General features: G+C 72.8%; 52 protein-coding genes, 1 tRNA gene and 3 pseudogenes (2 of these 56 running past the window's edge). 31 read left to right on the forward strand and 25 right to left on the reverse strand.

Annotated features, from left to right (window positions below):
* The 3 genes from ACFY8W_RS02505 to ACFY8W_RS02515 all read left to right on the forward strand — a co-directional run.
* A protein-coding gene (locus ACFY8W_RS02505; RefSeq protein ID WP_391099210.1) for an NPP1 family protein crosses the window boundary here: on the forward strand, positions 1 to 504 show its 3' portion. It extends 273 nt beyond the left edge of the window; the window shows 504 of its 777 coding nt (coding positions 274–777); its start codon lies off the left edge, out of view; it ends in the stop codon at positions 502 to 504.
* A gap of 122 nt (positions 505 to 626) precedes the next feature.
* The gene (locus tag ACFY8W_RS02510) at positions 627 to 3,611 is read left to right on the forward strand and encodes a BTAD domain-containing putative transcriptional regulator (RefSeq protein WP_391099212.1); all 2,985 of its coding nucleotides are present in this window, start codon (positions 627 to 629) and stop codon (positions 3,609 to 3,611) included.
* Positions 3,612 to 4,197: 586 nt separating this feature from the next.
* Positions 4,198 to 4,950 (forward strand): hypothetical protein, encoded by a 753-nt coding sequence (locus tag ACFY8W_RS02515; protein ID WP_391099214.1) that lies wholly within the window; start codon positions 4,198 to 4,200, stop codon positions 4,948 to 4,950.
* Between the two features lie 493 nt (positions 4,951 to 5,443).
* Here the strand turns inward: ACFY8W_RS02515 and ACFY8W_RS02520 are convergent.
* Positions 5,444 to 5,952: pseudogene (locus ACFY8W_RS02520) on the reverse strand (GNAT family N-acetyltransferase).
* A 171-nt stretch (positions 5,953 to 6,123) separates the two neighbouring features.
* Here ACFY8W_RS02520 and ACFY8W_RS02525 point away from each other — a divergent pair.
* Positions 6,124 to 7,107 carry a phosphotransferase gene (locus ACFY8W_RS02525; protein WP_391099216.1) on the forward strand — a complete coding sequence of 328 codons (984 nt, stop codon included), beginning with the start codon at positions 6,124 to 6,126 and terminating at the stop codon, positions 7,105 to 7,107.
* 112 nt (positions 7,108 to 7,219) lie between these two features.
* On the opposite strand, the gene ACFY8W_RS02530 is transcribed toward ACFY8W_RS02525, so the two are convergent.
* Both ACFY8W_RS02530 and ACFY8W_RS02535 read right to left on the reverse strand, forming a co-directional pair.
* Positions 7,220 to 7,609, reverse strand: a complete 390-nt coding sequence (locus tag ACFY8W_RS02530) for a hypothetical protein (protein WP_391099219.1) — start codon at positions 7,607 to 7,609, stop codon at positions 7,220 to 7,222.
* A gap of 31 nt (positions 7,610 to 7,640) precedes the next feature.
* Positions 7,641 to 8,570 (reverse strand): LysR substrate-binding domain-containing protein, encoded by a 930-nt coding sequence (locus ACFY8W_RS02535; RefSeq protein ID WP_391099221.1) that lies wholly within the window; start codon positions 8,568 to 8,570, stop codon positions 7,641 to 7,643.
* A 114-nt stretch (positions 8,571 to 8,684) separates the two neighbouring features.
* On the opposite strand from ACFY8W_RS02535, the pseudogene ACFY8W_RS02540 reads away from it, so the two are divergent.
* Both ACFY8W_RS02540 and ACFY8W_RS02545 read left to right on the forward strand, forming a co-directional pair.
* Positions 8,685 to 9,044 (forward strand): annotated as a pseudogene (locus ACFY8W_RS02540) (dihydrodipicolinate synthase family protein); the annotation flags it as partial.
* 19 nt (positions 9,045 to 9,063) lie between these two features.
* Positions 9,064 to 9,252, forward strand: a pseudogene (locus tag ACFY8W_RS02545) (hypothetical protein); the annotation flags it as partial.
* On the opposite strand, the gene ACFY8W_RS02550 reads toward ACFY8W_RS02545, so the two are convergent.
* Complete coding sequence (locus ACFY8W_RS02550) at positions 9,184 to 10,218, reverse strand: MerR family transcriptional regulator (RefSeq protein ID WP_391101678.1); 1,035 nt, start codon at positions 10,216 to 10,218, stop codon at positions 9,184 to 9,186. The pseudogene ACFY8W_RS02545 and the gene ACFY8W_RS02550 sit on opposite strands and share 69 nt — an antisense overlap.
* An 88-nt stretch (positions 10,219 to 10,306) precedes the next feature.
* A complete protein-coding gene (locus tag ACFY8W_RS02555; protein ID WP_391099223.1) occupies positions 10,307 to 10,930 on the reverse strand; it encodes a hypothetical protein in 624 nt (207 codons plus the stop codon).
* Between the two features lie 93 nt (positions 10,931 to 11,023).
* On the opposite strand from ACFY8W_RS02555, the gene ACFY8W_RS02560 reads away from it, so the two are divergent.
* A complete protein-coding gene (locus ACFY8W_RS02560; protein WP_391099225.1) occupies positions 11,024 to 12,532 on the forward strand; it encodes an alpha/beta fold hydrolase in 1,509 nt (502 codons plus the stop codon).
* Between the two features lie 232 nt (positions 12,533 to 12,764).
* Here the strand turns inward: ACFY8W_RS02560 and ACFY8W_RS02565 are convergent, their stop codons facing one another.
* A complete protein-coding gene (locus ACFY8W_RS02565; protein ID WP_391099228.1) occupies positions 12,765 to 13,169 on the reverse strand; it encodes a PLDc N-terminal domain-containing protein in 405 nt (134 codons plus the stop codon).
* A 416-nt stretch (positions 13,170 to 13,585) separates the two neighbouring features.
* Here ACFY8W_RS02565 and ACFY8W_RS02570 point away from each other — a divergent pair, with 416 nt between their 5' ends.
* Complete coding sequence (locus ACFY8W_RS02570) at positions 13,586 to 14,224, forward strand: CBS domain-containing protein (protein ID WP_391099230.1); 639 nt, start codon at positions 13,586 to 13,588, stop codon at positions 14,222 to 14,224.
* A 51-nt stretch (positions 14,225 to 14,275) separates the two neighbouring features.
* The gene (locus ACFY8W_RS02575; protein ID WP_391099233.1) at positions 14,276 to 14,974 is read left to right on the forward strand and encodes a response regulator; all 699 of its coding nucleotides are present in this window, start codon (positions 14,276 to 14,278) and stop codon (positions 14,972 to 14,974) included.
* 31 nt (positions 14,975 to 15,005) lie between these two features.
* On the opposite strand, the gene ACFY8W_RS02580 is transcribed toward ACFY8W_RS02575, so the two are convergent.
* Complete coding sequence (locus ACFY8W_RS02580) at positions 15,006 to 15,146, reverse strand: hypothetical protein (protein WP_391099235.1); 141 nt, start codon at positions 15,144 to 15,146, stop codon at positions 15,006 to 15,008.
* Positions 15,143 to 16,045, reverse strand: coding sequence for a universal stress protein (locus ACFY8W_RS02585; RefSeq protein WP_391099238.1), 903 nt, complete (start codon positions 16,043 to 16,045; stop codon positions 15,143 to 15,145). The genes ACFY8W_RS02580 and ACFY8W_RS02585 overlap by 4 nt, the downstream gene beginning before the upstream one ends.
* A 256-nt stretch (positions 16,046 to 16,301) precedes the next feature.
* Between ACFY8W_RS02585 and ACFY8W_RS02590 the strand changes: the two genes are divergently transcribed.
* Positions 16,302 to 16,952, forward strand: coding sequence for a CBS domain-containing protein (locus ACFY8W_RS02590; protein ID WP_391099240.1), 651 nt, complete (start codon positions 16,302 to 16,304; stop codon positions 16,950 to 16,952).
* Positions 16,949 to 17,938, forward strand: coding sequence for an Acg family FMN-binding oxidoreductase (locus ACFY8W_RS02595; RefSeq protein ID WP_391099243.1), 990 nt, complete (start codon positions 16,949 to 16,951; stop codon positions 17,936 to 17,938). The genes ACFY8W_RS02590 and ACFY8W_RS02595 overlap by 4 nt, the downstream gene beginning before the upstream one ends.
* An 8-nt stretch (positions 17,939 to 17,946) precedes the next feature.
* Here ACFY8W_RS02595 and ACFY8W_RS02600 read toward each other — a convergent pair whose 3' ends face one another.
* Together ACFY8W_RS02600 and ACFY8W_RS02605 are read right to left on the reverse strand one after the other, a co-directional pair.
* Entirely contained in the window at positions 17,947 to 20,337 is a 2,391-nt protein-coding gene (locus ACFY8W_RS02600; RefSeq protein ID WP_391099246.1) for a glycoside hydrolase family 65 protein, read from the reverse strand.
* A complete protein-coding gene (locus ACFY8W_RS02605) occupies positions 20,334 to 21,140 on the reverse strand; it encodes an HAD-IA family hydrolase (protein WP_391099249.1) in 807 nt (268 codons plus the stop codon). The genes ACFY8W_RS02600 and ACFY8W_RS02605 overlap by 4 nt, the downstream gene beginning before the upstream one ends.
* A 182-nt stretch (positions 21,141 to 21,322) precedes the next feature.
* On the opposite strand from ACFY8W_RS02605, the gene ACFY8W_RS02610 reads away from it, so the two are divergent.
* Positions 21,323 to 22,750 (forward strand): MBL fold metallo-hydrolase RNA specificity domain-containing protein, encoded by a 1,428-nt coding sequence (locus ACFY8W_RS02610; protein WP_391099251.1) that lies wholly within the window; start codon positions 21,323 to 21,325, stop codon positions 22,748 to 22,750.
* Positions 22,751 to 22,869: 119 nt separating this feature from the next.
* On the forward strand, positions 22,870 to 23,520 hold the full coding sequence (locus tag ACFY8W_RS02615) for a CBS domain-containing protein (protein ID WP_391099253.1): 651 nt from the start codon (positions 22,870 to 22,872) through the stop codon (positions 23,518 to 23,520).
* 144 nt (positions 23,521 to 23,664) lie between these two features.
* Here the strand turns inward: ACFY8W_RS02615 and ACFY8W_RS02620 are convergent, their stop codons facing one another.
* From ACFY8W_RS02620 to ACFY8W_RS02635, 4 genes are all read right to left on the reverse strand, one after another.
* Entirely contained in the window at positions 23,665 to 24,255 is a 591-nt protein-coding gene (locus ACFY8W_RS02620) for a hypothetical protein (protein ID WP_391099255.1), read from the reverse strand.
* Between the two features lie 170 nt (positions 24,256 to 24,425).
* Positions 24,426 to 24,929, reverse strand: a complete 504-nt coding sequence (locus tag ACFY8W_RS02625) for a flavodoxin domain-containing protein (RefSeq protein WP_391099257.1) — start codon at positions 24,927 to 24,929, stop codon at positions 24,426 to 24,428.
* The gene (locus tag ACFY8W_RS02630; RefSeq protein WP_391099260.1) at positions 24,926 to 25,384 is read right to left on the reverse strand and encodes an Hsp20 family protein; all 459 of its coding nucleotides are present in this window, start codon (positions 25,382 to 25,384) and stop codon (positions 24,926 to 24,928) included. The genes ACFY8W_RS02625 and ACFY8W_RS02630 overlap by 4 nt, the downstream gene beginning before the upstream one ends.
* A 217-nt stretch (positions 25,385 to 25,601) precedes the next feature.
* On the reverse strand, positions 25,602 to 26,501 hold the full coding sequence (locus tag ACFY8W_RS02635) for a universal stress protein (protein WP_391099263.1): 900 nt from the start codon (positions 26,499 to 26,501) through the stop codon (positions 25,602 to 25,604).
* Between the two features lie 391 nt (positions 26,502 to 26,892).
* On the opposite strand from ACFY8W_RS02635, the gene ACFY8W_RS02640 reads away from it, so the two are divergent.
* Positions 26,893 to 27,735, forward strand: a complete 843-nt coding sequence (locus ACFY8W_RS02640) for a universal stress protein (protein WP_391099265.1) — start codon at positions 26,893 to 26,895, stop codon at positions 27,733 to 27,735.
* A 94-nt stretch (positions 27,736 to 27,829) separates the two neighbouring features.
* Here the strand turns inward: ACFY8W_RS02640 and fdhF are convergent, their stop codons facing one another.
* Positions 27,830 to 30,523, reverse strand: a complete 2,694-nt coding sequence (gene fdhF / locus ACFY8W_RS02645; protein WP_391099267.1) for a formate dehydrogenase subunit alpha — start codon at positions 30,521 to 30,523, stop codon at positions 27,830 to 27,832.
* Entirely contained in the window at positions 30,520 to 32,214 is a 1,695-nt protein-coding gene (locus ACFY8W_RS02650; protein ID WP_391099270.1) for an NAD(P)H-dependent oxidoreductase subunit E, read from the reverse strand. Before ACFY8W_RS02650 ends, fdhF begins: the two co-directional genes overlap by 4 nt.
* A gap of 213 nt (positions 32,215 to 32,427) precedes the next feature.
* On the opposite strand from ACFY8W_RS02650, the gene ACFY8W_RS02655 reads away from it, so the two are divergent.
* From ACFY8W_RS02655 to ACFY8W_RS02665, 3 genes are all read left to right on the forward strand, one after another.
* Positions 32,428 to 33,642 carry an MFS transporter gene (locus tag ACFY8W_RS02655; protein ID WP_391099273.1) on the forward strand — a complete coding sequence of 405 codons (1,215 nt, stop codon included), beginning with the start codon at positions 32,428 to 32,430 and terminating at the stop codon, positions 33,640 to 33,642.
* A 255-nt stretch (positions 33,643 to 33,897) separates the two neighbouring features.
* Positions 33,898 to 34,635, forward strand: a complete 738-nt coding sequence (locus ACFY8W_RS02660) for an ATP-binding cassette domain-containing protein (RefSeq protein ID WP_391099275.1) — start codon at positions 33,898 to 33,900, stop codon at positions 34,633 to 34,635.
* Between the two features lie 2 nt (positions 34,636 to 34,637).
* Positions 34,638 to 37,574, forward strand: coding sequence for an FtsX-like permease family protein (locus tag ACFY8W_RS02665; RefSeq protein ID WP_391099277.1), 2,937 nt, complete (start codon positions 34,638 to 34,640; stop codon positions 37,572 to 37,574).
* Between the two features lie 29 nt (positions 37,575 to 37,603).
* Here ACFY8W_RS02665 and ACFY8W_RS02670 read toward each other — a convergent pair whose 3' ends face one another.
* The 5 genes from ACFY8W_RS02670 to ACFY8W_RS02690 form a co-directional block, all read right to left on the reverse strand.
* Positions 37,604 to 37,936: a plasmid stabilization protein gene (locus ACFY8W_RS02670; RefSeq protein WP_391099279.1), complete on the reverse strand. Its 333-nt coding sequence runs from the start codon at positions 37,934 to 37,936 to the stop codon at positions 37,604 to 37,606.
* Between the two features lie 103 nt (positions 37,937 to 38,039).
* On the reverse strand, positions 38,040 to 38,933 hold the full coding sequence (locus ACFY8W_RS02675; protein ID WP_391099282.1) for a glucose 1-dehydrogenase: 894 nt from the start codon (positions 38,931 to 38,933) through the stop codon (positions 38,040 to 38,042).
* 38 nt (positions 38,934 to 38,971) lie between these two features.
* The gene (locus ACFY8W_RS02680; RefSeq protein ID WP_391099284.1) at positions 38,972 to 39,505 is read right to left on the reverse strand and encodes an isochorismatase family protein; all 534 of its coding nucleotides are present in this window, start codon (positions 39,503 to 39,505) and stop codon (positions 38,972 to 38,974) included.
* 85 nt (positions 39,506 to 39,590) lie between these two features.
* Entirely contained in the window at positions 39,591 to 40,868 is a 1,278-nt protein-coding gene (locus tag ACFY8W_RS02685; RefSeq protein ID WP_391099286.1) for a geranylgeranyl reductase family protein, read from the reverse strand.
* Between the two features lie 321 nt (positions 40,869 to 41,189).
* Positions 41,190 to 41,450, reverse strand: a complete 261-nt coding sequence (locus ACFY8W_RS02690; protein WP_391099288.1) for a GlsB/YeaQ/YmgE family stress response membrane protein — start codon at positions 41,448 to 41,450, stop codon at positions 41,190 to 41,192.
* 413 nt (positions 41,451 to 41,863) lie between these two features.
* Here ACFY8W_RS02690 and ACFY8W_RS02695 point away from each other — a divergent pair, with 413 nt between their 5' ends.
* The 10 genes from ACFY8W_RS02695 to ACFY8W_RS02740 all read left to right on the forward strand — a co-directional run bounded on the left by ACFY8W_RS02695 (position 41,864) and on the right by ACFY8W_RS02740 (position 47,681).
* Positions 41,864 to 42,094 (forward strand): gas vesicle protein GvpO, encoded by a 231-nt coding sequence (locus tag ACFY8W_RS02695; RefSeq protein ID WP_391099290.1) that lies wholly within the window; start codon positions 41,864 to 41,866, stop codon positions 42,092 to 42,094.
* A 33-nt stretch (positions 42,095 to 42,127) separates the two neighbouring features.
* Positions 42,128 to 42,586: a gas vesicle protein GvpJ gene (gene gvpJ / locus ACFY8W_RS02700; protein WP_391099293.1), complete on the forward strand. Its 459-nt coding sequence runs from the start codon at positions 42,128 to 42,130 to the stop codon at positions 42,584 to 42,586.
* A 2-nt stretch (positions 42,587 to 42,588) separates the two neighbouring features.
* Complete coding sequence (locus ACFY8W_RS02705) at positions 42,589 to 43,302, forward strand: GvpL/GvpF family gas vesicle protein (protein WP_391099295.1); 714 nt, start codon at positions 42,589 to 42,591, stop codon at positions 43,300 to 43,302.
* A gap of 70 nt (positions 43,303 to 43,372) precedes the next feature.
* Complete coding sequence (locus ACFY8W_RS02710; RefSeq protein ID WP_391101680.1) at positions 43,373 to 43,612, forward strand: gas vesicle protein GvpG; 240 nt, start codon at positions 43,373 to 43,375, stop codon at positions 43,610 to 43,612.
* 72 nt (positions 43,613 to 43,684) lie between these two features.
* Positions 43,685 to 44,365, forward strand: a complete 681-nt coding sequence (locus tag ACFY8W_RS02715) for an ABC transporter substrate-binding protein (RefSeq protein WP_391099297.1) — start codon at positions 43,685 to 43,687, stop codon at positions 44,363 to 44,365.
* Positions 44,358 to 45,605: an SRPBCC family protein gene (locus ACFY8W_RS02720; protein WP_391099299.1), complete on the forward strand. Its 1,248-nt coding sequence runs from the start codon at positions 44,358 to 44,360 to the stop codon at positions 45,603 to 45,605. The genes ACFY8W_RS02715 and ACFY8W_RS02720 overlap by 8 nt, the downstream gene beginning before the upstream one ends.
* A 27-nt stretch (positions 45,606 to 45,632) precedes the next feature.
* A complete protein-coding gene (locus ACFY8W_RS02725) occupies positions 45,633 to 46,220 on the forward strand; it encodes a gas vesicle protein GvpJ (RefSeq protein ID WP_391099302.1) in 588 nt (195 codons plus the stop codon).
* Positions 46,221 to 46,223: 3 nt separating this feature from the next.
* Positions 46,224 to 47,039 (forward strand): GvpL/GvpF family gas vesicle protein, encoded by an 816-nt coding sequence (locus ACFY8W_RS02730; RefSeq protein ID WP_391099304.1) that lies wholly within the window; start codon positions 46,224 to 46,226, stop codon positions 47,037 to 47,039.
* Positions 47,036 to 47,287, forward strand: coding sequence for a gas vesicle protein GvpJ (locus tag ACFY8W_RS02735; RefSeq protein ID WP_391099307.1), 252 nt, complete (start codon positions 47,036 to 47,038; stop codon positions 47,285 to 47,287). Before ACFY8W_RS02730 ends, ACFY8W_RS02735 begins: the two co-directional genes overlap by 4 nt.
* Positions 47,271 to 47,681 (forward strand): gas vesicle protein GvpK, encoded by a 411-nt coding sequence (locus tag ACFY8W_RS02740; protein ID WP_391099310.1) that lies wholly within the window; start codon positions 47,271 to 47,273, stop codon positions 47,679 to 47,681. Before ACFY8W_RS02735 ends, ACFY8W_RS02740 begins: the two co-directional genes overlap by 17 nt.
* Before the next feature lie 97 nt (positions 47,682 to 47,778).
* On the opposite strand, the gene ACFY8W_RS02745 is transcribed toward ACFY8W_RS02740, so the two are convergent.
* Positions 47,779 to 48,210, reverse strand: a complete 432-nt coding sequence (locus ACFY8W_RS02745) for a hypothetical protein (RefSeq protein WP_391099313.1) — start codon at positions 48,208 to 48,210, stop codon at positions 47,779 to 47,781.
* 83 nt (positions 48,211 to 48,293) lie between these two features.
* On the opposite strand from ACFY8W_RS02745, the gene ACFY8W_RS02750 reads away from it, so the two are divergent.
* Positions 48,294 to 48,971, forward strand: a complete 678-nt coding sequence (locus ACFY8W_RS02750; protein WP_391101682.1) for a helix-turn-helix domain-containing protein — start codon at positions 48,294 to 48,296, stop codon at positions 48,969 to 48,971.
* Positions 48,972 to 49,077: 106 nt separating this feature from the next.
* Here the strand turns inward: ACFY8W_RS02750 and ACFY8W_RS02755 are convergent, their stop codons facing one another.
* Together ACFY8W_RS02755 and ACFY8W_RS02760 are read right to left on the reverse strand one after the other, a co-directional pair.
* On the reverse strand, positions 49,078 to 50,571 hold the full coding sequence (locus tag ACFY8W_RS02755) for a SulP family inorganic anion transporter (RefSeq protein WP_391099315.1): 1,494 nt from the start codon (positions 50,569 to 50,571) through the stop codon (positions 49,078 to 49,080).
* Positions 50,572 to 51,324: 753 nt separating this feature from the next.
* Positions 51,325 to 52,164 (reverse strand): LysR family transcriptional regulator, encoded by an 840-nt coding sequence (locus ACFY8W_RS02760; RefSeq protein ID WP_391099318.1) that lies wholly within the window; start codon positions 52,162 to 52,164, stop codon positions 51,325 to 51,327.
* A gap of 105 nt (positions 52,165 to 52,269) precedes the next feature.
* Between ACFY8W_RS02760 and ACFY8W_RS02765 the strand changes: the two genes are divergently transcribed.
* Together ACFY8W_RS02765 and ACFY8W_RS02770 are read left to right on the forward strand one after the other, a co-directional pair.
* Positions 52,270 to 52,995 carry an SDR family NAD(P)-dependent oxidoreductase gene (locus ACFY8W_RS02765; RefSeq protein WP_391099320.1) on the forward strand — a complete coding sequence of 242 codons (726 nt, stop codon included), beginning with the start codon at positions 52,270 to 52,272 and terminating at the stop codon, positions 52,993 to 52,995.
* A gap of 136 nt (positions 52,996 to 53,131) precedes the next feature.
* Positions 53,132 to 53,206 (forward strand) — tRNA-Met (locus tag ACFY8W_RS02770).
* A 538-nt stretch (positions 53,207 to 53,744) separates the two neighbouring features.
* Here ACFY8W_RS02770 and ACFY8W_RS02775 read toward each other — a convergent pair.
* Entirely contained in the window at positions 53,745 to 53,972 is a 228-nt protein-coding gene (locus tag ACFY8W_RS02775) for a hypothetical protein (RefSeq protein WP_391099322.1), read from the reverse strand.
* A 390-nt stretch (positions 53,973 to 54,362) separates the two neighbouring features.
* Here ACFY8W_RS02775 and ACFY8W_RS02780 point away from each other — a divergent pair, with 390 nt between their 5' ends.
* Positions 54,363 to 55,165: the 5' portion of an MFS transporter gene (locus tag ACFY8W_RS02780; RefSeq protein ID WP_391099324.1), read on the forward strand. It continues 400 nt past the right edge of the window; only the first 803 of its 1,203 coding nucleotides appear in the window; its start codon is at positions 54,363 to 54,365; the stop codon falls past the right edge of the window.

Raw genomic sequence — 55,165 nt, forward strand, 5'->3', positions numbered from 1 at the left:
CAGCTGGCCTCCGCCAACAGCTACTCCCGGGCGAAGTGCAACAACGGCTGGTGCGCCGTGGTCTACGCCGGCTACTACGAGAAGGACCAGGCGACGTGGGGCCCCCTCGCGATCGGGCACACCCACGACTGGGAACACGTCGTCGTGTGGATCAGCGGGAACGAGGTCCAGTACGTGTCGGTCTCGCAGCACAGCGGCTACCAGGTCGCCGCCCGCTCCTCGGTGCGCTTCGACGGCACCCACCCCAAGATCGTCTACCACAAGGACGGGCTCTCCACCCACTGCTACCGCTTCGCCAACTCCACCGACGAGCAGATCGAGAACTCCACCGGCGGCTGGTTCTACCCGCGGCTCGTCGGCTGGAACGGCTACCCGACCGGGCTGCGGGAGAAGCTGACCGGCGCGAACTTCGGTTCCGCCACCCTCAAGATCCGGGACTCCGACTTCGCCTACGCGCTGTCCCGCGCCAAGCCGGCGGGCATCCCGTTCGACCCGAACGCCTGAGTCCGGGCCCCGGCCCTCCCTCCGTCCGCCCCGGCATACGAATCCGGCCTCCTGCCGAAAGGCCTGGTCGACGGGTTGGTGATACTGGGAGACCCACGGATCGAGGCAAGAAGGAGGGCCGGGTGGAGTTCCGCCTGCTCGGAACGGTGGCGATCACTACCGAGGCGGGTGAGTTGCCGCTCGGCCCCGCCAAGCGGCGCAGCGTGCTCGCCGCGCTGCTCCTGCGCGCGAACGCGGTCGTGCCCGTCGACCGGCTCATCGACACGGTCTGGGCCGAGTGCCCGCCGGCGCGCGCCCGTACGGTCGTCCAGGGACACGTCTCCCGGCTCCGGGCGCTGTTCGAGCAGGGCGGCGCGGACGACTACGGAGTGGAGCTCGCCACCCGGGCCCAGGCCTACGAGCTGCGCATGCCGGACCATCTGCTCGACACCCACCGGTTCGAGGAGATGGTCCAGCTCGCGGGGCACCAGAAGCACCCCGGCGACGCGGTCCTGATGCTCCGCGAGGCCCTGGCGCTGTGGCGGGGCCCGGCCCTGACCGGCACGGTGGCGAGCGAGCCGCTCCTGGGCGCGGCGCACGCCCTCGAGGAGACCCGGCTGGTCACGGTCGAGCAGCTCGCGGCGGCGTACGGCCGGCTCGGCGAGCACACCAAGGCGGCGGCGGTGCTGCGCGCCGAGGCCGCAGCCCACCCGCTGCGCGAGTCCCTCACGGCCGCGCTGATGCTGTCCCTCTACCGGACGGGCCACCAGTCCGACGCCCTGGACTGCTACCACCGCACCCGCACGCTGCTCGCCGACGAGCTCGGCGTCGACCCGGGACCGGCCCTCCGCGCCGCCTACGAGGCCGTCCTGCGCGGCGGGATCCCGGGCCTGATCCGCGGCGGAATGCCCCGTGGGGCGCCGGACGTGGCACCGGGTGCGGCGCCGCCGCACCCCGGGAGCCCTGCCCCCGAGCGGCTCGCCTCCGACCGTACGCCCGCCGGACACGCCGACGGCGAGACCGGCGCGAGGGATGCCGGGGCCGGGTCCGAAGCCGCCCGGACGGACGGTATCCCGCTTTCCCCGGCCGCGGGCGGCGCCGTGGACGCGTCGCCAGGCCGGGTCGGCACCGTCGCGCAGCCGCCGGGAGCGCCGGTCCCGGCATGGGCCGAGGCCACCGCCGGAACGGGCGCCCTCGGCGGCGGAGCCGCGGCGCTGCCCGCACCCGACCTGCTGCCCCGTACACCGCGCGGGTTCCTGGGCCGCGAGCGGGAACTCGCGGCGCTGGACGCGGCGGTCGACGCCGCGCGGGTCGCGATCGTCACCGGCCCGGCGGGCGTCGGGAAGACCGCGCTCGCCCTGCACTGGGCGCATCTGAGGGCGGAGCGGTTCGCGGACGGCGTGCTCTACGCCGACCTGCGGGGTTTCAGCCCCGACGAGGGGCTCGACGCCGCCGATGTACTGCGCGAGTTCCTGCCCGCGCTCGGCGTGCCGCCGCGCCAGGTACCGGAGTCGCCCACGGCCGCCGCCGCGCTGTACCGGTCGCTGACCGAGGACCGTGCCGTGCTCGTCGTCCTGGACAACGTGCGCGGCGCCGACGAGGCCAGGCCGCTGCTGCCCGCAGGGGCCCGCGGTGCCGCCGTCGTCACCTCGCGGCTGCGGCTCGGCGGCCTCGTGGTGACGGAGCTGGCCCGGCCGGTTCCGCTCGGCGTCCTCGGCCTCGAGGAGTCGGCGGCGCTGCTCGCGGCGGCGGTGGGGGCCGACCGGGTGGCCGCCGAACCGGCCGCCGCGCACCGGCTGGCCGCGCTCTGCGACGGCCTGCCGCTCGCCCTGCGGGTCACAGCCGCCCAGCTGGCCGCCCGCCCGCACTGGCGGCTCGCCGACCTGGCCGCCGAACTCGCCGACGAGCAGCGGCGGCTCGCCCTGCTCTCGGTGGACGGTTCCGGAGGCGGCGAAGGCCAGGGCGTGCCGGCCGCGCTGCGCCTCACCGTGCAGGGGCTACCGGACGAGGCGGCCCTGCTGTTCCGGCAGCTGGGGGCGCTGCCGGGGCAGGACCTCGACCGGCACGCGGCGGCCGCGCTGCTCGACCGGCCGCCGGCGGTCGCCGCGGAGGCGCTGGACCGGCTCTGCGACGCTCATCTGCTCACCGAGTACGCGCCGGGCCGGCACACCCTGCACGATCTCGTACGGCTCTACGCCCGCGGCCTCCACCCGGACGAGGAGGCGCTGCTGCGACTGCTCGACCACTACACGCTGACCGCGATGGCCGCGGCGCGTGCCGCCGAGCCCGACGACCTGCCGTGCTGCGCCGTGCCGCCGGACGTGCGCAGGCCCTCCGCGCTCCCGCACTTCGCGGGCCGCGACGCGGCGTTGCTCTGGTACGCGGCCGAGCGCGACAACCTCGCCGCCGCGGTGGCCGCCGCCCGTGCGGCGGGCCGCCACGACCGGGCCTGGCGGCTCGCGCTGCTCCAGTGGCCGTACATGCTGTGGAACAGCCACGACGGCTGGGTGCCGCTCCTGGAGGCGGGTGTCGACTCGGCCGCCCGCGAGGACGATCCGGACGCCGAGTCCCGGGCCCGGGCCCTGCTCGGCTGGCTGCTCACCCAGGACGGACGGGTTCCCGAGGCCCTGGTGCACCTGCGTCTGGCGCCGGAACTGGCCGCCCGCGCGGGCGACGCGTCCAGCGAGGCGACCGCGCTGGTCAACCTGGCGGTGGCACTCGACACGACCGGCGTGACCCCGGAGTCCCTGGCGCACACCGCCCGCGCCGCCGCTCTCGTACGGGACGGCGACGACGTGATCACCGAGCTGCTCGCCCTGGAGCACCGCTCGCGGCAGCTGCTCGCGGCGGGCGATCCGGCCGGTGCGCTCTCCTGCGCGCACCACGGGCTCAAGCTGGACGGCGACACCGTCAACGGCCTGCTGGGCCTGCGCCACGGCATGCTGACGGCCACGGCGGGCGCGGCCCTGCTGGCCCTGGGACGCACCGCCGAAGCGGAAGCGACCCTGACGAGGGCACGGGAGCTGGGCCTGACCCACGCCCACCAGGAGACCGTCCACCGCGCGGAGACCCACCTGCGGCACCTGCGCACCCCGGAGACGGCGGCGTGCCGGGGCGCGGGCGGCTAGGGCGCGTCTTCCGGATCTTGCCGGCGTCCCGACGCCCGTCCTGACTCAGGTCACTAGGTCTGTCGTCAAATGTCACGCCCACATCAGGAGTGACGCGAGGGCGACGGCTGCTCCGTACGACTGGGCGGTCTTGTCGTACCGGGGGGCCATGCCGCGCCACTGCTTGAGGCGGTCGAAGCAGCGTTCCACCACGTTGCAGTGTCTGTATGCCTGGCGGTCGAAGGCCGGCGGGCGGCCTCCGCGGCTGCCGTCGCCGGCTCGGTTGCGGACCTGAACGGCCCGTTGGGCCGAGTGTGTGTCTCGGTGAGTTCTGGAAGCGCGTCGCTGCTTGCGCATGCCCTTCTCGTGTGCGTCACCTTCCGGCTGGCTCTGGGTGAACGCTGCCGTCCGTACCGGCGGGTCCGTACTGTCGTCTGTACGTCGCGGGTACAGGGAGGCTGAGGCGATGTCAGGGTCATGGCACTTCTCGGGGGCGGTGCCGCCGTCCTCGCATGTCGGATGGCGACCGATACCGCCGCCTCCGCTCCCGGGGGTCGGGGAGGTTCTGCGTAGCGCGTCCCGGGTTTTGGGCAGGACCTGGCTGCCGTTGCTGGGGGCCCTGCTGCTGTCGGAGCTGGCGGTGTTCGCAGTGGTCGTGGCCGCAGGCCTCGGCATATTCGTGCTTCGCGGCGCGCCCGACGTATTGGAGTACGGTGGTGACTGGGACCACGTGCTGGATGTCCTGCTGATTTTCTTCTTGCCTGTTGGCCTGGGATTCTACTTAGTCCAGGGTGTGGTGAGCTCTCTGGCGTCCGCCCTGGCCGAGCACGTCGCGAGGGGCATGCGGGTCAGCGTGATCGGGCTTCTCGGGGCGAGCACGCCCAAGGTGCCCGGTGCCGTCGGAGGCTACTTGCTGACGGTGTTCCTGTTTCCCTTGCTGGTCACCCCGCTGGCGCCGTTGTTGGCCCGGCCATGGGTACTGTTCACGCTCGCACCGTCCATCATGGCCCACGACGGGGTAGGCATGCTCCAAGCTCTGCGCCGGGCCTCGCATCTGGTCAAAGGAGTGTGGTGGCCGGTGTTCACGACCCTTGCGGTCGCGGCGATGGTCACGTTCGGCGCGGACGTGGCAGTGGGATTCATACCCTTCGACTCGATGGTGAACGGGTTTGGGGATGGAGACGAGTCCATCGGTGTCACAGACGCCTCCTTGTTCTACGGCCTCATCATCGGAGCCATCACCGTGTTCATCAGCGCTCTGATGTTCCAAATCGCCTTCCTTCACCTCGTCGGTGACCAGATCTGCGCAGGACTACGCAGACGCCGTGCTGTCCTGACCCAGCCACAGGGGCACGGGTAAGTCCCCCGCTGCGGTGACCCAGGCCGCGTCTTCCGCCTCACGCTCCGGAACGATTCGACGGCAGCCCGCTCGCCACGCCGTCGGCGCCACCCAAGCCGTAGGTGTGGTGTCCAGCAGTTTCCACTTCTGGCCGATATCTCCAGCCTCCGAAGCCGGAAGTGTTGCCAGCGCTCGCCTACAACCGTTCTCGCACCTCGGTTCTGGCACAGATCTTGGGGAGCCGTCGTGGAGCGTTACCTCGATGCTCGATTGCGAGGGACTGTTCGCCGGGTGCCGACGAACGAGCTCAGTCACGTACGGATGGACGTGCCGACTTCCTGACGTACCGAGGGTTGATCGTGGTCAGTCTGCTGCCGGCCTGTGAAGGGTGGCGGAGGGCGGCCGACTGCCGGCACGGTCGGCGGTGAGGCGGGGCTGCTCGTAGGTACGGGAACTCTCTGAATGCCTCCCGCCCTCGGGGTCCGCGTGGTCCCCGGCGTGCTGCGGACCCGTATCAGACCAGGTCGGTGCGAGGGTCGACAGCCCAGTGGTTCGTTTGCAGGACTCGACCGGCGAAGGGCACGACTTGCCTGCCCAGGAATCGGAAGCCGAGGGCGCGGCAGATGCCGTTGGACGGGGCGTTGGTTGTTGCGGGGAATGCGTGGATCAGCCCCCACCGGCCGTCGTCGCGGGCCGGCTCAAGCAGCGTGCGGACGCCCTGCTTTCCGAGTCCCCGTCCCTGGTACTCCGGCAGCACCATCCAGCCGATCTCGGAGATGCGCTCGCCGTCCGCGTCATGGGGCCACAAGGTCACGGTTCCTGCGACCACGTCCAGCTCGGCCTCGTTGGGCACGATCATCTTCGTCCAGTCGGTGTCCGCTGCCGCCCGCTGGACATCACGCTGGAGCTTTGCCTCCATGCATTCGCGAGGCAGCGGCCGCCCAGCCCGGCCATCATGACCGCGTCGCATCGCATGCGGACGTGGGCATCCACGTCGCGGTACTCGACATCACGTAGCAGCATCTGTGTTGCTCCCTTGCCTTCGGGTTCAGACGTCATGCCGGCGGCGGCTGACCTCGGCCGCGTAGGCGCCCCAGTCCCCGGCGGCGGCTTGCTGCCATTCAACGGCGACGGTGATGCCGGTGCCGAGGGTGCGAGCGAGGACGGCAGCGGGCGGGCGGATAGTCTGCCTCCGTGGGTTCGGGTGAGGGGGTCGACGACATCGGCACGGATCTTGACAGCCAGGGCTGGGGTGCCACGCGCTCCTGGGTGGAGAAGGGGCTGTCCGAGGCGGAGCGCATCGAGAAGGCCGCGCGGCTGCACGGCGGCTGGACGTCGGAGATGCGCCGCCTGGACCTCTGTGGTCCGGGTGGTCGACGCTCACTCGTCCTGCGATCCTTCGTCAAGCCTTTCTTCGTTCGGCATGCGGAGGGTCTGCTGACCCGTGAGGCGACCATCCTGCGCCTGCTCGGTGACACGGACGTGCCCGCGGCCTCGCTCGTGGCGGTGGATGCGACGGCGCAGTGCTGCGACCATCCCTCCTTGTTGATGTCTCTTCTGCCGGGGACCGTGCGCTTGAGCGATGCGGGTGCTGATGCCCGCGCTGAACTGCTGGCGCGACAGCTGGTGCGTATCCATCAGCTGCCGGTGACCGCGCAACAGCGGCCTCGCGACTACCAGCCCTGGGCCTCTCCTGAGCAAGTGACTCTGCCCGCAGCCACCGAGCGTCCTGAGCTCTGGCAGCGGGCTGTCGACGTCATCCGCAGCGAGCCGCCGGTCTATCAGGGGTGCTTCCTGCACCGGGACTTCCATCCCGGCAACGTCCTCTTCACAGGCACCGACGATGATCCTCAGGTCAGTGGGATCGTCGACTGGGTGGAAACCTCGTGGGGGCCGGCCGACTTGGACGTGGCTCATTGCTCGACGGCCCTCGCCCTGCTGCACGGGGTTTCCGCGGGCATGCGCTTCGCCGATCGCTACGTCGCCGCGGGAGGAACCCTGGCCGAAGACGGCACCGCCCATCTCTACTGGCGGCTGCTGGACGCGCTGGGATTCGCTCCGGACGCGGAGAAGGTCGCTGTTCCCTGGCGTGAACTGGGCCGCGTCGATCTGACAGCCAGTGTCCTGACTCAAAGGCTGGAGGAATACATGGAATCCCTTTTCAGCCGCTTTGCCTGAACCGTCATTCCTGGGAGAAGCCGCCACCTTCCTACGCCCGCCGCGCGGGCCGCGACTCCGTTTCCATCGCCGACCAGGGCGGCCGGACACGCCACTCCCGCTCGATGCTGGGCTACATGCGGCGGGAGGACGGCTGGGACGACAACGCCGCCGCCGGCCTTGCCTGACCGATCCCGCCCGGCCCGTCACCCCCGCCCGTGCGAGCGTGGTCGAATCCGAAGAGCGCGGCGGGCTCGCCGCCCGGCCCCGACATGTCGTGGATCTCCTGGAGCGGGCCGATCCTGCTGACGGACGCCCCCGCCAGCCCGGCCTCGCACCAGAACGCGATGGGGTAGTGGGCGACCACCTTGGCGACGGCGCCCATTCCTAGAGGGGTGGCCTGGGCGAGGCGCACGAGGTCGGCGGGGAGCGCGCCGACGAAGTCGATGCGCTCCAGCGCCAGGGCCGGGGGCGCCGTCAGGACGGCCTGCCCCGCGTGGAGTGTGCCGGCCGGGGTGAGCAAGCGGAGGCCGCGTCGGCCATTCGGGCCCTCCTCAGGAGGCGCTGCCCGTGGCGCCCACCGCTGTTCGCGCCGCCGCCACAAAGGCCGCGATCGCCGGATGGGTGCCGCCGCCTGCCCGGAAGGCGACTCTCGACCGGCGGAAGAGCGGCAGCGGGGTCAGGACCACGCCCTCAGGGGCGTGCGCGGTGGCCATTCCTGGTACGAATCCTGCGCCTTGCCCGATGGCGGCCAGCGCCAGGACCGTACGGAAGTCGTTGACCTGGTGGCGGATGCGCGGCTGGAATCCGGCCGCCTGACAGGCTCGTACGGCCATCGCGTGCCCGGTCGTGCCCTCCCGGGCGGTGATCCAGGCGGACGTGGCCCACGGTCCGAGCAGCTCCGCCAGCGTCCCGCCGCCGGCGGCGGGACCGGTAGCGGGAGCGCTGTCGGCGGCGGCGGTGGCCAGGTACATCGGTTCCTCCAGCAGGGGCACTTGGTCCATCGTGGCGTCCGGTGTGGCGGGCACGAAGTCGTAGTCGTGGACGAGGGCCACGTCGAGTTCGCCGGCGCGCAGGCCGTCGGAGACTCGCGCCGAGTCGATCTCCTGCAGCATCGGTTCCAGTGCGGGATGCCGCAGGGCCAGTTCGGCAAGCGTGCCGGGCACGATCGCGGGGCCACCGGAGGGAAACGTCCCGATCCGCAGCGGCCCTCGGACGCCCTCGCGCGCCCCGGCCAGCTGAGAGACCGCCAGCTCGAGGCGTTCGAGAACGGCGTCGGCATGGGTGACGAGGGTACGGCCGGCGGGCGTGAGAACCACCCTTCTGCCGCTTCGCTCCAGCAGGGGTACGCCTGCCTCGCGCTCAAGCACGCTCAGCTGCTGGGAGACGGCCGAGGCGGTGAAGGACAGGGCCTCGGCGACGGCCGCGATGGTGCCGCGTCGTTCCAGTTCGCGCAGTAGGTGAAGACGTCGGACATCGAGCATAAGTTGATCTTACGTTTCAGCCTAGAAACATGAGGTGGTTCTGCGTGTTTGCGTTGGCCCGGCTGGGCGCGTGAAGCCCGAACCGAACCTCACCGGAGCCTGTTCGTCCCCTTGGTGACCCCGTTCACCGACGACCTGTGCCTCGACCCGGACGCGCTCGCCTGCCTCGCCCACGATGCCGTGTCGGCCGGCGGCGCTCGCGGACTCGTCGCCCTGGGCACCACCGCGGAGGCGGCCACGCTGACCACCGAGGAGAAGCAGGCCGTGGTCCGCATCTGCTCGGCCGCCTGCCGGGCACACGGAGCCCCACTGATCGTCGGCGTCGGCACCAACGACACCGCCGCCGCCATCGCCACGCTGCGGGAGCTGACTCAGAGCGGTGACGTCACCGCGGCGCTGGTTCCCGCGCCGCCTTACACCCGGCCCGGTGAGGCGGGAACGCTGGCGCACTTCAAGGCACTTGCCGAACACGGGGGCCTGCCGCTGGTCGTCCATGACGTCCCGTACCGCACCGGGCAGCCCCTCAGCATCAGCGCTGAACACGCTCGGCGACCTGCCGGAGGTCATCGGGGTCAAGTACGCGACCGGTGCGATCGACGCAGCCGCGATGAAACTACTCGGCTCGTCGGAGCCGGGCTTCGCGGTGCTCGGCGGCGATGACGTCGTCATCTCGCCGCTGCTCGCGGCGGGCGCCCACGGCGGCATCCTGGCGTCGGCCAACAGGGGCCCCGCGCAGGTCCGACTTCAGGTCCCGGCACAGGCGGCCGTGGACGGCTCCGAGGGTGGGGCCGTCCGCGGTCCCGCGGAGTTCGCCGGCGAGCTGCCAGTAACGGCCGATCAGCGGATCGGCGCCGGCGACGAGGAGTCCGGCGAGACGGCGGCGGAAGGCCGCGGTGTCGGGCACGCCGAGCGCGTCGGCGTAGGCGGCCACGAAGCGGTCAAGGGCCTGCCCGCCCGGGCCCCGCGGACGTCCTTCGGCCGATGCGGTCACGGCCCGGGCCGATGCGGTCGCCTCCGGTTCGGCGGCGGCCAGTTCGTACGCCTCGGCGAGCCCGGCGTAGAGCGCGACCGGCCGGTGGTCCACGCCCGCCAGGTGGACGGGGGGTGCGGGCGCCGCGGCGACCAGCTCGTGCAGCCGCGCGAAGGCCAGCACCTGCGCCGGTGTGGGGTCGTCCGGCGGCTGCGGCACGGCCGCCTCCACGACGGAGGCCGCGAGCCGTGCCGGGAACCGTACGGGCAGGGTGCGCCGCCAGAACCGGGCGAGCGGCGTCGTGTCGGGCGGTGTGGACATCCCGCCGAGCAGCCGGAGCCGTTCGGCCCGCTCGGCCGGAGCGCAGTCCTGGAGGAGCCGCAGCGAGGCCTCGTGCCAGCGGAGCGCGGTGAGCCGGCCGCCGACCTCGCGCAGTCGGCGCGCGACGACGTCCTCGAGCGCGTCGTCCCGGTCGAGGACCCGGCCCACGTCGGTCACCGGCAGGTCGAGGGTGCGCAGCGAGCGGATCAGCAGCAGCCGCTCCAGGGCCGGAGGCCCGTAGCGCCGGTGCCCGCCGCCGGTGCGGCCGGCCTCGGGCAGCAGACCCCGGTCGGAGTAGAAGCGGACGGTCTTGACGGTGGTCCCGGCGCGCTCGGCGAGTTCGCCGATGCTCCACAGATCTCCGCTGGATCCCCCGCCACGTTCCGCGCCGGATCCCCTGACGGGCTCCGGGCCGGCCCCGGCGCCTCGCCGCCCGTCGCCGGGGCTACTCACTGAGACCCACGACGGCCCAGCCCCTGCGGGCCGCCTCCGTGAGGATCAGACCCCAGTCCCGCAGCAGCAGTTCGAACGCGCCGAACTCGCCCACCCAGCCGGTGGGATCGGCGGCGTGGGCGTCGAACGGCGCCCGCAGCACGCCGAGTCCGGGGGGCCGCCGCGCCGCCCGGTCCCAGGCGGCGGCGAGTTCCCGCACGCCGGACGGCGTCCGCGCGAGGAGCACACCGTAGGCCTCGGGCCCGTCCCCGAACACCTCGGGCTGGACGCGGAGTTCGACTCCCTCCGGACCGTCCCAGATCAGACCGCGCAGCACGGTGTCCAGGTCGGCGCGCAGCGCCCGGTCGACGTGGTCGCGGACGTCCTCCCAGCGGCTGCCGGCCCAGAAGTGCGGCTTGAAGGAGCCGGTGGTGCGCGTGAACTCGTAGAGGGCGAAGCGGTCCCGGTGCGGACCGCGCGGCAGGACCCAGCCGCCGTCGACGACCGGCGCGTCGGCTTCCCAGAAACCGGTCGCGTCGTCGTACCAGGCGTCACGCAGCAGCCGCGGTCGCTCCCGGGCGGGGGCCGCGCCCAGCCACGACCAGTCGGCGATCAGCACCGTGATGTCCAGACCCATGGGCACGAGCCTACGACGACTTGAACCTCCCCCAGCGGGAGTTCCTACGGTGCCCCGCGTACGGAGCGGACGGGACGAGGAGAGGAACGTGCGATGACCGCTTTCGTGTTGGTGTCGGGGCCCTTCACCGGCGGGTGGGTCTGGGAGGAGACCGCGGCGCGGCTCCGGAGGGCCGGGGCCGCCGCGTACCCGGTGACGCTCACCGGCATGGCGGGCGACGAAGGGCAGGCGGCCGACGGCGCACCGGCGGCAGGGATCGATCTGGAGACGCACGTCGAGGACGTGGTGAGGGCGGTCGACGGGGCGGCGGCCGACGGTCACGGCCGGGTGGTGCTCGTCGGCCACGACTACGGGATCCACCCGGTGCTCGGTGCCGCCGACCGGCGGCCGGGGCGGGCTGCCCGGGTGGTGTACCTCGACGCGGGCATGCCGGCGGACGGCGATCCGGCGAGCGCCTTCGTGCCGGATCCGTCCGCGGTGGGACAGGCGGACGGGGCCGGCCGGGTTCCGGCGCCCTCGGGTGCGGGCTGGGCGCGTTGGGGCAGTACGGAGGGGCTGACCGAGGAGGCCCTCGCGCGGCTCGACCGGCTGGCCGTGGCGCAGCCGGTGCGGACCCTCACCCGGCCGCTGCGGCTGACGGGCAGCCCGTTCGACCGGCCGGTGACGGGCGTGCTGTGCACGGCGAACGGCGGGTCGATCTCCATGGTCGAGATGCTGGTGGCGTCGGGGCCGCGCCGCTTCCGGGCGCTCGCCGGTCCCGACGTGGGCTTCTTCGAACTCCCCACCGGGCACTGGCCGATGCTCTCGGCTCCCGGCCCGCTCGCCGAGGTGCTGCTGCGGGCGGCGGCCGGCGAGGGCGTGCGCGTGGAGCTCCCCGGCTCCGCACGCGGCGCCGACGGCGGCTCCTTCCCGCTCGACGTGCCGGAGCGCCCGCGCGAGCGCCGGGGCCGGGTGGACCTCCACCTCCCGGAGGCCGAAGGGCCGCGCCCCGCCGTGCTGTTCGTGCACGGGGGCCCGGTCGCCGCGGACGAGCGGCCGACGCCCCGGGACACGCCGTTCTTCCTCGGCTACGGCCGCCACGCCGCGGGCCTCGGTCTGGTCGGGGCGACCCTGGACCACCGGCTCCACGGTCTCGCGGACTATCCACGGGCGGCGGACGACCTCGCCGAGGCGGTGGAGCTGGTGCGCGCGGACCCGCGGGTCGACGCGGACCGGATCGCCCTGTGGTTCTTCTCGGCCGGAGGCCTGCTCGCGGCCGACTGGCTGGCGGCCCCGCCGCCGTGGCTGCGCTGCGTGGCCCTGAACTATCCCGCCCTCGCGCCGCTGCCGGACTGGCGCCCGGTGGAGGCCCGGTTCCGCCCGGCGGACCGGGTGACGGCGGCGTCCCCGCCGGTCGTGCTGACCAGGGCGGGCCTGGAGCACCCGGGGTTCCAGACGACGGTCGACCACTTCCTCGCGGTCGCGCAGGAGGCGGGCGCCGAGGTCGAACTGATCGACGTCCCCACGGCCCGCCACGGCTTCGAGGCCGTCGACCACACCGCGGAGACCCGCGCCGCGGTGGAACGGGCGGCGTGGTCGGTGCGCGCGCGGCTGACGGGGTGACCGCGCGGGGCGGCTGCCTTGGGAGGAGACGGTGAGCCCGCCGCCCGGCGCGGGCCCGGTCGTCAGCGTCGCCCCTGGGCGAAGTCACCCCTGGGCGAACGGGGCGCCGTGGCCGTCGGAGTGCCTGCCGTCGACGGCAGGCACTCCGACGAACCGTGGCCTCGGGCGCCTTCGGCCGCACGGCGTGCAGCGCCGCCGCCGCGACCACCGCGGCCGGCACCACGCCCCGGCCTCAGCCCGCGAGCACCTTCTCCTTGGCCCGCGCGTACTCCTCGGCCGTGATGTCGCCGTGCTCCTTGAGCTCGGCGAGCTTCGCCAGCTGGTCGGCGTGACCGGTGCCGGCCGGTGTCTCGGTCGCGGTGGCGGCGGCCCGGATGTACTCCTGGAACTCCCGCTCGTTCGTGCGTGCCCGTTGCAGCTCGCGCTGTCCCATGCCCTTGCCGCGGGCGATGAGGTAGACGAAGCACCCGAGGAACGGCAGGAGGACGACGAAGGCGGTCCATCCGGCCTTGCCCCAGCCGTTCATGGTGTCGTCGCGGAAGATGTCCCCGATGATGCGGAACAGCAGCATGAACCACAGGACCCAGAGGAAGACCCACATGATGGTCCAGAAGGTGTTCAGGAGCGGATAGTCCACGGTTCTCTCCTCTCGCGCTGCCGCGAGTCACCGGCGGCCCGTGGCGATGAACCGCCAGGGGAACTGGGCAGGCGCTCGTGGCGGACCCCGCCCGGAGCGCTTCTCCGGTGACACCGGGCGTGAATCCGCCACTCCACGATCGCACGGCCGAATGCCGACCGCATGCCGCCTGCCGGGACCGTGGAGCACGGTCGCGCGCCCCGCTCCAGGGACCACCGGCACGTTCGCCGCCGGACGGGCCGAGCAGTACCCGCAAGGGGGGCCGTCCAGCCCTCCTCCCGGCGCGGGCCCGGGCTCAGACTGGGAGCAGGAGACGACGACGAGGAGGGCCGGTCCTCCGCCCGTACGTCGGACCTCCGGGCCCGTACCACGGCGCCATGTGAACCGCGCCCCGATCTTCGCCGCAGGAGGACGTCATGCCCGCATCGCCCTACACCGTCAGTGACGTCATGACCCACACCGCCATCGCGGTCGGCCGTGACGCGCCCTACAAGCAGATCGTCGCGCTCCTGGACGAGTGGAAGGTGAGCGCGCTGCCCGTCCTCGAGGGAGAGGGGCGTGTCGTCGGGGTCGTGTCGGAGGCGGATCTCCTTCCGAAGGAGGAGTTCCGGGACGTGGAGCCCCGCCCGGACGAGTTCGGCGACGCGGCCAAGGCGGGAGCCCTTCGGGCCGGTGAGCTCATGTCGACCCCGGCCGTGACCGTCCACCCGGATGCCACGCTCGCCGAGGCGGCGCGGATCATGGCCAAGCGGAGGGTGAAGCGGCTGCCCGTGGTCAACGGCCTCGGGATGCTGGAGGGCGTCGTCAGCCGGAGCGACCTGCTCAAGGTGTTCCTCCGCCCGGACGACGAGATCGAGGAGGAGATCCGCCGTTCCATCCTCGCCGAGCCGGCCGCCCCGGCCGGGCTGGACATCTCCGTACGGGAGGGCGTGGCCACCGTCCGTGGCGCGCTCGCCGACCGGTCGCTGGTGCCGCTGCTCGCCCGCGCCGTACGGGCGGTGGAGGGTGTCGTCGACGTCCGGATGGGTCTCGCAGCCCACGAAGACGCCGCATGACGGACAATCCTTGTGGGGGCGGGTACGAACCCACCGACCGCAGGGATCGCCATGTCCGGTCTGCCGACTTCCGCCACGACCACGCGGGTCTTCCTCGTCGACGATCACGAGGTCGTCCGCCGGGGCCTGCGCGACCTGCTCGACGACGAGCCCGACCTGGAGGTGGTCGGGGAGGCGTCGACGGCGGAGCAGGCCCTGGCACGCGGGCCGGCGCTGCGGCCGGACGTCGCGGTCCTCGACGTGCGGCTGCCGGACGGCGACGGGATCTCCGTCTGCCGGGAACTCCGTTCCCGGATGCCCGAGCTCGCCTGCCTGATGCTGACCTCCTTCGACGACGAGGACGCCCTGCTCGACGCGATCATGGCAGGGGCGGCCGGGTACGTGCTCAAGCAGATCAAGGGGTCCGACCTCGTGTCGGCGGTACGGACCGTGGCCACGGGGCAGTCGATGCTGGATCCGGCCACCACGGCCCGTCTGATGCACTCGCTCCGGGACCCCGAGGCGGCGGAGCCGCCCGAGGACGAACGGCTGGCGGTGCTGTCCGAGCGGGAGCGGTCCGTGCTCGACCTCATCGGCGAGGGGCTCACCAACCGGCAGATCGCCAAGCGGCTCTATCTCTCCGAGAAGACCGTCAAGAACCACATCTCACGGCTGCTCGGCAAACTCGGCGTGGAACGCCGCGTGCAGGCCGCCGTCATCGCCGCGCAGGCCCACGAGCACGACGCCGGGAAGGGCACCCCTTCGCGGTAGCCGCGACGGCCGCCCCGCCGTCACGGCCCGCTCACCCCGCGGGGACGGTGGCCACCGGGAAGCGGGCACGGTGCGGCAGTCCGTGGACCACGGAGCCGACGCGCATCCCCGCGTACCCGCCCCGGCCTCGGCGGCCGACGACGCTCTCGGGTCGGGCCGTGACGCTCGTCATGACGTGCTCCCGTGTCCGGGCCCCTGCCGAGGGATGAGCTCCACGGGGCAGTGGGCGTGCTGCAGCAGGCCGAGCGTGGTCCGTCCGAGGGTGGGGCCGAGATAGCCGGGCGACCGTCGACCGCCGCTGACCAGGAGGTCGGCGTGGCGCGACGCGTCGACGAGGGCACCGGCCACGCTGTGGCTCTTCTGGCCGTCGGCGTGCACGGTGAGGTCCGGGAACTCCTCCCGGACCCGGTCGGAGATCTCCGTCAGCACGTGCACGTGATCGCGGGCGGCTTCCTCGCCACCGTTGCGCAGCACGGCCCGTGAGCCGGCGGACAGCCCCACGCCCCAGACGTGCAGCAGTCTCAGGGGCACCTTCCGCAGCATGGCCTCGCGGGCCGCCGTACGGGCACAGCCCACGTCGGCCTCGTCCCGGACCGCTGCCAGGACGACGCCCGCCTCGGCGGGCTCGGCGGCCCCGCGCACCACGACCACGGGCGTGGTCGCGGCGGCCGCGACCTCCAGGCCGACCGATCCGAGCAGCAGCGCGGAGAATCCGCCGAGGCCGCGGTGGCCGACGACGATCGTGCCGGTCAGGGCGGCGGCCCGGCGCAGACTGCCGGGGGCGGCGCCGTCGGCCAGTTCCGTGACGACCACCAGCCCGGGGTGGCGCGCCGCCACCGCCTCGGCCATCCGGTCGAGCAGTTCCCGCCCCGCCTGCCGGCTCCTGACGATCTCCGCCCTCGTCAGGAACGGGACCGGTGCGTCGGTGTCCGCCGCGTGGACGAGGCAGAGAGGGCTGCCCCGCAGGACCGCCTCCGCCGCCGCCCACATCGCCGCATCCCGTGCGGACGGGGATCCGTCGATGCCGACGACGACCCTGCCGAGGCCGGGACGGCCCGTGGTTCCGCCCATGGCTCCTCCTCACACGGTCCGGGTGCTCCCTTCCATCCTGGCAGCCGGTGCCGGGCGGCCGGAGGGCCGCCGGGGGCAATGACGGGACCAATGGTCCCCACCCGGGCGGCGCCGGCCGCCGGACCGGCGGTGACGAGCCCGTTCGGTCCTGACGGTGGACCATTCGGCCCTCCCCGCTGCCCGAGCGCGCGTCGGAGGGTGGTGACGCGGGACAGTCCACCGTCCGAACCCTCGCCCTCGAACAGGAGGCGCGGCGATGAAGCACATGAAGATCGGCGGTCTCATGACCGGCGACGTGGTCTCCGCCGTACCCGCGACATCGTTCAGGGAGCTCGCGAAGCTGCTCACCGAGCACGAGATCAACGGGGTTCCCGTGGTGGACGAGGACGACCACGTCGTCGGGGTCGTCTCCGCGAGCGACCTCCTGGCCCACCGCGAGCCGACCGCCCGGGACCTGATGACCAGCCCGGCCGTCACGGTCCACGCCGAGGAGACGGTGGCCGACGCGGCACGGCTCATGGTGCGTTGCGGGATCGAGCGCCTGCCCGTGGTCGACGTCGAAGAGCGCCTGGTCGGCATCGTGACCCGCCGTGACCTGCTCTGCGTCTACCTCCGCCCGGACCCGGAGATCCGCCGCCGCATCCGCGAGGACGTCCTCACGGAAGCCATGGACCTGCCGGGGGACGCGGTCGACGTGCACGTCCTGGACGGCGTGGTGACGCTCGCGGGCCGTGTCCGCCGGCGCAGCCAGTCCTCGATGCTGGTGGGACTCGCCGAGCGGGTGGACGGCGTCGTCGCCGTCGTGGACCGGCTGTCCTGCCACGAGGACGACACACGTCCCACCTCCTCCCCGGACTCCGCACGACACCTCCTGGTGGCCCACCGCAGACAGGACGACGAACCGTGACTACCACCGCCCTGACCCGACCGCTCGTGATGTCGCTGATCGAAGACGCCGTCACGGCCCCGTCGATGCACAACGCACAGCCGTGGAAGTTCGTCGCCAGGACGGACACCGGCGTCATCGAGCTGCACGGCGATCCGCGGCGAGGCATGCCGCGCGAGGATCCTGACCACCGTGCCCTCCACCTCGGGTGCGGCGCCGCCCTGTTCGGGCTGCGGGTCGCCGCCGCGCACCGGGGCCGGCATCCCGTGGTCCGGCTGCTGCCCTCTCCCCGCGACCCCTGGCACCTCGCCGACGTGCGGCTCGACGGTCCCGACGAGGCCGACGGCGAACTGGACGCTCTCCACGCCGCCCTGTCCCGCCGGCACACCAGCCGCTTCCCCTTCACCGACGAGCGGATCCCCTCCGAGGTGGTCGACGGGCTCTGTGCCGCCGCGCTTTCGGAGGGCTGCCGCCTGGTCGTCCCCGGGGCCTGGCACGCCGACACCGTCATGGACCTCGTCCACACCTCCGAACGCTTCGAAGCGGCGGACGAGGCCGTCCGCGCGGAGATCGCGGCCTGGACGCGTACCGGCGCGGCGGGGGAAGGCCCCGACACGGAGGGCATCCCCGCGTACGCCTTCGGCCCACGGCAGTACGACGTGACCTCCCCCGTCAGGGACTTCGGCGCTCCCGGGCAGGTGCGCGGACGTGCGTCGGCTCGCTTCGAGAACAGGCCGCAGCTCGCGTTGCTCGGCACGGCCGCGGACACGCCGGAGGAGTGGCTGAAGGCGGGTCAGGCGATGCAGCGCGTCCTCCTGCAGGCCACCCTCGACGGCCTTGCCACGTCCCTCACGTCCCAGCCGCTGGAATGGCCCGAACTGCGTTCCGGCGTACGCGATCCCGGCTCGGCCGTCGGCTTCGTCCACATGGTGATCCGCCTGGGCTACGGCCCCCAGGGGCAGGCCACACCGCGCCGGCCCGTGCCCGAGGTGCTCACCTTCGGCTGAACTCCTGCTCACAGACGGAACCAACGCTCCTGTCCTGGTTCGACGGTGAGCCGCCGGCCGCCGGGGAGCAGGACGGCGAGCGGGCCCTCGGGCGATGCGGGAACCCGGACGGCCAGCCGCCCGGGGAGCATCCGCAGGCGCACGCCTCGGTGACGGCCGCAGCACACGGTGAAGGTGAACCGTGGGATCTCCGCCAGTGCCACCGGAGCCACCCGAAGGCCCTCCGGTCCGGTCTCCAGTCCGGTGATCCCGCGTTCGACGAGGTCGATCGTGCCGGCCATCGCGCCGAGGTGGACGCCCTCGCCGGTCGTGCCGCCCTGGACGTCGGCCACGTCGGCGAGCAGGGCCTCCTCGCAGTACCGCCAGGCGTCGGCGCCCATCTGCCGGGCCAGCACCCATCCGTGGACGAGGCTGCTGAGCGTGGAGCCGTGGCTGGTGCGCCGCAGGTAGTACGAGACGGTCGCGCGCCACACGTCGTCGTCCAGCGCGTGGCCGAGCCGGCCGAAGAGGTCGTACAGCTCGTCGGGCCGGAAGAGGTAGCCGAGCATCAGGGTGTCGGCCTGCTTCGACGCCTGGTAGCGGTTGACCGTGTCGCCCTCGGCCTCCAGGATCCGGTCGAGCCTGCGGATGTCGCCGTAACGGGCCCGGTACGCCTCCCAGTCGAGCTCCGCCAGGTCGCCGTAGCCGGCGAACTGGCTCACCACGCCCTGGTGGAACGGCACGTAGAGGCGACGGGATACGTCCTCCCAGCGGGCGAGTGCGGCGTCGTCCAGGGACAGTTGTTCCGAGAGCTCCGAGCGGCGGGCCCCGGGCAGTCCGCCGAGCAGGTCGAGGCCCCGCGCGAGCACCCAGGCGGCGGTCGCGTTGGTGTAGGCGTTGTCGTCGATGCCCGGGTCCGCGGCACCGGGATAGGCGTCGTGGTACTCGTCGGGTCCCACGACCCCGCGGATGCGGTAGCGGCCGAGCGCCGGGTCGAACGTGGCGGCCCCGGCCCAGAAGCGGGCGACGTCGAGGAGGATCTCCGCCCCGGCGGAGTGGAGGAACCCGCGGTCTCCGGTGGCCTGCGCGTACCGCCAGACGTTGTAGGCGACGGCGGAGCCGACGTGCCGCTGGAGCCGGGAGTGGTCGGCCAGCCAGCGTCCCGAGCGTGGGTTGAGGTGCAGCACCTGCGTCTCCTCCCGCCCTGAACCCGCGCTCTGCCACGGGTACATGGCCCCCTGCCGGCCGGCGAGGCGGGCGGCCTCGCGCGCTGCCGGCAGCCGGCGGTGCCGGTACATGAGCAGCGCCCGGGCCACCTCGGGGAAGTGCAGGTCGAGGTAGGGCAGGACGAAGAGCTCGTCCCAGAAGACGTGCCCCCGGTACGCCTCGCCGTGCAGGCCGCGCGCGGGCACGCCCACGTCGAGCTCCGCCGTGTGCGGGGAGAGCGTCTGCAGCAGGTGGAAGGCGTGCAGCCGCAGGATGCGGCCGGCCTCGCCGGGCACGTGCAGCTCGCCCTGCTCCCAGACGCGCTGCCAGGCCGCCTTCTGGGCCGAGAGCAGCCGGGGGAAGGCCGGCGCGCGGGTGATCGCGTCCTTGGCGGCGGAGAGCGGGTCGGCGGCCGGCCAGTCGACCGAGCTGTGCAGCGCCAGGGTCTTCACGACCATCGCCGAGCGTCGGGGGACGACCGGCAGCCGGTACGTCTGCACGGTGCCGGTCGGCGCGGTCGTCTCCCGCGCGGTTCGGACGGGGCGGGTGACCGTGCGCACGGCCATGGCGATCCCGATGCCCGGGTCGGTCGTGCGGCAGGAGAGCCAGGCGACGCCGTCGGGCGCGAATCCGGTCCGGTGGTCCGTGAGATGACGTCCGTCGAGGTGGCGGTAGCGCTCGACTCCGGCGTTGGTGACGGCACCGTCGAGAACGGACCGCACCTCGATCGAGCCGCTCCAGCCGTAGGCGCGGAACAGGGTGCACTGGGCCGCGAGGCCGGGGTCTCCCAGGTGGACGAGGCGGATGTGGCTGACGCGCAGACCGCGTCCGCGGGCGTCCTCGAAGAACAGGCGCCGGGTGAGGACTCCCGCGCGCAGGTCGAGGTGCACGTCGTAGTGGCGCAGTTCCCCGGCGTCGGGCGTCAGCCAGTCGCCTGCCGGACCGTCGTCCGGCAGGCAGCGGTAGCGCAGGAGCGTCCAGTTCGGAAGGTTGACGAGGTCCTCGTTCTCGACCCGCCGGCCCGCGACGACCGAGGTGAGCCGGTCGTAGCAGCCGGCCAGGTAGGTGCCCGGGTAGTGCGTGGCCCCGGCCGTGCACTCGGGTGCGGAGCCCCGGGTGGCGAACCGCCCGTTGCCGAGCGTGCAGAGCGCTTCCACCAGCCGCTCGCGCTCCGGCTCGTACCGGTCGTAATCCCACGTCCAGCCGGTGGTCATCCGCGCTCGCCCCACACGCCGCGGACCAGTGCCGTCAGGTCGGAGACGACGAGGTCGGCGCCCTGCTCGCGCAGGGAGGCCGTGGTGCGCCGCTGCGGCGTGCGGTCGACGCCGACGACGAGACCGAAGCCGCCGCGCCGCGCCGCCACGACGCCGGCGAGTGCGTCCTCGGCGACCGCGGTCTCCTGCGGCGGGCTGCCGAGGAGGGCGGCGGCCCGCAGGAACAGCGCCGGGTCCGGCTTGCCGGCGAGTCCGAGCCGGGCGGCGTCCTCGCCGTCCACGGTCACGGCGAGGAGACCGGTGAGTCCCGCGGCACGGATCAGTTGCCGGGCGTGCCGCGAGGCGGACACCGCGGCGCACGGCACGCCCGCCGTGCGCAGGGCCGCGAGAGCCGGCCGGGCGTCGGCGAAGGGGGCGACGCCTTCCGTACGGAGCAGATCGGTGAACGCCCGTTCCTTGCATGCGGCGACCGCCCAGACCGTCGCGCGGCCGGGCGGGTCGCCGGGAGTGCCCTCCGGGAGCGCGAGGCCCCGGGCCGCGAGGAAGGCCGCCGCCCCGTCGTAGCGGGGCCTTCCGTCGACGAAGCGGCGGTAGTCGGCGTCGGCGTCGAAGGGCGGCTGTTCCTCGCCCGCCACTGCTTCCAGGCACGCGTCGAACGCGGTCTTCCAGGCCGCCGCGTGCAGGGCGGCGGAGTCGAGGAGCACGCCGTCCGTGTCCAGGACGAGGGCGCGGAGCGAGCGGGGCCCGGGGCGCCGGTCGTCCGCCGGAACACCCCGTGCCGGGCGGTGGTGCGGGCCGGTCATCGGCGCGTCCTACGGTCCGCCGGGCGTGCCCGAGCCCGCGACCCCGCACCCCGCCTCGAGTCCGCCGTGCGCCCGGATGCGTGAGCCGGTCGGCCCTCGGAAGGGGACCGCTCGGGCCTCGGGGCCGGACCGGGCCGGATGCGAGGGTGGAGACAGGTCCCCACCACGAAGGAGGCCCGGCCATGTCCGAGGCAGCCCCGAACGCCGCTCCCGCCCGTCCCCGACCGGCACTCCTCAGCTTCCTGGGCGGGGTGGGTACGGTCACGGGCAGCAAGTTCCTGGTGGAGAGCGACCATGCCCGGATCCTCCTCGACTGCGGTCTCTTCCAGGGTTTCGCGACCTTGCGGCGCCGCAACTGGGAGCGCTTCGCCCGCGACGCCGCCGACGTCGACGCCGTGGTGGTCACCCATGCCCACCTGGACCACTGCGGCTACCTGCCCCGCCTGGTCCGACAGGGATTCCGGGGCCCGATCCTCACCACGGCCGACACCGCCCGGCTCGCCGGGATCGTGCTGCGCGACAGTGCCCGGCTCCAGATGGAGGCCGCCCGGCACGCCGACGAGCACGGCTGGTCCAAGCACCGCCCGGCCAAGCCGCTCTACGACGACTCCGACGTCGAGAAGACGCTGGCCTTCTTCGACCCCGTCCCGGTCGGTGAGCAGGTCGAGATCACGGCCGGCAACCGGCTGGCGCTCCACCACGGCGGGCACATCCTCGGGTCCGCCTGGGCGCACCTCACCCTGGAGGACGGCCACACCCTGGCCGTCTCCGGAGACCTGGGGCGGCCCGGACACCCGCTGCTGCTGCCGCCCGAGCCGTTCTCGGGCGCCCACGTGCTGCTCATGGAGTCGACGTACGGCGACAGGCGCCACGACCAGGAATCCGGCCGGTCCGAGTTCGCGGACGTGATCGCCCGGACCCTGGCCCGCGGCGGCACCGTCGTCGTCCCGGCCTTCGCGATCGACCGCACCGAGGTCGTCCTGCACGAACTGACCCGGCTCCGCGAGACGGGCGTCCTGCCCCGGTCGGTGCCCGTGTACGTGGACAGCCCCATGGCCCTGGCCGCCCTCGACGTCTACCGGGACGCGGTACGCGGGCGCTCCCCCGAGCTGCGGCCCGAGGTCCTCGCCGAGGGAGAGGCCGCGCTGAGCCCCGCGCCGTTCCTGGCCGCGCGCACCGTCCAGGAGTCCATCGAGATCAACGAGGTCGGCGGACCCGCCGTGATCGTCTCCTCGGCCGGCATGGCGACCGGGGGCCGCGTCCTGCACCACCTCCACCGGCTGCTCCCCGACCCGCGCAACGCGGTCGTCGTGGTCGGCTTCGCCGCGGCCGGCACCCGGGCCCGGGACCTGGTGGACGGCGCCCGGACGCTCAAGATGTTCGGTGAGTACGTGCCCGTACGGGCCGAGGTCGCCGACGTCCCCCACTTCTCGGCCCACGCCGACGCGGGCCAGATCATCGACTGGCTGCGCGGCGCCCCTCCCCCGCACACCACCTACCTCGTCCACGGCGAACCGGCCGCGTCCGGGGCGCTGCGCGACCGCATCGACGACGAACTGGGCTGGACGGCCGTCGTGCCCCGCTCCGGGGAGGCCGTCCTGGTCCGCTGAGGCAGGGCCCTTCGGTCCCCCCGGTGTGACCTGCGCGGCCCTCGCGCGCCCGGCCGCCGCGCGGGAGCCTGGGGAGTGAGGGACGGGATCCCTGGCGTTCGCCCGCTGAGGAGAGAACCATGACCACCCAGCCGTTCACCGTCGCCGACGTGATGACCAAGAAGGTCGTCGCCGTTCTGCCCGGCGCGGAGTTCAAGGAGATCGTCGCCACCATGGAGCGGTGGAAGGTGACGGCCGTGCCCGTGGTCGAGGGCGAGGGCCGAGTCGTCGGCGTGGTCTCCGAAGCGGATCTGCTCCTCAAGGAGGAGTTTCACGACCACCGCCTCGGTTTCGTCGAGCAGCTGCGCCACCTGGAGGCCACCGCCAAGGCCGGCTCACGCCGTGCCGGGGACCTGATGACCTCGCCCGCCGTCACCGTCGCCCCCGAGGCCTCACTTCCCCGGGCCGCTCGCCTCATGGCCGCCCATCGCGTCAAGCGGCTGCCGGTCGTCGGCGCCGACGGCACCATCCAGGGGATCGTGAGCCGCTCCGACCTCCTCAAGGTCTTCCTCCGCCCGGACGACGACCTCGCCGCCGAGGTGCGCGACGACGTCGTCGAGCACCTGTTCCCCCTCTCCCGCCACCAGGTCGACGTCCACGTCGACGGCGGGGTCGTGACTTTGTCCGGCGAGGTGCACGACCGCACCCGCATCGCCCTCGCGGAACGCCTGGCGCGAGCCGTCGAAGGCGTGGTGGACGTCCGGTGCGAGCTCACCGCCCAGGCAGCGTGAGGGGAAATGGGCGTGAGGGGGAATGGGAGGGGAAACGCGAGGGGCAAACGGATCATTGGGATCCAGGCAGTGTGACCCAGGCAGTGTGAGGGGGAAACGGCTCGTCGAGATCGGCACTCGTCGAGATCGGCAGGGGCGGCGGGGTCAGTCGTCGGCCCCCGGAGCGTTTCCCCGGCGGAGCCGGCCCGACCACAGGGGTTCGACCTGTTCCCACTCCCGCTCCCAGGCCCCGAGCACGCGGCCTTCGGCCCGTCGCCGTACGAGGGAGAGGGCGCCCTGGCCCGCTGCCCCGGCGGCGCCCGCCACCGCGATGCCGCCCGCGAGGGACACCAGCGCGCGGTCCGCGGCGCTGCCCGGGGGCTGGGCGGGGGTCCCGTCGTCATCCACCCAGATCGTCACGCCACGGCCCTGGGGCGTCCGGGGCGGGACCGGGACGGTCCCGGAGCGCCGGATGTCGTCGGGGTACTCCCAGACCGCGGGTGCGACGGTCTGCGGCTTCCCTCCGTGCCGGGCTGCGAGCGGCGGTTCCTTGGCCGGCCCCGTGGTCGTCGCCTTCACCTGGTGGCGGTGGGCGGCGACGGCGCGGTCCGTGTCGGCCGCGGCTCTCCACAGGACCACGGCGACGACGGCGCCGCAGACCAGGGCGATCGTGAGGACGACGGTCAGGGCGGCGTGCCCGACCCGGTTCCGCCCGGACGGGGTGAGCCCGGGGTCCGACTGCTCGTGCCGGCTCATGCTGAACCTCCGGGTGCTGATCCTCGGGGCTCCCTGCCCGACGCGTCCGCGGCGACGCCCAGCGCGTGGTGCCGAGTTGACGACGTCCAGCGCGTGGTGCCGAGTTGACGACGTTCAGCGCGTGGTGCCGACTTGACGACGACCAGCGCGTGGTGCCGAGTTGACGACGTTCAGCGCGTGGTGCCGAGTTCCGTTCCGATGTGGTGGGCCCACTCCTGGATCCGTGCCGGGTTGCGGAAGTCCCCGCCCTTGCCGTGGCGGACCATGGAACGGCTGACCGGGCCCGGCGTCTCGGCGGTCACGGCACCACCGAAGGTGATGTGCTCCCGTGCGCCCAGCTTCTTCATCCGCCGGGCGACACCGGCGACGGGCGGGATGTCGTGCTGTTCGGCAGAGCTGTCGACGGGGCCGCTGCTGAAGAGATAGACGGGCCGGTGGCGGAGCTGTTCGGCGTTGCGCCGGGCACAGCGGCGTGCCTTGCCGTTCCAGCGCCCGGCGTAGAGGGCTCCGCCGAGTACCACTCCGTCGTAGCCGCTGACGTCGGTGACGGTGTCGGCCGGCAGGACGACCGTGTCCAGGTCGTCGGCCTGGAGCGTCCGGCCGATCTCGTCGGCGATTCCCTTGGTCGCACCGTGCCTGCTGCCGTAGGCGACCAGGACGCGCTTGCGGTTCACGTCTGCTCGCCCCCGCTCGCGGTGTCGGCTCGCTTCACCGGAATGGTCCGTCCGGTCCTGGTCTTCCCGTCCGGCATCGGGATGCGTACGGTGAGGATTCCGTCCGTGTACGACGCCTCGACGTCGTCGGCGGGAATCGTGGCAGGGAGGCGCACGGTCCGGCGGAACGACCCGTACCGGAACTCCGAGTGCTCGGTGTCCTCCGTGCTCTCGCTGTGCTGCGCGCTCACCGTGAGGAGGTTGTCGTCGACGGTGATGCCGATGTCGTCGTCCGGACCCATGCCCGGGAGTTCCGCCCGCAGCACGTACACGCCGTCACCGCGGGTCACCTCCACGGGAATGGAGTGGGCGGCCGTCGCGGGTCGCCATCCGGGCAGCCCCGGGAACTCCCTGCCGAAGAAGTCGTTGAAGTCGGGGAAGCGGCTGTGCCTGCGTTCCACCTTGCCTCCGGCCATCGTTCTGCTCCTCGCGTGCTGGGCCCGGGCGGAGCGCCGTGGGCCCGAGTCGGTGCGGACGGGCGGGCGGATCGGAATTGCTGGGCCCGGTCCGCCCCGTAACCCACTCTTCCGCGCGTGAGCCGCGCGGTGCAGTGTCCAAGGGGGCCGTCCGACGGGGCCGAACGGACCGGGTTCGGAGGGGACCGACCGACCCATGACGCCGCGCCTCCGACGGTCACCAGTCTTCTTCCGGGCTCTCCGGACGCGGCTGCGGCACGACGGCGACCGGACACGAGGAGTGGTGGAGGGCGCGGTGGGCGACCCTGCCGAGCTCCAGGCCGACGAGCCCGGCCCGACGCCGTGCCCCGACCACCAGCAGGTCGGCGGCGGCGGAACGCGCGGTCAGCGCTCGGTGGGCGGCGCCCTCGACCGCGCTTCTGCGCAGGCGCACCTGTGGATGGTCGGAGGCCGCGGCCTCCAGCGCCTTGTCCAGCATCTCGGAGGACCGTTCCGCGAAGGCGGCTCCTCCGTCACCGCTCAGCAGCGGGTGGTCGACCGCTTCGTGGGCCGGCCGGCGCCAGGTGTGGACGACGTCGAGCTCCGCGTCCCGGACGGCCGCCTCCCTGAAGGCGAACCGGACGGCCGGCGAGTCCACGTCGTGCTCTCCGACGCCCAGCAGGACGCGCCCGTGGCGCGCCTGCAGGGCGTGCCGGTCTCCCCGCACGACCACGACCGGGCAGTGGGCCCGGGCGGCCACGACGAGGCCGACGGACCCGAGCAGCAGATCGGCGAACTCACCGCGCCCCCGGGATCCGACGACGAGGATCGTGTCCTCACCTCCCTCTCTCAGCAGCGCCGTGGTCGCGTCCTCGGCGAGGACTTCCGTCGTGAGGGGGAGGCCGGGTGCGCGGCGCCGGGCGCGTTCGGCCGCGGTGGCGACGATGTTCTCGGCGAGGACCTGGCCCGAGGGCCGGTCCGTGCTCCAGTCCGGCACGACTCCCTCGTACCGCTCCCACAGCGAGGCGTGGACGATGCGCAGGGGACGTGCGTGCCGCACCGCTTCGTCGACGGCCCAGTCCACGGCCGTGAGGCTGCCGTCGGACCCGTCGACCCCTACGACCAGGGGCGATTCCATCGTGCCCACCGCCTTTCCGGGGCGTGAGGTGGCCTGGTGCCACGTTCTCATCGGACCGGAGAGGCCGGGTAGGGCCGGTCGGTCCCGGGAGCGGCCCGCCGGAACCTCGTGGGGAGTGCCGCCGGGACACGTGATGGAGAAGGGGCCCATCCGCTTCTCGCGGATCCTGATTGCGCGGTGCGCGGCTCGAAGCCGCTTCTCCGCGTCCCTCTGGTGGCCCCTCCTCACTTTCAGGGAAGCACCCCGTCACCCTCCGCGCCAGGTCTGTCCGGGTCCGGGCGTGCCCCGTTCGGCCCTTGTCGTCCCGTGCCCCGGGGCGCCAGCCTCTCAGCAACGGACTCGGCGCGCGGGAGTACCGGAAGCCGGCCGTGGAACGAGGAGGTGGACGGTCATGACGCGGAGCATCGTGGTCGGCCTGGACGGCACGGAACAGGCGGAGGCAGCCGCGGAATGGGCGGCCGAAGAGGCGCAGCTGCGCGGCACCGGCGTGCACCTGGTGTACGCGAAGGAACCGGTGTCGTCCGCGGCGCAGGCGTCGGAGGACGAGTGGGCCGAGGAGATGGTGGCGCGCGCCGCCGCCCGCCTGCGCGAGCGCCGTCCCGGGCTGTCGGTGACCACCCGCCTGCTGCCCGCCGGTCCCGTGCCGGGCCTCGTCGCCGCGGCCGAGGAGGGCGAGCTGCTCGTCCTCGGCTCTCGGGCGCTCGGCAGCGTGGCCGGCTATCTGCTCGGCTCGGTCGGCCTGTCGGTCGCCGGCGCGGTCGAACGGCCCGTCGTGCTGGTGCGGGCCGGCAGCGGGGCGGGCGCCCCGAGCGGTCCCGTCGTGGTCGGGACCGACGTACGGCAGCCCGTGGACGACGTGCTGGGTTTCGCCTTCGAGGAGGCCGGCCGGCGCGGCTCCGAGCTCCGCGTCGTGTACGCCGAGCAGCTCCCGGTGTTCGCCGGACTGGGCCCCGCCATGGTCCCGGACATCCGCCCCGCCGTGGCTCCGGAGATCGAGCGTTCGCTGGAAGAGCTGCTGGAGCCCTGGCGCGCGAAGCACCCCGGCGTCGCGGCCACCGCCCGCGTGGTGGTCGGATCGGCCGGCGTCGAGCTGGTCGAGGCCGCCCGGAACGCCGCGCTCGTGGTGATCGGCAGGCGTACGCGGAATTCGGTACTGGGGGCGCGCATCGGCAGCGTGGCCCACGCGGTGCTGCACCACAGCCCCGTGCCCGTGGCCCTCGTGCCCCACGCCTGAGCCGGTACCGACACCGGTGCCGGTGCCGGTCCCGGTGCCAGTGCCAGTATCGATGCCGGTGCCGGTATCGATGGCGACGGCGGGGCCGGGCCCCTCAGCCGCCGTGCACCGTCGGCCGCAGCCTCACCGCCGTGACCTTGTACTCCGGACACGAGGTCACGGTGTCGGCGTGCTCCGAGGTCAGGGAGTTGACTCCGCTGGCCGGGAAGTGGAACGCGCAGAACACCTGCCCCGGAGCGAGGTCCGTGCCGACGCGGGCGACGAGTCGTGCCTGCCCGTGGCGGCTCTCGACGGTGACCGGGGTGCCGTCCCGGACCCCGAACCGGGCGGCGTCCTCCGGGTTGAGGTCCAGGCGGTCGTTCGCGTCGAGGAGGAGGTTGCCGCCGCGACGGGTCATGCTTCCGGAGTTGTAGTGGGCCCAGCGGCGCCCCGTGACGAGCACCAGCGGGTAGTCCCGGTCCGGCTCCTCACCGGGCGGCAGGTAAGGGGCCGCCGACAGATGGGCGCGTCCGTCGGGCGTGGCGAACTCCTCCGCGTACAGGGTGGCCTCGCCCGGCCGGTCCGGTGCGGGGCAGGGCCAGGGCACCGCCCCCTCCCGGTCGAGCCGCTCGTGCGAGAGCCCCGCGAAGAGCGGTGACACCCGACCGCACTCCGCGAGGGCCGCTGCCGGAGTAGGGCACCCCAGGTCCGCACCGAGGGCATCGGCGACGGCGTGCACCGCCTCGAAGTCGGAGCGCGCCGTGCCCGGCGGAGTCACCGCGGGCCGTACGCGCTGGAAGCGGCGATCGAAGTTGACGAAGGTCCCGTCCTTCTCCAGCCACGAGGCCACGGGCAGGACGACGTCGGCGTGCCGGGCGGTCTCGCCGAGGAAGAGCTCGTTGACCACGACGAGCGGGCAGGCGTCCAGGGCTTCGGCGACGCGCCGGCTGTCGGGGTCGGTCGCGCACACGTCCTCGCCGATGATCCACAGCGCCCGCAGTCCGCCCTCCCGGGCCGCTGCGAACATCTCGGGGATGCGCAGTCCCGGTGCCGGCGGCACGGGCCGGCCCCACACCGCCTCGGCCCGGCCGCGGGCCGCCGGGTCGGTGACGCGGCCGTAGCCGGGGAGCAGGTCGGGCAGGGCTCCCATGTCGGACGCGCCCTGCACGTTGTTCTGGCCGCGCAGGGGGCTGATGCCGAACCCGCGGCCGGTGCCGCCGACGGCGCCGCGCAGGATGGGGAGGTTCGCCAGGGTGCGTACGCCGTCGGTGCCGTGCAGGTGCTCGGTGACGCCGAGTCCGTACAGGACGGCGGGGCGCTCGGCCCCGCCGTAGAGCCGGGCGGCCTTCCTGATGTCGTCGGCCGGCACTCCGGTGATCCCGGCGACCCGCTCGGGGGTGTAGTCCGCGAGCAGTTCGGTGAGTGCGTCCAGTCCGGTGGCGCGGTCGCGGAGGAAGTCCGGGTCGGTCATGCCCTCGTCGACGAGGACGTGGGCGAGGCCGTGGAAGAGGGCGACGTTGGTGCCGGGGCGGGGGCGCAGGTGCAGGTCGGCGTGGCGGGCGAGTCCGACGGTCCGGGGGTCGGCGACGATCAGGGCGGCGCCTGCCAGTGCGCGCCGGAGGAGACGGGCGCCGACGACTGGGTGGGCTTCGACGGGATTGGCGCCGACGACCAGGAGGCAGTCGGCGGTCTCGACGTCGTCGAAGGGGTCGGTGCCGCCGGCGCGTCCGAAGGAGGCGGTGAGGCCGGCGGCGGAGGGGGCGTGGCAGAGGCGGGAGCAGTTGTCGACGTTGTTGGTGCCGATGACGGTCCGCAGGAACTTCTGTACGAGGTAGTTCTCCTCGTTGGTGGCGCGGGCCGAGGAGATCGCGGCGACCGCGTCGGGGCCGCCGTCACGGACGGCCGCGCGCAGGCCTTCGGCGATCCGTGCCACGGCCTCCGCCCAGCTCGCGGCCCGCAGGACGCCGTTCTCACGGAGCAGGGGCTCGGTGAGCCGCTCGGCGGAGCCGAGGTACCCGTACGCGAAGCGGCCCTTGACGCAGGCGTGGCCCCGGTTGACCGGCCCGTCCCTGGCGGGGAGCACCGCGGCGACGCGGTCGTCGTGGACGACGACGTCGAGGGTGCAGCCGACCCCGCAGTAGCCGCAGGTGGTGCGCACGCGGTCGGCGGGTGTCCGTCGTGAGGTGATGCCCTGGCCGGGTCCGGGCTGGGTGATCGCCCCCGTGGGGCAGGTGTCGACGCAGCCGCCGCAGGACACGCAGTCGGATGCGGCCCAGGCGCCGCCGGTGCCCGGGGCGACGACCGTGTCGGCACCGCGCCCGGTGAGGGTGAGCGCGAACGTGCCCTGGACGTCGGAGCACATCCGCACGCAGCGGCCGCAGGCGATGCACAGGTCGCGGTCGAGGTGGACGTACGGGTGGCTCTCGTCCCGGCCGCGCGTGATGTCACCGGCGGCCGTGTCCGCCGGGATACCCAAGGTCCGGCACGCCTCGGCCAGTTCACTGTGCGCGGTGTCGGCGAGTGCGTGCGGCGGGAGCGCCGAGGCGATCAGGGCGACCGCGTCCCGGCGCAGGTTCCGCAGGCCCTCGTCGGCGGTGTCGACGGTGAGGTCCGGAGCGGCGGGTGTGACGCAGGCGGCAACGGTCCGGCCGTCGGCGCGGACGAGGCAGGTCCGGCAGGAGCCGGCCGGCCGGAGCCGGTCGTCGTGGCAGAGGGCGGGCAGGTCGGTTCCCGTGGCACGCACGGCGTCGAGCAGCGAGGCCCCGGCGGGCAGTTCGACCGGAACGCCGTCGACCTGGAGCCGGGTCATCGGTCCCATCCTTCCAGGGCCGGCCCGTAGGCGCGGGCGAGGCTGCGGACGGCGGCGGGGACACGGCGGCCGAAGGCGCAGAGGCTCGCCTCGCCCATCAGCCGTGCCAGTTGCCCGTAGGACTCCCCCGGCCCGTCCCGGTGCCGCGCGAGTCCGAGCCCTCGCCGGGTGCCGACCCGGCAGGGCGAACAGGCTCCGCAGCTTTCGTCGGCGGCGAACTCCCAGATGTGTCGCAGGAGTTCGTACGGATCGGTGTCGGCGTCAAAGGCGACCGTGCCGCCGTGGCCGAGGGCGGCGCCGTGCGCGGCGAGTGCCGCCGTGGTGAGCGGGACGTCGAGGGCGGTCCCGGCGAGGAAGCCGCCGAGGGGCCCGCCGATCTGGAGGGCCACGAGCTCGCGCCCGTCCTTGAGGCCACCGCCGAACCGGGTGACGATCTCGCCGACGGGAGTGCCGAGTTCGACCTCGTACGCCCCGGGCCGGGCGAAGCGTTCGGACAGGCACACCAGTTTGGTGCCGGTCTCGTCCGGCACGCCGCGTCGGGCGTAGGACGCTCCGCCGTGGGCGACGATCCAGGGTACGGCTGCCAGCGTCTCCACGTTGTTGACCACGGTCGGCCTGTCCCACAGGCCGTGGTCCGTGGGGTAGGGCGGCCGGGGGCGCGCGCAGCCGCGAGCGCCTTCGAGGCGGGCGATGAGGGCGGTCTCCTCGCCGGAGACGTAGGAACCCGCTCCTTCGACGACCTCGACGAACGGCCGCGGCCCGGCTGCCCCGGCCGAGGGAGCCAGGTCGCCCGCCTCCGTCGCGCGTTCCACCGCCCTGCGCAGCCGGGCCATGGCTCCCGGGTACTCGGAGCGCACCAGGACCATCCCGCGCCGGGCGCCGCAGGCGAAGCAGGCCAGGGCGAGTCCCGCGAGGACGCGCTCGGGGTCCTCCTCCATGAGCAGCCGGTCGGCGTACGAGCCCGGGTCGCCCTCGTCCCCGTTGGCGACGACGACCGCTCCCGGCTTCCCCGCCGCCGCGGCCCACTTGTCGGCCACCGGGAAACCGGCGCCGCCCCGCCCGCGGAGTCCGGAGGCGGCGGTCTCCTGCCGTACGTCGTCGGGCCGCAGTCCGGACACCGCCCGGCGCCACACGTCCCAGGCCTCCTGCCCACCCACGATCCCGGCGAGCAGGACGGGCGCCCCGGTGGTGTCGGCCGCGGGGATGGCCGGCGCGCGCGGTCCGGTCCGCCCGCGGAGCTGGGCGGCCAGGTCGGGGCCCGTACGGGGCAGGGTGCCGTCGAGTGCGGCGGGGCCCGCGTAGCAGTAGCCGAGGCAGTGCACGGTCTGCAGCGAGGTCGTGCCCGCCTCGTCGGCCGTGCCCGCCGTCACCCCGAGCGCCCGTTCGACCTCCGCCAGATGCCGTCCGCCCCGCGCGGCGAAGCACGCCGTCGCGGTGCAGACCCGCACGTGCCGCTCGCCGCGCGGGGCGGCGAGATCGGCGAAGAAGGTGGCGGGGCCGAGCCCCGCGGCGGCCGGCAGACCGGCTGCCGCCGCGACCTGGGGCGCCCACGCCCCGGGCTCTTCGGCGGTGCTCGCCCTGGCCCGCTCCAGGGCGGCCGGCAGCAGCCCTCCGCGCCCTCCGTGTCGTGCGGACAGCTCACGGAGCGCGTCGGGGCGTCGGCCCGGTTCCCCGGGCGTCCGACCGGCCATGCTCCCAGGGTGACGGGCCGGGCTCGCGCCTGCATCCCGGCCGGTCACGGGCCTCCCGGTGCGGCGCCCCACACGGGGCCGACCGGCCCACGGCGGGGGTCCGGTCGGTCACGGAAGGGAACGAGTGGCCCCTGGAGCCGGTGTCCCCGAGGCCGGAGGGTGAGGAACGGCAGGGCGCGCGCCGCCCCTGCGGATCGCTGCCGGGAGGCCGTCATGGTCCGGAACTCGGGGACCCCGCCGGCCGCGGATGCACCGCGGCCGTGGCAGATGCTGCTCCTCGCCACCACCGGGTTCGCCCTCTGCTTCTGGGCGTGGGCGCTGCTGGCCCCGCTCGGCCCGCGGCTCCGGGACGACCTCGGCCTCAGCTCGTTCGAGCAGTCACTGGTGGTCGCCGTGCCCGTGGTGGTCGGCGCGCTCGGCCGGATCCCGGCGGGGGCGCTGACGGACCGCTGGGGCGCGCGCCGTGTCTTCCCGCTCGTCGCGGCCCTGACGATCCTCCCCGTGCTGTATCTGGGGCATCTGGCCGACTCGCTGGCCGAGGTGCTGGCGGGCGGCTTCCTCCTCGGGCTCGGGGGAACGGCCTTCGCCGTCGGCGTGCCGTTCGTGAACGCCTGGTACCCGCCCGCGCGGCGGGGCGTCGCCCTCGGGATCTTCGGCATCGGCACCGGTGGCACGGCCCTGTCGGCCTTCACCACCGTCCAGCTCGCCGACTCCGTCGGACGGGCCTTCCCCTTCGACCTCGTGGCCGGCTGCCTCGCCGGGTACGCGGTGGTGGCCTGGTTCCTGCTCCGCGACCGTCCGGGGCGCGCGACGGCGGCGGGGTCGATGGTCTCGCGCACGGCCCTGGCCGTGCGTACGCCCGCCACCTGGCAGCTGGCCTTCCTGTACGCCGTGTCCTTCGGCGGGTTCGTGGCGTTCAGCGTCTACCTGCCGACCTATCTCACCCGGGCCCACGAGCTCGACCGCTCCGACGCGGCACTGAGAACCGCGGGATTCGTGGTCCTCGCCGTGGCGATGCGGCCCGTGGGCGGCTGGCTGTCGGACCGCGTGCACCCCGTCCCCGTACTGACGGCTTCGTACGGGCTCGTGTCGGCGTGCGCGCTGGTCGCGGCGTTCGAGACGGAACTGGTGCCGGTGGGAACGGCGGCCTTCCTCGGCATGGCCGCGGGCCTGGGCGCCGGGTCCGGGGCGGTCTTCGCGCTCGTCGCACGACTGGTGCCGGCCGAGCGGGTCGGCTCGGTGACGGGAGTGGTCGGTGCGGCCGGCGGTCTCGGAGGCTTCTTCCCGCCCCTCGTGATGGGTCTGGTGGACAGCGTCGCGCACGACTACACGTGGGGGTTCGTCCTCCTCGCCGTCACCGCGGCGGGCGCGGGAACGCTGGCCGCCACCGCCGTCCGGCGACGCGCCCGGGCGATCGCGGACACCTGACGACGGACACCTGACCGCGGACGCCTGAGCGCGGACGACTGACGACGGACACCTGACCGCGGACGCCTGGCCGCGGACGACTGACCGCGGACGACTGACGACGGACACCTGACCGCGGACGCCTGACCGCGGCACCTCACCGCGCCGGCGAGGGCTCGGGCGGGCCTGTCGGCGGCCGGCGATTGGGTCCTTCGGTCCCTTCAAGGGCCTGGGTGGCCGTAGCCCCCCGTTCCTCCGGAGACTGGGATGGAGAGCATGAACACCGACCGGGCACTCCTCGTCGCCACCGGCGTCAGCAAGATCTACCGGACGGGCTCCGTCGAGGTCACGGCCCTGCGCGACCTGGACCTCCGCGTGCGCCACGGGGAGATGGTGGGCGTCATGGGGCCGTCCGGTTCGGGGAAGACCACGCTCCTGAACTGCCTGTCGGGGCTCGACGACATCGACGGTGGCCGGGTGGAGGTCGACGGCCACGACCTGTTCGCGATGTCGGACGCGGCGCGCACCGAGCACCGGGCCCACACCATGGGCTTCGTCTTCCAGGCGTTCAACCTCATCCCCGTCTTCTCCGCAGTGGAGAACGTCGAACTGCCCCTGCTGCTCGTGGGCGTCCGGCCGCACGACGCGCGTCGCAGGGCGCTCGCCATGCTCGACCGGGTGGGCCTGGGCCACCGCGTCGAGCACCGGCCGAGCGAGATGTCCGGCGGCGAACAGCAGCGGGTGACCATCGCCCGCGCGCTGGCCGGACGCCCGGCCATCGTGTGGGCGGACGAACCCACCGGCAACCTCGACAGCGCGATGGCCGACCAGGTCATGGACCTGCTCTGCGAGCTCAACCAGGACGAGGGCCAGACGATCGTCCTGGTCACCCACGACAGCGCCATCGGCGCGCGCGTCCCACGCCTGATCCGCATGCGCGACGGGCAACTCGTCGACGACGTCCGCCAGACCGTCACCGCCCGGGCGGCGACCCGCGACTTCCCCATGGGCTGACCATGTACCCGAACCTCCTCGTCCCGCTGCTCACCGCCCTGGCCCTCGCCCTCGCGGCCCTGGTGCTGGTCGCCGTCCGGCAGCCGGTGTCACGGCGGCTGGCCTTCCGGCAGGTCGCCCGCCGGCGCACCGAGGCGGCACTGGTGATCGGCGGATCGATGCTCGGAACGGCCATCGTCATCGGGGCCCTGGTCGTCGGCGACACCCTGAACTTCTCCGTACGGCAGGAGGCGTACCGCACTCTGGGACCGGTGGACGAGCGCGTCGTCGCACCCCCGGGGCCCGCCGGGCGCGCCGTCACCGACCGGCTGGCCGGCCTGGCGGGAGACCCCGACGTCGACGGGGTCCTGAACGCCCGGGCGACCCAGGCATCGGCCGTCAGCACCACCGACGGCCGCACGGTCGCCGAACCGCGCGTCCTGGCCTGGCAGATGGACTTCGACGAGGCCTCGCGCTTCGGCTCCGCGGGCGGAGACCCCGGTCTCGGCGGACCGGCCCCGAGGCCCGGGCGGGTCGTGGTCAACGAGCCGCTGGCCCGGTCCCTGGACGTGGGAGCCGGCGATCCGGTCACGCTGTACCTGTTCGGGACGCCGCAGACCTACCGGGTCGAGCGCGTGGTGCCGGAGCAGGGTCTGGCCGGTGTGGGCCTCGGCGGCAGGCTGAACCGCGACGTGTTCCTGCCGCCGGAGGCCCTGGACTCCGCCGCGCGGGTCGCCGGTGCGGAGCCGCGCTCGGTCACCTTCGTGTCCAACCGGGGCGGCGTCGAGAGCGGCGACGCCCTGACCGACCGCGTGACCACCGAGATCCGGCAGGCCCTGGGCCCGCTCGCCGGCCAGACGGCGATCGAGACGCCGAAGCACACGGTCCTGCGGGACGCGAAGCAGGCCGGTGACTCCCTCGGGGCCCTGTTCCTCATGATCGGCAGCTTCAGCATCATCGCGGGCGCACTGCTCCTGGTGAACATCTTCGTGATGCTCGGCGAGGAGCGGAAGTCCCAGATGGGCATGGTGCGGGCGGTGGGGATGAAGCGCTCGCGGCTGGTCGGGTCCTTCACCCTCGAAGGAGCGGCGTACGCGTTGCTGTCGGCCGTGCCGGGAGCGGCCATCGGGGTCGCCGTCGGCTGGGGCGTCGCCGTCGTGGCGGCGCAGATCTTCCAGGGCTGGTCGGTCGGCGGGAGCAGCATCCGCATCGCGTTCGCGGTCACCCCGACCAGCGTCCTGAACGGACTGGCCATGGGTCTGCTCATCGCCTTCGCCGCGATCCTCACGACCAGCGTGCGCATCAGCAGGTTCAACATCATCGCCGCCATCCGCGACCTTCCGACGACGCCCGGTCGGCGACCGCGCCGCCGTCTGCTCGCGGTGTCCACGGCCCTGGCGGTGCTGTGCGCACTCGTGGCCGTCCCGGCCGTGGCACGCAGCCAGCCCGACGCCACGTACCTGATGCCGGCGCTCGCCCTCGCCTTCGCCGCTCCGGCACTGCTGCGGGTCCTCCCCCGTCACACGGTCACCACCCTGGTCGCGGGAGCCGTTCTGGTCTGGACGCTCGTGGCGCCCGTCGTACGGCCCCGGATCTTCGACACGCCGTCGATGTCCGTGTACGTCATCCAGGGCGCCCTGGCCGCGTTCTCCGCGGTGGTTCTCGTCAGTGACAACCAGAAGACGCTGCTCCGCCCCGTAAGGGGGTTCCTCCGTCGTCCGACGGAGGGCGGCCTCGCGGCACGCCTCGCGGTCGCGTACCCCTTGGCCAAGCGGTTCAGGACCGGCGCGACGCTGGTGATGTACACCCTCATCGTGTTCGTCCTCGTGCTCCTGACGGAGATCTCGGGCATCCTCCGCGCCGGGGTCGACGGCGTCGTCGCCGACGCCACCGCCGGATACTCCCTGCGGCTGGACTACAACCCGCAGGTCGCCGGCGACCGGCTGGCCGCCGAGCTGCGGGCCGGTCCCTCGGCTGCCGGGATCTCCGCGGTGACACCGCTGGTCAACGCCACGGGCCGGGCCACCGACCCGGGGCACCGCGGCACTCGGCCCCTCGACGTGGCCGCCGTCGGGGTGCCCGACGGCGCGATCACCGGCATCACGTTCCGCGAGCGGCTGCCCGGCCTGGCGGACGACCCCGCGGTCTGGCGGGCCCTCGCCTCCGACCCCCGCTACGTCGTCCTCGACGGCTTCTTCGGCAGCACCGGCGGCCCGGCCGGCGACTACTACGACCCCGGGGACACCCTCACCCTGACGGATCCCCGGACCGGCCGCAGCGAAGAGAAGGTCATCGCCGGCGTGCTCAGCAACGGCATGGTCTTCTACCCGGGCACCGGGGCGAGTTCGACCACCTACCCGGTCGTGCTGAGCGAGCAGGCGACGCGCGAGCTCTTCGGCACCCAGGCGCAGAACGCCTCCGCGCTGGTGAGGACCGGTCCCGGGACCTCTCCCGACGCGTTGGCGAGCCGGCTCCAGGGCGAGCAGCTGTCGTCCAGTCTGGTCGCCACGCCCATCGAGTCGGACATCCGCCGCCAGTTCGACTCCAGCACCGCCTTCTTCCGCCTCATGCAGGGCTTCCTCGCCCTGGGCCTCGGCGTGGGTATCACCGGCCTCGGCGTCGTCATGGTCCGGGCCGTACGCGAACGCCGCCGCACGATCGGCATCCTGCGGGCCCTCGGCTTCCGGGCCCGGACCGTCCAGCGGTCCTTCCTCGGCGAGAGCACGTTCATCGCCCTCGAGGGAATCGTGCTCGGTTCACTCCTGGGCGTGCTCACCACGTGGCTGATGTACAGCAACAGCGCCGCGTTCGAGGGCCTCGAAGGAGGCTTCCCGGTCGAATGGACGAGCATCGGCGGCCTGGCGGCGGCGACCTTCGCCGCGTCGCTCCTGGCCACGATCGGCCCGGCCCGCCGCGCGGCCGCCATCCGCCCGGCCCTCGCGGTCCGCGTCACCGAATGACGAGCGGTGGCGCGCGCCCCTGTGGGGCGTCAGTGCCCGAGGGCGTTCTTCAGCTGCTGCTTGCTCATGTTCGAGCGGCCGTGGATGTTGCGCTTCTTGGCCTCCTCGTACAGGTCGTCCTTGGTGGGCCCGGACGAGGACGAGCCGCCGCCGCCGGACTTCTCGCCGCCCCGTTGCGAGGCGGACTTGCCCTGGGTCGAACTCCGGCTCGACGTCTTGCTCTCCCCGGAACGGGCACGTTCCTTGTTCACCGTCCGGGAGGCCATCTCCTTCGCGCGGTCCTCGGACATCCCGCGCTCCTTGCCCGACTCCTTGATGTGCTCGTACTGACGTTCACGCTTGCCGCTGGATCCCCGGGGCATGACAACACCTCTTCGTCGACGGTGATGGGACGGTCATGGTGCAGATGCCCCGATTTCGCCGTGTATCACCTCCTCCACCCGTTTGCCCCACACACCGGGCACCTCACGGCAGCGGCGTCCCGCCCGTGGCGTTGACGATCTCTCCGGTGATGTAACTCGCCTGGGGCGAGGCCAGGAAGACGTACGCGGGAGCCATCTCCGCCGGCTGCGCCGGACGGCCCAGGGGGGACTGTTCGCCGAAGTGCTTCGTCTCCGGCATCGTCGCGGGGATCAGCGGGGTCCATACCGGCCCGGGGGCGACCGCGTTCACGCGGATGCCGCGTTCCGCGAGCATCTGCGCGAGACCGTGGGTGAAGGAGATGATCGCCGCCTTCGTCATCGCGTAGTCGAGGAGATGGGGGCTGGGCTGGTAACCCTGGACGGAGGTCGTGTTGATGACGCATCCGCCGCGCGACATGTGGGTCAGCGCCCTGCGGGTGAGCCAGAACATGCCGTACAGGTTCGTCTTCATCACCCGGTCGAACTGCTCGGTGGTGATCGCCTCGATGCCGTCGGGCTGCGACATCTGATAGGCGGCGTTGTTCACGAGGATGTCGAGGCGGCCGAGTTCGCCGACCGCCCGTTCGATCAGGTCCGTGCACTGCTGCTCGTCCCGGATGTCGCACGGGACGACGACCGCGGTGCGGCCCGCTTCGCGGACGAGGCGGGCGGTCTCCTCGGCCTCGGCGGCTTCTTCGGGCAGGTGCGTGAGGACGACGTCCGCGCCCTCACGCGCGAACGCCAGGCAGACGGCCCTGCCGATCCCGGAGTCGCCGCCGGTGACGACCGCCGCCCGGCCGGACAGCAGGCCGTGGCCCTCGTAGGAATCCTCGCCGTGGTCGGGCCGCGGCTCCATCCCCTCGGTCGAGCCGGGGTGCTGCTGGTGCTGCTCGGGCAGGGGCGGAGTGGGGTGGCGGGCGGGCGTACGGGAGGCGGCGGACTCTTCCTCGTGGGACATCGCAGCTGCTTTCGTTCGGTTGCGGGACCGGTTGCCGGTCACAGAGGGACGGGCCCGTCGGTCAGCCGGGCACCCATGTTGCGCTCCATCATGCGCAGGGCCGCGTCGGCGAGGTCGGCATGGATGTGGGCGACCGCGTTCGTGGGGACGACGACGTCGAGGTGGCGGATGTGGGCGTCCAGGGCGGAGTACAGCACGCACTGCTCGGTGACCTGACCCACCAGGACCAGACGGGTGATGTCCATGGTTCCCAGCAGGTAGGCGAGCGGGGTCTCGTAGAAGACGGAGTGGCGCGCCTTGACGACGAACAGGTCCTCCTCGCCCGGAAGGACCGGTTCCACGAGTTCCGGATGCTCGCCCGCTATCGAGATCTCGATGATCTCGCCGTGGTGGGAACGCCACTGGCCGAAGTTGTCGTTGGCGTAGACGACCGGCACCTGTGCCTCCCGAGCCGTGGACAGCAACCGGACGACGGCGGGAAGCGCCGTCCGGACGGAAGGGACCAGGAGGTCGGCGTCCTGGTGCCGGTAGGGGTTGAGCATGTCGATGACCACCACGGCCGTGTTGTCCATGGCCTTCAATGTGGGCGCTCCTCTTCGTCCGGCCCGGGTGGCCCGGCCGGAGACTTCCCCGGATGGCGCAGCCGCACCGACGCCGTCAGGCCGCGGGGACCGCGCGTTGGAGGGCGGTGATGACGCGGTCCAGGGCGTCGGGGCTGTGCGGGTCGGTGAGGTTCACCCAGAGCTTGAACATGAAGCGCTGGGTGACGGGCCGCTTCAGGCTGTGGGTGGCGACCAGCCGCATGACCCGGGGGTGGCTCAGTGCCCGCACGACGAGCCGCCCCACCGTGAAGTAGCGCCCGTAGGCCTCACGGATGGTTTCGGGGTAGCGCAGCAGGGCTTCCTCGCGGGCGTGGGCGGTGGGGCCGGCCAGGGCGCGGGACACCGTTTCCGCGGCCAGGCGGCCCGATTCCATCGCGTAGTCGATGCCTTCGCCGCTGAGCGGATTGATCATTCCCCCGGCGTCGCCGGTGAGGAGCAGGCCCCGGGTGTACTGCGGGCGGCGGCTGAGTCCGGCGGGAAGCGGAGCGCCGAGCAGAGGGCCGGTGGCGTGCTCCTCGTCGAAGTGCCAGGCGGCGGGGAGACGGGAGGTCCACTCCCGGAACAGCCGCCGGTGGTCGACGTCGGGCCGGCGTCCGATGTGGAAGGTGCCGAGACCGACGTTGAAGGCGCCGTCGCCGACGGGGAAGACCCATCCGTAGCCGAACGGCATGGCGGCCCGCCCGCCGCTGTCCCGGCCCTCGAGGTCGATCCAGGCCTCCAAGTGGTCCCGGCTGCGGTGCGGCGTCGTGTAGTAGCGGCGTACGGCGACGCCCATGGGCCGGTCGGCGCGCTGATGGAGACCGAGAGCGACGGCGAGCCGGCTCGAGGCGCCGTCGGCTGCCACCGACACGGGCGCCCGGAAGGTGCGGCGGACGCCGTCCCGGACCGCGACGACCCCGCTGACCCGGCCCGTGGCCGGGTCGAGGACCGGCTCGACGACCTTGGTCCCCTCCAGGAGGCGCGCCCCGGCGGCCACGGCCTGCCGGGCGAGCAGCCGGTCGAAGTCCTGCCGCGTCCGTACGAGCCCGTAGTCGGGGTAGGACTCGACGACGGGCCACGGCATCTCCACCGCCGTGCCGGAGCCGTGGACCCGCAGGCCGCGCGTCCTCACCCAGCCGTCGCCCTCCAGGTCGAGGCCCATGCCGAGGAGCTCCTTGACGGCACGCGGCGTGAGGCCGTCGCCGCAGACCTTGTCGCGGGGAAAGGTGGCCTTCTCGAGCAGCAGAACGTCGTGCCCCGCCCGTGCCAGGTGATGGGCGGCGCTGCAGCCGGCAGGGCCTGCGCCGATGACGATGACGTCCGCCGCTTCGTCGCGGTGGGGGGACGGGTCCATGAAATCTTCCTCTGCTCGGGTCGCCGGAAGGGGACGACTTCCCATGCGTACCCACGGCCGAGGGTCTCGCTCGCCCGTCTTCGGGGTGTTTCCCTGGATGCGCGCCTCCGAGTGGGCCCCGCGGGCGGAGCGACGGGCGGAGCGGACGGCTCACACGCGCCGTCCGCGGCACGGGCCCGCCGCGCCGGGCCTGATGGGGGTTCAGGGGAGCGGGCCGCCACCCGGGACGTCCGGTTCGAGCCGGTTCGAACCGGTGCGGATCTCGCGGACGGGGCGAGGTCCGGCCGACCGCGTCGTACGAACCCCGCCCTGCCGCCCCGCCTATCTGGCTCGGGCCCTGTCCACCAGGGCGACACCGATCGCGGCCAGCCCGATCTGGATGAGCCATTCGATCCAGTCCACCCCGCTCGTGTCGTCCACCCCGGTCGCATGGGCGATGGCCGAACCGCCCAGTGCCGCCGCGATGCCGATGAGGATCATCAGCCAGATCGGAATGTGCTGCCGGCCCGGCAGAACCAATCGCCCCAGCAGGCCGATGATCGTTCCGATCACAAGGGCGCTGATAATGCCCGACACCTCCATGAGCGCACCTCCCTCACCTTCGCTCGTTTACCGTGCAACTTCCCGCACCGCCCCCATGTATGCCTGGGCGATCCGGGCATCACGTTGCGCCATTCCCGTGACTCGTGGCGACCGCGGAATGCCGGGGATATCGTGGAATCCGAACCGTATGCACGCCTTCAGGGAAATTTTGGCGGTGAACCGTCACGAGTAACGCCGACAAGCGCAAGAAGGAAGACCCCGAAGAAGTCGAGCCCGACACCGACGAAGAAGCCGACGACGAAGCCGACGAAGAAACCGGCGAAGACATCTACGAAGCCGACGAAGACGACATAGACGAGGACACCGACGCCGGGAGCGAGCCGAGCGACGCCTCCGAGGAATCCACCGGAGCACCCGGTCGAGTGCCCGCCGCGGAAGCACTTCGCAACGCCGTGGCGCAGCTCACCGAGCTTCTGGGCCGGACCCCGGAGTCCGTGTCGTCCCTCATGCCGACCGAACAGGGGTGGACGGCGCAGATCGAGGTCGTCGAGATCGAACGGATTCCGGAGACCACCAGCGTTCTGGCAAGTTATGAGGTTGCGCTCCGCCCGGACGGGCAGTTGCTGGGATACGAACGCGGCAAGCGATATACGCGGGCCCAGGTCGACCAGAACGGCGGCTGAGCGTCCCGCTCCCTCTGTCCGAGGGAGGACAACGTGTCTGTAGTACAGCAGGGTGGCGCAATGCCCGGCCAGGGCGGCGGCACTGGAAACCTTTACGACGTGCTGGATCTGATTCTCGATCGCGGGCTCGTCATCGACGCATTCGTCCGGGTGTCCCTGGTCGGGATCGAGATCGCGAAGATCGACGCCCGGGTCGTCGTGGCAAGCGTGGATACGTACCTCCGCTTCGCCGAGGCCTGCAACCGTCTCGACCTGGAGAGCGGCAGGAACGCTCCCTCTCAGCTGACGGACGTCATGGAGAAGACCACCGAGGGCGGAGCCAAGGGCAAGACCAAGGGCGCCCTGACCGGAGCGGTCGAGGCCTTCACCGATTCCCTCACCGGTCAGAGCGGCGAGAAGCAGGAGGAACGGCCTCGCGAGCGGGAGAAGCGCGATGACGACCGTCGGCGTGAGCGCCGCTCGTCGCGGCGGTCCTCCGAGGACGGCGATTGACGATGACCCTTTACGTCTACGCCATCACCCAGTCGTCGCACCCTCTCGACCTCGAAGGCCTGACCGGAGTCGGCGAGGACGGATCGTCCGTGCGGACGGTGTGCGCGGACTCGCTGTGCGCCGTCGTGAGCGAGGCGCCGGAGGACATCAGCATGACGCGCCCCGACATCGAGGCGCACCACTCCGTGCAGGAGCGGCTGTGGGACCAGGGTGCCACGCTGCCGCTGAGCTTCGGCTTCGTCGCCGAGGACGACGACGCGGTACGCGCCGTGCTCGAGGAACGAGCCGAGCAGTTCACGGAGCGCCTCGAAGAGCTCACCGATCGCGTGGAGTTCAACGTGAAGGGGCTCGAGGAGGAGGAAGCCGCGCTGCGCCGGATCGTGGACGAGTCGGAGCGGATCCGGCAGCTCAACGACGCCACGCGTGACGGCGGCGGCACCTACGAGGACCGACTGGAACTCGGCCGGCTGCTCAACGACGAGGTACTGGCCCGGCAGGCGGCACTCGCCGAATCGGTGCTCGCCGCGCTGCGACCGCACGCGTACGCCGAGCACCTGGCCGAGCCGTCCCAGCAGTACTTCCTGAGCGCCTCGTTCCTGGTCGACCGAGAAAGGGCCGAGGAGTTCACACGGGCCGCCGAGGAAGGGACCGAAGAGCTGCCCGAGGGAGTCGAGATCCGCGTCCGAGGGCCGTTGCCTCCGTACAGCTTCGCCTGACCGCGAAGCGGTTCGATCGGCGTGGCAGCAACCGCAGGGAGAGACAGTGGGTTTGGTAGCGGAGATCCTGATGTTGCCGGCCGCCCCGTTCCGAGGGGTCGGGTGGGTGCTGGACAAGGTGGTGCGGGCCGCCGAGCAGGAGTACTACGACCCCGGACCGGTTCAGGAAGCGCTGGCCGCCCTCGAACGGGAACGGGAGGAAGGCCGCATAGGCGACGAGGAGTTCGAGGAGCGGGAACGGCCGCTGCTGCAGCGCCTCGAGGAGATCCGGGTGTACCAGCTCGGCAATGCCGGACCGGGCGGCACGTAGCCGTACCCCTGACAGGCCGGTCCGGCCGGGACGGAGCGGGCCGGCCGCCGGGGCGAGGAGAGAAGCGTCATCATGAACAACGGCAAGATCGGCACCGCCCTGATCGGCGGTTACGTGCTGGGACGCACGAAGAAGGCGAAACTGGCGTTCGGGCTGGCGATGGCCCTGGCAGGGTCGCGGATCAAACCCGGACAGCTGGGCAGGCAGCTCGCCCATTCGCCGTTCCTCAGCAACGTGAACCAGCAGGTCCGCGGCGAACTCATGACCGCCGGAAAGGCAGCGGCGACGACGGTGCTCAACGCCAAGGCCGGGCACCTGGCGGACGCCCTGCACGACCGGACCGCAGGCATACGCGGCGGAAAGCAGGAGGAGGACGAACCGGACGACGCCGACCGCTCGAAGGACGAGGAAGAGACTCCGGACGACGAGGGCGCCGAGCACGAGGCCACCACGCGGCAGAAGCGCACGGCGGACGAGCACGCCGAGGACACCGGGCGCCGGTCATCTCGCAGCGCGAAGCGCCAGGCTGACGAGGAGGATGAGGAGGCCGAGGAGGGTGAGGAGGCCGAGGACACCAAGCCCCGCGCGCGCCGCACCACTTCTTCTTCCGGCCGCAGCACCTCGCAGGCGGCGAAGTCCGGAGGAACGGCGAAGTCCGGAGGAACGGCCAAGCGGTCGACGCACCGGACGTCCACGTCCACGGCGTCGAAGGGCACCCGTTCGGGAAGCACGAGGAGGCGGGACGATGGCTGACGCGAAGGGTTCGGAACGGGAAGCCAAGGGCGGCACGGACGCCGGCCGCGACTCCGGCGGATCCGGAGCGCAGAAGCTGCTGGACCGGAACCCCGGCGCCAACCGCCTGACGGAGGAGTTCGAGTCCTACCTCCAGGCACGCCTGGAGAAGGCACTCACCGGAGTCGGCCACCGCATCGGCGACGCGGCCGAGAAGGTGGGTTCGGCCCACCTCGGACCGCGCGCCCTGATGCACGGCGCCGGCCAGGGCGGCAGGAAGCTGGTCGGTCGCGTGACGCCCGACAAGCTCACCTCGGCGACCTCCCACATCGCGGAGACGGCTTCCCACGCCAAGGACCGGCTGTCCCATGCCAAGGAGACGGCCGCGCACGCCAAGGACGCGATCGCCGAAAAGGTGACCCCTTCCGGTTCTGACGAGCCGCGCTCCTCGGCCTCGAACGCGGGCCACAAGAGCCTGACCATCATCGAGGACATCGACGTCGGGGTCCCGGTGGAGGAGGCGTACAACCAGTGGACCCAGTTCCAGGAGTTCAGCCAGTTCGCCAAGGGCGTGGTCTCCGTGGAGCAGGAGGACGAGACGACCACGCAGTGGCAGGTGAAGGTCGCCAAGTCGAGCCGGGCCTTCAAGGGAACCATCACCGAACAGATCCCCGACGAGCGCATCGCCTGGACTTCGGAAGGCGCCAAGGGCACGACCAGAGGTGTGGTCACCTTCCACCCGCTGGGAGAGAACCTGACCAAGGTCCTGCTGGTCATGGAGTACTACCCCAAGGGCATCATCGAGAAGGCGGGCAGCCTCGTACGGGCACAGGGCCGGCGCACCCGGCTCGACCTCAAGGCGTTCCGCACCTTCGTCATGATGAAGGGCGAGGCCACCGGCAGTTGGCGCGGTGAGATCCGCGGCGGCAAGGTCGTCGCCGGCCCGGACGAGGAAGACGACGAGGGCGCGCGCGACGAGGCTCCTGACGACGAGGAGGACGCGGCGCAGGACGAGGCCGAGGACGACGAGGGCGAGCCCGAGGACGAGTACGAGGCCGGGGAAGAACCGGAGGAGGAGTACGAGGACGAGGAAGAGGACGAGTACGAGGACGAGGACGAGCGGCCCGAGCCGGACGAACCCGAGTCCGACGAGGAGGAGTACGACGAGGAGGAGGAGCCGGAGGCTCGGTACGAGGACGACGAGGCCGACGACGAGGCGGCGGACGAGGCACCCCGCACCCGTCGGGGCCGCAAGAGCTGACGCCCAGGGATCGAGGTCGAGTCCGTCGTGGCTGCATCCCCCATGACCCCGTACGGGCAGTCCCAGGGCGCGAACCTCGCCGACATCCTCGAACGGGTGCTCGACAAGGGCATCGTCATCGTCGGGGACATCAGGATCAACCTGCTCGACATCGAGCTGCTGACCATCCGACTCCGGCTGCTGGTCGCCTCGGTCGACAAGGCCAGGGAGATCGGGATCGACTGGTGGGAACACGATCCCGCCCTGTCCTCGCGGGCCGAGCCCCGGCGGGAACTGGAGGAGGAGAACGAACGCCTGCGCGCCGAGGTGAAGGCGCTGCGCGCGCGGTCCCGGCCCCGTACCGAGCTGCCGGAGGGCACGAGCCGGAGGCGCCGTGCGCCCGAGCCTGAGGCCGAGCGCCGGGCCGCGCCCGAGCGCAGGAGCAGACGCCGGGAGAGCGAGGGCAGACGGGCCCGGGCCCGCGCCGACGAGGAAACCGACGCCGACGAGGACGCCGATGGCGAGACGGACACGGATGCCGGGACGGACACGGCGATCGACACCGAGACGGACGAGGTGGAGGACGAGGTGGACGACGACGTGACCGGCGACGCGACCGAAGACGACCGGGATTGAGTCATGCCAGGAGAGCAAGGAGAACTCACCTACGCGTACGCCGTCGTGCGCCCGGCCGCCGCCCTGGACGAGGACGCCCTCCGCGGCGTCGAGGGCGTCGCTTCGGGAACGGTGCGGCTGGTCGACGCGGGAGCGGTGGCGGCCGCGGTCGGTTCCGTGCCGCAGAGCGAGTTCTCCGAAGCGGCTCTGAAGGTCCGTCTGGAGAACCTGGACTGGCTCGAGCGGGTGGCACGTGCGCACAACGGCGTCGTGGAGTTCCTCGCGTCGCGCACGACGGTGCTCCCCCTCCGGCTGGCGACGGTCTACGTGGACGACGACCGCGTGCTCGACGTGCTGCGCCGGGGTACGGAGACCTTCACCCGCATGCTGAACCGGTTCGCCGACCACGTGGAGTGGGGGGTGAAGGTCTACGCCGAGACGCCCCGGGGCGCCGGTGCGCCTGACGACGCCGACGCGGACGCCCCCGATCCCGGCCGGGCCTATCTACGCCGGCGCCGGCAGCAGAGGGAGGACCGGGGGGCCGCCTGGTCGGCCGCGGCCGAGGCCGTGCGGAGGATCGAGGCGGAGGCCGGTGCGGTGGCCGTGGACCTCGCTCGCCACCGGCCGCAACAGGGCCAGCTGGCCGTCGGGACCGGGGAGAACGTCGCCAACGACTCCTACCTGGTGCCGCGTGACCGGTCCGACGAGTTCCGCGAACGCGTCCGGCGTTCGACCCTGGATCTGAACGGGGTCCGGGTCGAGATCACCGGACCGTGGGCGCCCTACTCCTTCGCCGTGCTCCCGGAACCCGACGCACCGGAGGAGGAACGCCGGCCATGACGGCTCGCCAGGAGGAAGCGCTCGCGCAGCGGCAGGTGGCCCTCATCGACCTTCTGGACCGGCTGCTGAGCGGGGGCGTCGTCCTGACCGGTGACCTGATCCTGTCGATCGCGGACATCGACCTGGTGAGGATCTCCCTGCGCGCCCTCATCGCCGCCGTCGAGGACGACGAGCGATGGCCCCTCACCACACTCGCGCCGGGTGCCGCACACGCTCCGGAGGGACGGCACGGTGACCACGCCCGCTGACCGCCACCTTCCGGCCGAATCCGCCCGGCGGCGGGAGGTCGCCGATGCCGCGCGACGCGCCTTCGCCCTGCTGCCGGCGCGCTCCGGCGAACTGTCGGACGCCGAACAGCGGACGGACCGGCCCGCGCGCCGTCTCCACGCGGACCCGGAGACGGTGGAGCGGGACCTCGTCACCCTCGTCCTGACCATCGTCGAACTCCTGCGCCAGCTGATGGAGCGCCAGGCCCTGCACCGCGTGGACCAAGGCGACCTCACCGAGGACCAGGAGGAGAGGCTCGGCCTGACGCTGATGCTCCTCCACGACCGGATGGTCGAACTCTGCGACCACTACGACCTCACCCTGGAGGACCTCAACCTCGACCTGGGCCCCCTGGGCACGCTCCTGCCGCCGTGAGCCGCGTGCGCTGCCCTGGTGTCCGTGACCGGGACGGATGACGCACGGGTGGCGCCTGGGACGCCACCCGTGCGCGTGCGTGCCCGGTCCGTGCTCGTCAACGCCGATCGGCGTGGTAGCGCTGGGCGAGCCGGGCGAGCGAGACGGCGCCGAGGAGGAGTCCGAAGTCGCGCAGTGCGATGTCGTAGTACCCCGGGATGGTCAGCAGGTTGACGATGATGCCCGCCAGCCAGCCGGCCACGAGCCAGCCGCCGAAGCGGGGAGCCAGCGCTACGGCGAGGCCGGCCACGATCTCGATGACGCCGACCGCGTACATGGCCGTCCGGGCGCTGCCGGGGACGATGTCGTCGATCCACGGCGCGAGGTAGGCGGGCCAGTCCACGAGCAGGTTCGCGAACTTGTCCAGCCCGAAGAGGATCGGCGCCACCGTGAAACCGGTGCGGAGGATCACGAACGCCTGGTAGCCCGGGTCGGCGAACGCCGCGCGCCTCCGTGCGGCGGAGCCGGTGCCTGTGGTGACGGAGGTCATGACCTTCTCCTTCTATCGACAAGGTTCATTTCCTATAGAAGCTCCCATTCGTTCTTTAGTCAATGGCCATGGGTTTTACACTGGTGCTCGTGGACATCCCGAAGGAAGCACGCGACGCCGACGTCTCCGCCATCGCCGCTCTCGACGAGCCGACCCGCAGGAGGCTGTACGACTACGTGGTGCGCCGGCCGAGCCCGGTGAGCCGGGACGAAGCCGCCGCCGCTCTCGGACTGGCCCGCAAGACCGCGGCGTTCCACCTCGACCGGCTGGCCGACGAATCGCTGCTCGACGTCGTCTACGAACGCCGCAGCGGACGCTCCGGGCCGGGCGCGGGCAGGCCGGCGAAGCTCTACCTGCGCTCGGGGAAACAGGTCACCTTCAATCTCCCGGACCGGCGCTACGAGCTGGCCGGACGCCTCCTCGCCCAGGCGGTGGAGGAATCCGACGCGACCGGTGAGCCGGTGCGGAAAGTCCTGCACCGCAAGGCCGAGGAGCTGGGCGCACAACTGGGCGGGGAGGCCCGGACGGACGTCTTCGGCCTGCTGGAGCGGTACGGCTTCGAGCCGCGCCGCGAGGACGACGCCATCGTCCTGTCCAACTGCCCCTTCCACGCGCTGGCTCGGGCGCACACGCAAACGGTGTGCGGAATGAACCTCCACCTGCTCCGCGGCGTACTCGAGGGCACCGGCGAGACCGGGATCGAGGCCTGCCTGGCGCCCGGTCCCGGGCGATGCTGCGTCCGGCTCCAGCCGTCAGCCTGACTCCCCGACGACCTCCTCGGGGGCCGCCCCGCGTCCTGTCGCGCCGCATCCGGACCGAGGTTCACGCTCTGGTGACGTCCACCCAAAGACACGCCCCGGTCGGCGGTCAGGAAGCCTTGGCCCGCTCCTTGGGCGGGGGTTCCGGGAAGGCATGGAGCCGGACGGCCTCCGGACCGGTGGCGCTGTGCCGCTCGGCCCAGGCGTGCAGGGCGGCGCGGCACGCGTGGTCGAGGTGGTGGACACCGGAGAGGTCCAGGACGACCCGGCGGTCACGGGGCAGGGCCTCCAGGCTGTCGAGTATCTGGGGCAGCCGCAGGAAGTTCACCGTCCCGGCAAGCCGGACCCGTACACCGCCACATCCGTCGTCGCTGTGTTCCACCCGCAGGTGGGACGCCTCCCAGGCGGCCTTCGCCACGGACAGCACGAGACCGATCAGGACGCCTTCGAACATGCCGACCGCGACGATCGCCACCGCCGTCGTGACGAGCACGAGCGCCTCACCACGATGCGTGCGCCAGAGGGCACCCAGGCCCCGGAACGGGATCAGTTTCCAGCCGGCGTGGACGAGGATCCCCGCGAGGGCCGCGAGCGGGATGTACGCGAGGACGGCGGGCAGCAGCACCGCGAAGAGCAGTAGCCATACGCTGTGCAGCACGCGGGACGCCTTCGTGCGGGCGCCGGCCTCCACGTTGGCCGAGCTGCGCACGATGACCGCCGTCAGCGGAAGCGCGCCGAGCAGGCCGCACACGGCGTTGCCCGCTCCCTGGGCCACCAGCTCCTTGTCGTAGTCCGTGCGCGGCCCGGTGTGCAGCCGGTCGACGGCCGCCGCGCTGAACAGCGACTCGGCCGAGGCGATCAGCGCGAAGGCCAGCACCGTGCCGAGCAGCGCCAGGTCGGTGAGGCCGGTGAAGGCGTCGGCGCCGGGCGGCCGCACCGCGTCCAGCACGCCGCTCACCCGCACGGTGGCGACCGGCAGGTCGCCCACCGCGGTCACCACTGCGGCCAGCAGAACCGCCACCAGGGCCCCGGGCACCGCTCGGACCGGACGGGGCAGCCGCCGCCACACCACGACCACGACCACGGTCCCGGCGGCGACGGCGAGGGCGATGAGGGACACGGCGGCGCTCAGGGCCCCGGCCAGGGCGTGGGGCAAGCCCGCGAGCTTGGCGAGCCCCGAGTGGGGCGCCTTCAGACCGGCCGCCGCGTAGAGCTGGCCCGCGATGATCACGAGACCGATGCCGGCGAGCATGCCCTCGACGACGGACAGGGAGATCGCCCGGAACCAGCGTCCCCAGCGCAGGACGCCCATGACGACCTGCAGAAGCCCGGCCAGCAGCACGATGAGACCGAGGGCGGGCAGCCCGAAGGCGCGGACCGCCTCGGCCACCAGCACGGTGAGGCCGGCGGCCGGCCCGGAGACCTGGAGACTGCTGCCGCGCATCACACCGGTGACGAGCCCGCCGACGATGCCGGTGATCAGGCCGAGTTCGGCGGGGACGCCGGAGGCGACGGCCACTCCGACGCAGAGCGGGAGCGCCACGAGGAAGACGACGAGTGAGGCGGCGAGATCCTGCCGGATGCCGCGAAGGAAGGCTGGCATGCGTGTCCCCCTCAGAGGGTCTCGACGGAGCGGGCACCGCGAACGTGCACGTTCCGGTGTGATGACAGGTCTGCGCCTTGCCTGAGGTGGCGGTCGTCCGGAGCGGCGGAGAACGACCTGGCGTGAGCGGCCCTGGTCAGGGGGCGCGGAAGTCGGCTGACGGGGATGGCCGGAAGCCGGGGTCCGCGGCGCGCCGCGGAGCGGTCCGGTTCCCCTCCTCGGTGGAGCGGGCCTCGGTTGCTGCCGCACCGGCGAAGGGCTTTGAGACCGCCGGATGCGGGCGGCCGACTTGTTGAGCACATCCCTCCCCCAGGGGCGCACGACCATCACGGTTCACAAAGGAAGGTTCAAGAAAAGGTCATTGCACAGTAATACGCGACGGCGCGCACCCAGCCGCGACCACGCCCCCGAGCGGGCGGTTTTCGACCGGATCCGTCTGCAACTTGACGCGATCACCGACGCGATCGGCGCACGCCGTCACCGGCGCGCCGGACGGATCACTCCCCTCACGCCGCCGACCGCCCCGCTGCGCCGTCCGGGTCTCCGCACGGCGAGCGGTCATCGGCGGCGCGCGAGCCGCCCCGTGATCCCGCGGTCCTCCGACCGGGCCGCCGACCCCGAACGCCGCGGCAGCCGAGGCGGCAGGCCACCTTCGACCGCGCCGTCTGCAAGCGCCGCCACACGGTCGAGTGCCGCGTCACCCGACTCGAGCAGCGGCGCGGCCTGGCCACCCGCGCCCGCTCTCATTCGCGGCTAGAGGCGGGTCGCGATGCGGACGAGGTCGGCGACGGCCTTGGACCTGCTGTGTGGCGGCCAGGCGATGACGGTCGTGACAGCCGGTGCGTCCGGCACCGGCACCGTCGCATGATCGTCGCGCAGGTGAGCCCGGAGGGACTCGGGCACGAGTGCGCAGGCCCGTCCGAGCGCGATCAGCTGGAACAGCTGGGTGTGGTCGCGCACCTGCGGACCAGGTCCGTCCGGATAGCCCCCGTCCCGTCGAGGCCAGCGTGGCAGGGGCAGGTCCGTCAGGGCGGTGACCTCGGCTGTCGACATATGGGGCCGGTTGGCCATGGGGTGCCCCGCGGGCAGGACCACGACCTGCTGTTCGGTGTGCAGGTCCTCGGTGTCGAGTCCGGCCGTCGTGTCGAAGGGGCGCTGGAGGAGAGCGACGTCGGCACGCCCGTCGCGCAGCAGCCTTTCCTGCTCGCCGGGCCCGCACAGCATCACCTCGACGGCGACCGCGCCGGGCTCGGCGGCGTAGGCGTCCAGCAGCTTCGACAACAGTTCGCCGGCCGCTCCGGCTTTCGTGGCCAGCACGACACCGGGCAGTTCGGCAGCCGCGCGGCGGGTGCGGCGCTCGGCGGCTTCGACCGCGTCGAGTGCGGCCCGGGCCTCCCGCAGGAGGACCGACCCGGCCTCGGTCAGGGAGACCGCGCGAGCGGTGCGGTGCAGCAGAACCACTCCGAGCCGCCGCTCGAGCTGCCGGATCGCCCGCGACAGCGGTGGCTGCGCCATGCCGAGCCGCTGCGCCGCCCGTCCGAAGTGCAACTCCTCCGCGACGGCGACGAAGTACCGCAGCTCCCGCGTCTCCACCGCGTCATCGTATCCGGCGCTCACCACGACCGATATCCGTGCGGTATCACCGCCCACCCACTCGGTCTTGGACGTCCCACCCCGGTCCGCACCACGCTTGATGACATGAGCGAACAGAGGATCGCGCTGGTGACCGGCGCGAACAAGGGAATCGGATACGAGATCGCGGCGGGCCTCGGCTCCCTCGGCTGGCGAATCGGCGTGGGCGCGCGGGACCGGCAGCGCCGCGACACCGCGGTGGAGAAGCTGCGCGCAGCCGGGGCCGACGCGTTCGGCGTTCCGCTCGACGTGGCGGACGACGCGAGTGCGGCCGCAGCGGCCGAGCTGATCGCCGACCACGCCGGAGGACTCGACGTCCTGGTCAACAACGCCGCGATCACCGGCGGTTCGCCGCAGACGCCCACCACGGTCGATCCCACGACCGTACGAACCGTCGTGGAAACCAACGTGATCGGGGTCATCCGCGTCACCAACGCGATGCTGCCCATGCTGCGCGGCTCGGCATCGCCGCGGATCGTGAACATGTCCAGCAGCGTCGGCTCGCTCAGCCTGCAGACCACGCCCGGCGTCCACATGGGCCCGATTCCCGTTGCCTACTTGACGTCCAAGACCTTTCTCAACGCCGTCACCGTCCAATACGCCAGGGAACTGAGCGACACCAACATCCTGATCAACTCCGGCTGTCCCGGCTACACCGCCACCGACCTCAACGGCTTCCAGGGCGTCCGCACCCCCCAGCAGGGCGCGGCGATCGCGATTCACCTCGCGACCCTGCCCGACGACGGACCGACCGGCGGATTCTTCGACGACGGTGGAACGGTGCCCTGGTGACACGCTCACCGGCCCCTGGGGATGAGGATGGGGCCGCGTGGGGGTGCCGTACAACGGCCGGCAGGCCATCGAACGCGCGCCGCGCGGATATTCGCCTGCGACCGGGGCCTGCGTGCCGTACCGTGAGGTTCACCGACGCGGGGTGGAGCAGCTCGGTAGCTCGCTGGGCTCATAACCCAGAGGTCGCGTGGTTCGAATCCCGCCCCCGCTACAAGGACCCGGCCCCTTGGCCGGCCAGAAATGGCCGGCCAAGGGGCCGGAGTCGTATGCACCCGTCTCTGCCGCGAGAAGGCGCACCGGTGGAGGCATCGATGGCGCACCTCGTTTGCGACGAGGCCGCGCTGCGGCCGCTGTTGGCGCCCGCCCCGCCAGCACGCCGCGTCCGGCGAGGGCCTGCTCGCCTGCGCGCTGGAGAAGCTCGCAGGCGAGGACGTCGACCTGTCGAACATCGCGGGTGGCCGCTCGCCGACCTCCCGGGAGGGCGCGGCCTGGGCATCTGGCCCGGCCTACCCGGCAGGGCGCCGTCACGGCGTCTCCGCGCCCACCACCCCGGATCGGGGCGGGAGGTTCGGCCTGACCTGTCATCACGAGCCGTCGACGTCCGCGGAGGACGAGCGGTGGTCCTCTTGCCCGCGCGTCCGGGCCGGGTGGGGGCGCCGGGCTTCGACCACGATGCGGCGCCATGCTCGGATGCGTGCCGGGGCGATCGGGCAGCTGTCCGTCGCCGACGAGTCCCCGAGGCCCGCCGGTCAGCCGGCCTTCTGGCGCTCGGACGCCTTCCGCGTCTTCACCCCGCCGACGACGAGTGCCGCTCCCACGACGACGATGCCGAGGTAACCGGTCGACGGAAGGTCGACGACCTTGTGCATCCAGCCCCACTCCGTGCCGAAGAGGGACTGCGAAGCGAAGCTGACGAGCCCCTGGGCTCCTACGACGTAGCCGATGCTCTCGACGGCGTATCCGATGGTTGTTCGCACGGATCAACCCTCTCGCGGCGGTTCCGCGAGATCGTCCTCCACAGGGCCGAGAACACCGTAGGCCGAAGGATGCAGGCTCGGGCCGCGCGGGAGGACTGACCGGGCACGATCGTTGGACGGAGCGGAATCAGGGTCGCCTGCCGCCGGGGGACCTGGGCGCGCCGAGGGGCGCCACGCCCCCCTTCCGCCCGCCCGTCCGCGGTGGACGCGCCGCGGCACCGGCAGAGGACGGGTTCGCGCCCGGCGGTGCCGCCACAGCGCGGTCATGCCTCTGAGACCAGCCACATGATCGACAGAAGCATGCAATCCGCGTTTGCACTTATAGCGCGTCTGCAATTATTGTGAGAGCACGTAAGCAGCTCGCTCAAGCAAGTACGGAAGGATCGGGTCATGCCGCTCGCGCTCCTCGCTCTCGCAGTCGGGGCCTTCGGAATCGGGACGACCGAGTTCGTCATCATGGGGCTGCTGCCCGGGATCGCCGGTGACTTCGGCGTCTCCATCCCCACCGCGGGCCTGCTGGTCACCGGCTACGCGCTCGGCGTCGTCGTGGGTGCGCCGCTGCTGACCGTGCTCGGCAACAAGGTGAGCCGCAAGCGGATGCTCATGGTGCTGATGGGCCTCTTCGTGGCCGGGAATCTGCTGTCCGCCCTCGCGCCGAGCTTCGGCCTGATGCTGACCGGTCGCGTGATCGCGTCGCTCGCCCACGGCTCGTTCTTCGGCATCGGGTCCGTCGTCGCCGCCGACCTCGTCGCCCCCGACAAGAAGGCCGGTGCCATCGCCACCATGTTCACCGGCCTGACCGTCGCCAACATCGTCGGCGTGCCCCTCGGCACCTTCATCGGCCAGGCCGTCGGCTGGCGCACCACCTTCGCGATCGTCGCCGCGCTCGGCGTCGTCGGACTGCTCGGCATCGCCCGGCTCGTGCCCGCCATGCCCCGCCCCGAGGGAACCCGCCTGGGCCGGGAACTGAAGGCCTTCCGCAACCCGCAGGTACTGCTCGCGATGGCGATGACCGTGCTCGGCTTCGGCGGCGTCTTCGCCGCGATCACCTACATCGCACCGATGATGACCGAGGTCACCGGCTACTCCGACGGCGCGGTCACCTGGTTGCTGGTCCTCTTCGGCGTCGGCATGTTCCTCGGCAACCTGGTCGGCGGCCGGTACGCCGACCGTGCGCTGATGCCCCTCCTCTA

The sequence above is a fragment of the Streptomyces sp. NPDC012637 genome, assembly GCF_042954805.1.
GTDB lineage: Bacteria > Actinomycetota > Actinomycetes > Streptomycetales > Streptomycetaceae > Streptomyces.

Coding starts and splice junctions, on each gene's coding strand:
- ACFY8W_RS02535 (WP_391099221.1), bottom strand. CDS start 8,570: ATGCTCGATGTCCGACGTCTTCACCTACTGCGCGAACTGGAACGACGC.
- ACFY8W_RS02555 (WP_391099223.1), bottom strand. CDS start 10,930: ATGGGTCTGGACATCACGGTGCTGATCGCCGACTGGTCGTGGCTGGGC.
- ACFY8W_RS02560 (WP_391099225.1), top strand. CDS start 11,024: ATGACCGCTTTCGTGTTGGTGTCGGGGCCCTTCACCGGCGGGTGGGTC.
- ACFY8W_RS02570 (WP_391099230.1), top strand. CDS start 13,586: ATGCCCGCATCGCCCTACACCGTCAGTGACGTCATGACCCACACCGCC.
- ACFY8W_RS02575 (WP_391099233.1), top strand. CDS start 14,276: ATGTCCGGTCTGCCGACTTCCGCCACGACCACGCGGGTCTTCCTCGTC.
- ACFY8W_RS02580 (WP_391099235.1), bottom strand. CDS start 15,146: ATGACGAGCGTCACGGCCCGACCCGAGAGCGTCGTCGGCCGCCGAGGC.
- ACFY8W_RS02585 (WP_391099238.1), bottom strand. CDS start 16,045: ATGGGCGGAACCACGGGCCGTCCCGGCCTCGGCAGGGTCGTCGTCGGC.
- ACFY8W_RS02590 (WP_391099240.1), top strand. CDS start 16,302: ATGAAGCACATGAAGATCGGCGGTCTCATGACCGGCGACGTGGTCTCC.
- ACFY8W_RS02600 (WP_391099246.1), bottom strand. CDS start 20,337: ATGACCACCGGCTGGACGTGGGATTACGACCGGTACGAGCCGGAGCGC.
- ACFY8W_RS02605 (WP_391099249.1), bottom strand. CDS start 21,140: ATGACCGGCCCGCACCACCGCCCGGCACGGGGTGTTCCGGCGGACGAC.
- ACFY8W_RS02610 (WP_391099251.1), top strand. CDS start 21,323: ATGTCCGAGGCAGCCCCGAACGCCGCTCCCGCCCGTCCCCGACCGGCA.
- ACFY8W_RS02615 (WP_391099253.1), top strand. CDS start 22,870: ATGACCACCCAGCCGTTCACCGTCGCCGACGTGATGACCAAGAAGGTC.
- ACFY8W_RS02620 (WP_391099255.1), bottom strand. CDS start 24,255: ATGAGCCGGCACGAGCAGTCGGACCCCGGGCTCACCCCGTCCGGGCGG.
- ACFY8W_RS02630 (WP_391099260.1), bottom strand. CDS start 25,384: ATGGCCGGAGGCAAGGTGGAACGCAGGCACAGCCGCTTCCCCGACTTC.
- ACFY8W_RS02635 (WP_391099263.1), bottom strand. CDS start 26,501: ATGGAATCGCCCCTGGTCGTAGGGGTCGACGGGTCCGACGGCAGCCTC.
- ACFY8W_RS02640 (WP_391099265.1), top strand. CDS start 26,893: ATGACGCGGAGCATCGTGGTCGGCCTGGACGGCACGGAACAGGCGGAG.
- fdhF (WP_391099267.1), bottom strand. CDS start 30,523: ATGACCCGGCTCCAGGTCGACGGCGTTCCGGTCGAACTGCCCGCCGGG.
- ACFY8W_RS02650 (WP_391099270.1), bottom strand. CDS start 32,214: ATGGCCGGTCGGACGCCCGGGGAACCGGGCCGACGCCCCGACGCGCTC.
- ACFY8W_RS02655 (WP_391099273.1), top strand. CDS start 32,428: ATGGTCCGGAACTCGGGGACCCCGCCGGCCGCGGATGCACCGCGGCCG.
- ACFY8W_RS02660 (WP_391099275.1), top strand. CDS start 33,898: ATGAACACCGACCGGGCACTCCTCGTCGCCACCGGCGTCAGCAAGATC.
- ACFY8W_RS02665 (WP_391099277.1), top strand. CDS start 34,638: ATGTACCCGAACCTCCTCGTCCCGCTGCTCACCGCCCTGGCCCTCGCC.
- ACFY8W_RS02670 (WP_391099279.1), bottom strand. CDS start 37,936: ATGCCCCGGGGATCCAGCGGCAAGCGTGAACGTCAGTACGAGCACATC.
- ACFY8W_RS02675 (WP_391099282.1), bottom strand. CDS start 38,933: ATGTCCCACGAGGAAGAGTCCGCCGCCTCCCGTACGCCCGCCCGCCAC.
- ACFY8W_RS02680 (WP_391099284.1), bottom strand. CDS start 39,505: ATGGACAACACGGCCGTGGTGGTCATCGACATGCTCAACCCCTACCGG.
- ACFY8W_RS02685 (WP_391099286.1), bottom strand. CDS start 40,868: ATGGACCCGTCCCCCCACCGCGACGAAGCGGCGGACGTCATCGTCATC.
- ACFY8W_RS02690 (WP_391099288.1), bottom strand. CDS start 41,450: ATGGAGGTGTCGGGCATTATCAGCGCCCTTGTGATCGGAACGATCATC.
- ACFY8W_RS02705 (WP_391099295.1), top strand. CDS start 42,589: ATGACCCTTTACGTCTACGCCATCACCCAGTCGTCGCACCCTCTCGAC.
- ACFY8W_RS02710 (WP_391101680.1), top strand. CDS start 43,373: ATGTTGCCGGCCGCCCCGTTCCGAGGGGTCGGGTGGGTGCTGGACAAG.
- ACFY8W_RS02715 (WP_391099297.1), top strand. CDS start 43,685: ATGAACAACGGCAAGATCGGCACCGCCCTGATCGGCGGTTACGTGCTG.
- ACFY8W_RS02720 (WP_391099299.1), top strand. CDS start 44,358: ATGGCTGACGCGAAGGGTTCGGAACGGGAAGCCAAGGGCGGCACGGAC.
- ACFY8W_RS02730 (WP_391099304.1), top strand. CDS start 46,224: ATGCCAGGAGAGCAAGGAGAACTCACCTACGCGTACGCCGTCGTGCGC.
- ACFY8W_RS02735 (WP_391099307.1), top strand. CDS start 47,036: ATGACGGCTCGCCAGGAGGAAGCGCTCGCGCAGCGGCAGGTGGCCCTC.
- ACFY8W_RS02745 (WP_391099313.1), bottom strand. CDS start 48,210: ATGACCTCCGTCACCACAGGCACCGGCTCCGCCGCACGGAGGCGCGCG.
- ACFY8W_RS02755 (WP_391099315.1), bottom strand. CDS start 50,571: ATGCCAGCCTTCCTTCGCGGCATCCGGCAGGATCTCGCCGCCTCACTC.
- ACFY8W_RS02765 (WP_391099320.1), top strand. CDS start 52,270: ATGAGCGAACAGAGGATCGCGCTGGTGACCGGCGCGAACAAGGGAATC.